The sequence below is a fragment of the Jannaschia pohangensis genome (assembly GCF_900113875.1).
GTDB lineage: Bacteria > Pseudomonadota > Alphaproteobacteria > Rhodobacterales > Rhodobacteraceae > Jannaschia > Jannaschia pohangensis.
The window spans coordinates 164,674-220,056 of record NZ_FORA01000003.1 but is presented as its reverse complement, the minus strand read 5'-3'; the positions used below and the strand labels follow the sequence as shown (position 1 = coordinate 220,056).

At 66.6% G+C, this 55,383-nt stretch carries 57 protein-coding genes (1 of these 57 only partly in view); 32 read left to right on the top strand and 25 right to left on the bottom strand.

Going from position 1 to position 55,383, the window contains the following annotated elements; genetic code table 11:
• Window positions 1-49 precede the first annotated feature (49 nt).
• Together BM002_RS12190 and BM002_RS12185 are read left to right on the top strand one after the other, a co-directional pair.
• On the top strand, window positions 50-811 hold the full coding sequence (locus tag BM002_RS12190; RefSeq protein ID WP_092781294.1) for a class I SAM-dependent methyltransferase: 762 nt from the start codon (window positions 50-52) through the stop codon (window positions 809-811).
• 105 nt (window positions 812-916) lie between these two features.
• Complete coding sequence (locus tag BM002_RS12185; protein WP_092781292.1) at window positions 917-1,372, top strand: GNAT family N-acetyltransferase; 456 nt, start codon at window positions 917-919, stop codon at window positions 1,370-1,372.
• Here BM002_RS12185 and BM002_RS12180 read toward each other — a convergent pair.
• Window positions 1,350-1,682, bottom strand: a complete 333-nt coding sequence (locus BM002_RS12180; RefSeq protein ID WP_092781289.1) for a CBU_0592 family membrane protein — start codon at window positions 1,680-1,682, stop codon at window positions 1,350-1,352. The genes BM002_RS12185 and BM002_RS12180 overlap by 23 nt on opposite strands.
• Before the next feature lie 352 nt (window positions 1,683-2,034).
• On the opposite strand from BM002_RS12180, the gene BM002_RS12175 reads away from it, so the two are divergent.
• From BM002_RS12175 to BM002_RS12145, 7 genes are all read left to right on the top strand, one after another.
• Window positions 2,035-2,595 (top strand): F0F1 ATP synthase subunit delta, encoded by a 561-nt coding sequence (locus BM002_RS12175; RefSeq protein ID WP_092782169.1) that lies wholly within the window; start codon window positions 2,035-2,037, stop codon window positions 2,593-2,595.
• Complete coding sequence (gene atpA / locus BM002_RS12170; protein ID WP_092781287.1) at window positions 2,595-4,133, top strand: F0F1 ATP synthase subunit alpha; 1,539 nt, start codon at window positions 2,595-2,597, stop codon at window positions 4,131-4,133. Before BM002_RS12175 ends, atpA begins: the two co-directional genes overlap by 1 nt.
• 21 nt (window positions 4,134-4,154) lie before the next feature.
• Entirely contained in the window at window positions 4,155-5,024 is an 870-nt protein-coding gene (locus tag BM002_RS12165) for a F0F1 ATP synthase subunit gamma (RefSeq protein WP_092781284.1), read from the top strand.
• 46 nt (window positions 5,025-5,070) lie between these two features.
• Window positions 5,071-6,495, top strand: coding sequence for a F0F1 ATP synthase subunit beta (atpD, locus tag BM002_RS12160; protein ID WP_092781281.1), 1,425 nt, complete (start codon window positions 5,071-5,073; stop codon window positions 6,493-6,495).
• Window positions 6,495-6,884 (top strand): F0F1 ATP synthase subunit epsilon, encoded by a 390-nt coding sequence (locus tag BM002_RS12155; protein ID WP_092781277.1) that lies wholly within the window; start codon window positions 6,495-6,497, stop codon window positions 6,882-6,884. The genes atpD and BM002_RS12155 overlap by 1 nt, the downstream gene beginning before the upstream one ends.
• 126 nt (window positions 6,885-7,010) lie before the next feature.
• Window positions 7,011-7,361, top strand: a complete 351-nt coding sequence (locus BM002_RS12150) for an H-type lectin domain-containing protein (protein ID WP_092781273.1) — start codon at window positions 7,011-7,013, stop codon at window positions 7,359-7,361.
• A gap of 146 nt (window positions 7,362-7,507) precedes the next feature.
• Window positions 7,508-8,485 (top strand): type I glyceraldehyde-3-phosphate dehydrogenase, encoded by a 978-nt coding sequence (locus tag BM002_RS12145; RefSeq protein ID WP_092781270.1) that lies wholly within the window; start codon window positions 7,508-7,510, stop codon window positions 8,483-8,485.
• Here the strand turns inward: BM002_RS12145 and BM002_RS12140 are convergent.
• The 10 genes from BM002_RS12140 to BM002_RS12095 form a co-directional block, all read right to left on the bottom strand.
• Entirely contained in the window at window positions 8,469-10,367 is a 1,899-nt protein-coding gene (locus tag BM002_RS12140; protein WP_092781267.1) for a beta-galactosidase, read from the bottom strand. The two genes, BM002_RS12145 and BM002_RS12140, sit on opposite strands and share 17 nt — an antisense overlap.
• Window positions 10,364-11,224, bottom strand: a complete 861-nt coding sequence (locus BM002_RS12135; protein WP_092781264.1) for an SMP-30/gluconolactonase/LRE family protein — start codon at window positions 11,222-11,224, stop codon at window positions 10,364-10,366. The genes BM002_RS12140 and BM002_RS12135 overlap by 4 nt, the downstream gene beginning before the upstream one ends.
• On the bottom strand, window positions 11,221-11,826 hold the full coding sequence (locus BM002_RS12130) for a 2-dehydro-3-deoxy-6-phosphogalactonate aldolase (RefSeq protein WP_092781261.1): 606 nt from the start codon (window positions 11,824-11,826) through the stop codon (window positions 11,221-11,223). The genes BM002_RS12135 and BM002_RS12130 overlap by 4 nt, the downstream gene beginning before the upstream one ends.
• Window positions 11,823-12,716, bottom strand: coding sequence for a 2-dehydro-3-deoxygalactonokinase (locus tag BM002_RS12125; RefSeq protein ID WP_092781258.1), 894 nt, complete (start codon window positions 12,714-12,716; stop codon window positions 11,823-11,825). The genes BM002_RS12130 and BM002_RS12125 overlap by 4 nt, the downstream gene beginning before the upstream one ends.
• A 1-nt stretch (window position 12,717) precedes the next feature.
• The gene (locus BM002_RS12120; RefSeq protein ID WP_092781255.1) at window positions 12,718-13,488 is read right to left on the bottom strand and encodes an SDR family NAD(P)-dependent oxidoreductase; all 771 of its coding nucleotides are present in this window, start codon (window positions 13,486-13,488) and stop codon (window positions 12,718-12,720) included.
• A 121-nt stretch (window positions 13,489-13,609) separates the two neighbouring features.
• On the bottom strand, window positions 13,610-15,709 hold the full coding sequence (locus BM002_RS12115; protein ID WP_092781252.1) for an alpha-galactosidase: 2,100 nt from the start codon (window positions 15,707-15,709) through the stop codon (window positions 13,610-13,612).
• A gap of 14 nt (window positions 15,710-15,723) precedes the next feature.
• Window positions 15,724-16,572 (bottom strand): carbohydrate ABC transporter permease, encoded by an 849-nt coding sequence (locus BM002_RS12110; protein WP_092781249.1) that lies wholly within the window; start codon window positions 16,570-16,572, stop codon window positions 15,724-15,726.
• Complete coding sequence (locus tag BM002_RS12105; protein ID WP_092781246.1) at window positions 16,573-16,917, bottom strand: MmcQ/YjbR family DNA-binding protein; 345 nt, start codon at window positions 16,915-16,917, stop codon at window positions 16,573-16,575.
• Entirely contained in the window at window positions 16,917-17,852 is a 936-nt protein-coding gene (locus tag BM002_RS12100; protein ID WP_092781243.1) for a carbohydrate ABC transporter permease, read from the bottom strand. Before BM002_RS12100 ends, BM002_RS12105 begins: the two co-directional genes overlap by 1 nt.
• Before the next feature lie 124 nt (window positions 17,853-17,976).
• Window positions 17,977-19,251: an ABC transporter substrate-binding protein gene (locus BM002_RS12095; RefSeq protein WP_175484886.1), complete on the bottom strand. Its 1,275-nt coding sequence runs from the start codon at window positions 19,249-19,251 to the stop codon at window positions 17,977-17,979.
• A gap of 116 nt (window positions 19,252-19,367) precedes the next feature.
• Here BM002_RS12095 and BM002_RS12090 point away from each other — a divergent pair, with 116 nt between their 5' ends.
• From BM002_RS12090 to BM002_RS12065, 6 genes are all read left to right on the top strand, one after another.
• Entirely contained in the window at window positions 19,368-20,162 is a 795-nt protein-coding gene (locus tag BM002_RS12090; protein ID WP_425431860.1) for an IclR family transcriptional regulator, read from the top strand.
• 2 nt (window positions 20,163-20,164) lie between these two features.
• Window positions 20,165-21,220 carry an ABC transporter ATP-binding protein gene (locus BM002_RS12085; protein ID WP_092781240.1) on the top strand — a complete coding sequence of 352 codons (1,056 nt, stop codon included), beginning with the start codon at window positions 20,165-20,167 and terminating at the stop codon, window positions 21,218-21,220.
• 804 nt (window positions 21,221-22,024) lie between these two features.
• On the top strand, window positions 22,025-22,786 hold the full coding sequence (locus BM002_RS12080) for a DeoR/GlpR family DNA-binding transcription regulator (RefSeq protein ID WP_092781236.1): 762 nt from the start codon (window positions 22,025-22,027) through the stop codon (window positions 22,784-22,786).
• 91 nt (window positions 22,787-22,877) lie between these two features.
• On the top strand, window positions 22,878-23,456 hold the full coding sequence (locus BM002_RS12075; RefSeq protein ID WP_245749234.1) for a TRAP transporter small permease: 579 nt from the start codon (window positions 22,878-22,880) through the stop codon (window positions 23,454-23,456).
• A gap of 2 nt (window positions 23,457-23,458) precedes the next feature.
• Window positions 23,459-24,751, top strand: coding sequence for a TRAP transporter large permease (locus BM002_RS12070; protein WP_092781230.1), 1,293 nt, complete (start codon window positions 23,459-23,461; stop codon window positions 24,749-24,751).
• 30 nt (window positions 24,752-24,781) lie between these two features.
• Entirely contained in the window at window positions 24,782-25,849 is a 1,068-nt protein-coding gene (locus BM002_RS12065) for a TRAP transporter substrate-binding protein (protein ID WP_092781227.1), read from the top strand.
• An 89-nt stretch (window positions 25,850-25,938) separates the two neighbouring features.
• Here BM002_RS12065 and BM002_RS12060 read toward each other — a convergent pair whose 3' ends face one another.
• Entirely contained in the window at window positions 25,939-26,409 is a 471-nt protein-coding gene (locus BM002_RS12060) for a tetratricopeptide repeat protein (RefSeq protein WP_092781224.1), read from the bottom strand.
• 27 nt (window positions 26,410-26,436) lie between these two features.
• Between BM002_RS12060 and BM002_RS12055 the strand changes: the two genes are divergently transcribed.
• From BM002_RS12055 to BM002_RS12020, 8 genes are all read left to right on the top strand, one after another.
• The gene (locus tag BM002_RS12055; protein ID WP_092781221.1) at window positions 26,437-27,699 is read left to right on the top strand and encodes a cytochrome-c peroxidase; all 1,263 of its coding nucleotides are present in this window, start codon (window positions 26,437-26,439) and stop codon (window positions 27,697-27,699) included.
• On the top strand, window positions 27,696-28,541 hold the full coding sequence (locus BM002_RS12050; RefSeq protein WP_092781217.1) for a PfkB family carbohydrate kinase: 846 nt from the start codon (window positions 27,696-27,698) through the stop codon (window positions 28,539-28,541). The genes BM002_RS12055 and BM002_RS12050 overlap by 4 nt, the downstream gene beginning before the upstream one ends.
• Window positions 28,532-29,566, top strand: a complete 1,035-nt coding sequence (locus BM002_RS12045; protein ID WP_092781213.1) for a tagatose 1,6-diphosphate aldolase — start codon at window positions 28,532-28,534, stop codon at window positions 29,564-29,566. The genes BM002_RS12050 and BM002_RS12045 overlap by 10 nt, the downstream gene beginning before the upstream one ends.
• On the top strand, window positions 29,567-30,898 hold the full coding sequence (locus tag BM002_RS12040; protein ID WP_092781210.1) for a hypothetical protein: 1,332 nt from the start codon (window positions 29,567-29,569) through the stop codon (window positions 30,896-30,898).
• Window positions 30,895-31,986 (top strand): Gfo/Idh/MocA family protein, encoded by a 1,092-nt coding sequence (locus tag BM002_RS12035; RefSeq protein ID WP_092781207.1) that lies wholly within the window; start codon window positions 30,895-30,897, stop codon window positions 31,984-31,986. Before BM002_RS12040 ends, BM002_RS12035 begins: the two co-directional genes overlap by 4 nt.
• Before the next feature lie 85 nt (window positions 31,987-32,071).
• A complete protein-coding gene (locus BM002_RS12030; protein ID WP_092781204.1) occupies window positions 32,072-32,974 on the top strand; it encodes a hydroxyacid dehydrogenase in 903 nt (300 codons plus the stop codon).
• Window positions 32,975-32,983: 9 nt separating this feature from the next.
• Window positions 32,984-33,937 (top strand): aldose epimerase family protein, encoded by a 954-nt coding sequence (locus tag BM002_RS12025; RefSeq protein ID WP_092781202.1) that lies wholly within the window; start codon window positions 32,984-32,986, stop codon window positions 33,935-33,937.
• Between the two features lie 4 nt (window positions 33,938-33,941).
• Window positions 33,942-35,387: an NAD-dependent succinate-semialdehyde dehydrogenase gene (locus tag BM002_RS12020; RefSeq protein WP_092781200.1), complete on the top strand. Its 1,446-nt coding sequence runs from the start codon at window positions 33,942-33,944 to the stop codon at window positions 35,385-35,387.
• 63 nt (window positions 35,388-35,450) lie between these two features.
• Here BM002_RS12020 and BM002_RS12015 read toward each other — a convergent pair whose 3' ends face one another.
• The 5 genes from BM002_RS12015 to BM002_RS11995 are packed head-to-tail and all read right to left on the bottom strand — an operon-like array spanning window position 35,451 to window position 38,558.
• Window positions 35,451-35,936, bottom strand: a complete 486-nt coding sequence (locus tag BM002_RS12015; RefSeq protein ID WP_092781198.1) for a methylated-DNA--[protein]-cysteine S-methyltransferase — start codon at window positions 35,934-35,936, stop codon at window positions 35,451-35,453.
• Window positions 35,933-36,874 carry a 2-hydroxyacid dehydrogenase gene (locus BM002_RS12010; protein WP_092781196.1) on the bottom strand — a complete coding sequence of 314 codons (942 nt, stop codon included), beginning with the start codon at window positions 36,872-36,874 and terminating at the stop codon, window positions 35,933-35,935. Before BM002_RS12010 ends, BM002_RS12015 begins: the two co-directional genes overlap by 4 nt.
• A complete protein-coding gene (locus tag BM002_RS12005; RefSeq protein WP_092781193.1) occupies window positions 36,871-37,206 on the bottom strand; it encodes a tRNA-binding protein in 336 nt (111 codons plus the stop codon). Before BM002_RS12005 ends, BM002_RS12010 begins: the two co-directional genes overlap by 4 nt.
• Window positions 37,203-37,997 carry a pyrroline-5-carboxylate reductase gene (gene proC / locus BM002_RS12000; protein WP_092781190.1) on the bottom strand — a complete coding sequence of 265 codons (795 nt, stop codon included), beginning with the start codon at window positions 37,995-37,997 and terminating at the stop codon, window positions 37,203-37,205. Before proC ends, BM002_RS12005 begins: the two co-directional genes overlap by 4 nt.
• A 54-nt stretch (window positions 37,998-38,051) precedes the next feature.
• Complete coding sequence (locus tag BM002_RS11995; RefSeq protein WP_092781187.1) at window positions 38,052-38,558, bottom strand: type III secretion system chaperone family protein; 507 nt, start codon at window positions 38,556-38,558, stop codon at window positions 38,052-38,054.
• Window positions 38,559-38,780: 222 nt separating this feature from the next.
• Between BM002_RS11995 and BM002_RS11990 the strand changes: the two genes are divergently transcribed.
• The 3 genes from BM002_RS11990 to BM002_RS11980 are packed head-to-tail and all read left to right on the top strand — an operon-like array spanning window position 38,781 to window position 40,893.
• Entirely contained in the window at window positions 38,781-39,419 is a 639-nt protein-coding gene (locus tag BM002_RS11990) for a DUF3047 domain-containing protein (protein ID WP_092781184.1), read from the top strand.
• Window positions 39,420-39,467: 48 nt separating this feature from the next.
• Window positions 39,468-40,226 carry an SDR family NAD(P)-dependent oxidoreductase gene (locus BM002_RS11985; protein WP_092781181.1) on the top strand — a complete coding sequence of 253 codons (759 nt, stop codon included), beginning with the start codon at window positions 39,468-39,470 and terminating at the stop codon, window positions 40,224-40,226.
• A 10-nt stretch (window positions 40,227-40,236) separates the two neighbouring features.
• Window positions 40,237-40,893, top strand: a complete 657-nt coding sequence (locus tag BM002_RS11980) for a GNAT family N-acetyltransferase (RefSeq protein ID WP_245749233.1) — start codon at window positions 40,237-40,239, stop codon at window positions 40,891-40,893.
• Here the strand turns inward: BM002_RS11980 and BM002_RS11975 are convergent.
• Window positions 40,890-41,603, bottom strand: a complete 714-nt coding sequence (locus tag BM002_RS11975) for a response regulator (protein ID WP_092781175.1) — start codon at window positions 41,601-41,603, stop codon at window positions 40,890-40,892. The genes BM002_RS11980 and BM002_RS11975 overlap by 4 nt on opposite strands.
• Window positions 41,604-41,734: 131 nt before the next feature.
• Here BM002_RS11975 and mce point away from each other — a divergent pair, with 131 nt between their 5' ends.
• Together mce and BM002_RS11965 are read left to right on the top strand one after the other, a co-directional pair.
• Complete coding sequence (gene mce, locus BM002_RS11970) at window positions 41,735-42,154, top strand: methylmalonyl-CoA epimerase (protein ID WP_092782159.1); 420 nt, start codon at window positions 41,735-41,737, stop codon at window positions 42,152-42,154.
• Window positions 42,154-42,429, top strand: coding sequence for a DUF1467 family protein (locus BM002_RS11965; RefSeq protein WP_092781172.1), 276 nt, complete (start codon window positions 42,154-42,156; stop codon window positions 42,427-42,429). Before mce ends, BM002_RS11965 begins: the two co-directional genes overlap by 1 nt.
• On the opposite strand, the gene BM002_RS11960 is transcribed toward BM002_RS11965, so the two are convergent.
• Window positions 42,426-43,109, bottom strand: a complete 684-nt coding sequence (locus BM002_RS11960; protein WP_092781169.1) for an EI24 domain-containing protein — start codon at window positions 43,107-43,109, stop codon at window positions 42,426-42,428. The two genes, BM002_RS11965 and BM002_RS11960, sit on opposite strands and share 4 nt — an antisense overlap.
• Complete coding sequence (locus BM002_RS11955; protein WP_092781166.1) at window positions 43,106-43,699, bottom strand: nitroreductase family protein; 594 nt, start codon at window positions 43,697-43,699, stop codon at window positions 43,106-43,108. Before BM002_RS11955 ends, BM002_RS11960 begins: the two co-directional genes overlap by 4 nt.
• A 217-nt stretch (window positions 43,700-43,916) precedes the next feature.
• Here BM002_RS11955 and BM002_RS11950 point away from each other — a divergent pair, with 217 nt between their 5' ends.
• Window positions 43,917-45,119, top strand: coding sequence for an SMP-30/gluconolactonase/LRE family protein (locus BM002_RS11950; protein WP_092781163.1), 1,203 nt, complete (start codon window positions 43,917-43,919; stop codon window positions 45,117-45,119).
• A 191-nt stretch (window positions 45,120-45,310) separates the two neighbouring features.
• Entirely contained in the window at window positions 45,311-46,696 is a 1,386-nt protein-coding gene (locus BM002_RS11945; protein ID WP_092782156.1) for a DUF3179 domain-containing (seleno)protein, read from the top strand.
• A gap of 46 nt (window positions 46,697-46,742) precedes the next feature.
• Here BM002_RS11945 and topA read toward each other — a convergent pair whose 3' ends face one another.
• The 5 genes from topA to BM002_RS11920 form a co-directional block, all read right to left on the bottom strand.
• The gene (gene topA, locus BM002_RS11940) at window positions 46,743-49,424 is read right to left on the bottom strand and encodes a type I DNA topoisomerase (RefSeq protein ID WP_092781161.1); all 2,682 of its coding nucleotides are present in this window, start codon (window positions 49,422-49,424) and stop codon (window positions 46,743-46,745) included.
• Between the two features lie 158 nt (window positions 49,425-49,582).
• The gene (gene dprA, locus BM002_RS11935; protein WP_092781158.1) at window positions 49,583-50,776 is read right to left on the bottom strand and encodes a DNA-processing protein DprA; all 1,194 of its coding nucleotides are present in this window, start codon (window positions 50,774-50,776) and stop codon (window positions 49,583-49,585) included.
• A 34-nt stretch (window positions 50,777-50,810) separates the two neighbouring features.
• Window positions 50,811-51,167, bottom strand: coding sequence for a hypothetical protein (locus BM002_RS11930; protein ID WP_139212360.1), 357 nt, complete (start codon window positions 51,165-51,167; stop codon window positions 50,811-50,813).
• 63 nt (window positions 51,168-51,230) lie between these two features.
• A complete protein-coding gene (tldD, locus tag BM002_RS11925; RefSeq protein WP_092781152.1) occupies window positions 51,231-52,652 on the bottom strand; it encodes a metalloprotease TldD in 1,422 nt (473 codons plus the stop codon).
• Window positions 52,653-52,733: 81 nt separating this feature from the next.
• Entirely contained in the window at window positions 52,734-53,501 is a 768-nt protein-coding gene (locus BM002_RS11920; protein ID WP_092781149.1) for a M74 family metallopeptidase, read from the bottom strand.
• A gap of 174 nt (window positions 53,502-53,675) precedes the next feature.
• On the opposite strand from BM002_RS11920, the gene coxB reads away from it, so the two are divergent.
• Window positions 53,676-54,545 (top strand): cytochrome c oxidase subunit II, encoded by an 870-nt coding sequence (gene coxB, locus BM002_RS11915; protein WP_175484885.1) that lies wholly within the window; start codon window positions 53,676-53,678, stop codon window positions 54,543-54,545.
• Between the two features lie 7 nt (window positions 54,546-54,552).
• Window positions 54,553-55,383, top strand: the 5' portion of a protein-coding gene (gene cyoE / locus BM002_RS11910; RefSeq protein ID WP_092781146.1) for a heme o synthase. It continues 111 nt past the right edge of the window; the window shows 831 of its 942 coding nt (coding positions 1-831); the start codon lies at window positions 54,553-54,555; the stop codon falls past the right edge of the window.

Here is a 55,383-nt window from a genome sequence, read left to right as displayed (position 1 = left end):
CCGGATTCGCCGCTAGCATGGCAGGACGAAACGGAAGGGCAACGGCGGAATGCATCTCGACGTCCTCGACCTGCGGCAATTCTACTATCGCACCCGTCTGGGTCGGGCGGCGCAGAAGGCCGTGCGCGACCGGCTTCTGGCGATGTGGCCCGAGGCCAAGGGGCAGACCGTCGCGGGGTTCGGCTTTGCGGTCCCCCTCTTGCGTCCGTTCCTGGCGGATGCGCGGCGTGTGATCGGGTTGATGCCCGCGCCTCAGGGGGTGATGCACTGGCCCGCCGGCATGGAAAACGTGTCGGTCCTTGTCGAAGAGACGCTCTGGCCGATCGAGACGGGGGCCGTGGACAAGCTCGTCCTGCTCCACGGGCTCGAGACGTCGGAAAACCCGACGGCGGTGCTGGACGAATGCAGCCGGGTGCTTGGCCCCGGCGGACGCGCCGTCTTCATCGTGCCGAACCGGTCGGGCCTCTGGGCGCGCCGCGACAAGACGCCCTTCGGTTTCGGGCGACCCTATTCCCTGGGCCAGCTCGAGGCGCAGGTGAAACGCGCGGGCCTTGTGCCCGAACGCCATGCCGCCGCGCTGTTCGCGCCGCCGTCGGACGCGAATTTCTGGCTCCGGGCCTCGGGATTCACCGAGGGCATGGGGCAGAAACTGTCGCGCTCGGGCGGCGGCGGCGTGATTCTGCTCGAGGTGTCCAAGCAGGTTCCGGCCCGGCCCCGCCCCGGTCTTGCCGAACGGGTGCGGCGGCCGCTGCGGGTTCTCGAAGGCGTGCCTGAACCGACCGCCGCCGGGCGACTTCGCGGGACGCGTTGACAGCAACGCGTCGGTCCCGCACATCTTTCCCTGTTTCGGTCTGCGGCTGCTCCCCGCCCTGACGCGCAATTCGCGCGCAAATTTTCAGCGACTGAAAGACATCACATGACACATATCAGACCAGCCGTCCCTGCTGACCGCTCCGCAATTCTGGCCGTGGGCGAAGGCTCGGGCCTTTTCTCGCCCGAAGACCTGACCCATTTCATCGCCACCTTCGACGGCCACGACAGCGCCGGAGACCGCCTCTGGCTGATCGCGGGTTCTGGTGATGGGGCGGCCTTTCTGGAACCGGAAGCCATGTCGGACAACGTCTGGAACCTGCGCTTCATCGGCGTGCTGGCCGGGGCGCGGCGGGGCGGTGTCGGGCGACTTCTGCTTGCCGCGGCGGAGACAGCGGTGCGCCGCGCCGGAGGGCGGCTCCTGTTGATCGACACGGCGTCCTTGCCCGACATGGCCCCGGCCCGGGCGTTCTACCTGGCGGCCGGATACCAGGAGGAAGCCTGCGTCCGCGATTTCTACGGCGACGGCGTCGCGCGGGTCACTTTTGCCCGGCGACTCTAGGGCCGGTGCCCGGCAGCGGCCGCAGTCTGGCGCCCGTGGCCGACGGCGGGCTGCGCCGCAGGCGGATGGCGATTCCGTAAATGCTGATGGTGATCCAGAAACTCTGGATGACCATCGCAGCCGCGTTGAATGCATGGCTGAGGCTCAGGAGCACGAAACTGGCCGCAACCAGGTTCACGACGAAATAGGGTGTCCGACCGGGATCGATGCGCCTACACGTCAGAAGGACGTAATTCATGACATAGAGACCCGCGCCGACCAGTCCGAGGATTTGCAGAGGCGGCGTGTCCGTCAGAAAGGCGTGAATCATGGCTCCGGGTCTCCGGTTGCGAGGATGGCTGTCGTCGGTGAACCTGACCTAGCGGAAGGCATTTGACCCCGCGAGTAAGGGAATCCTTACGTTGCGGCGGGTTCTGCGGGGGGCGAATGCGGTCGGCATAGTCCGAAAGGCCTGTTTGGCAAGGGGCTGCGCGGGTCCTGTCGACCGGACCGGAACAATCCGCCCGGTGGTGCGAATTGACGCCCTCAGGGGCGGTTGCAGGGTCCGAACCCCTCTGCTAGAGGGAGCGCGATTTGGTGATCCGGCCGTGTTGGACCGGGTCTTTAGCGGATTGCGTCGGGGGGTAAGCCGGGCGATCCGACAGACTGTCGAAAGGGTGGACGTGTCCGAACCAGCTTCGATCTCGATGGGGATTGCCGAACGCTATGCGCAGGCCGTCTTCGACCTGAGCCGCGACAGCGGTGATTTGAAAAAGCTCGAGTCCGACGTGGCGGCGCTGGATGAGGCCATGAAGGTCTCTTCGGACCTGCGCGCCATGCTGACGTCGCCGGTGATCACGCGCGACGAACAGGGCGCAGCCCTGGACGCGCTGGCCAAGAAGATGGGACTGGGCGCGACTGTCGCGAACACCCTGGCGCTGATGGCGACCAAGCGGCGCCTGTTCGTGGTTCCGCAGATGCTGGCCGCGCTCAAGGACCGGATGGCGGCGGACCGGGGCGAGGTGACCGCCGAAGTGCGTGCCGCCAAGGCCCTGACCAAGACGCAATCCGACAAGTTGGCCAAGGCGCTCAAGGCCTCGACCGGCAAGGATGTTAACCTCGACGTGACCGTCGATGACAGCCTGATTGGCGGTCTGGTGGTCAAGGTCGGGTCGCAGATGATCGACACAAGTATCCGCGCGAAACTCAACGCGCTCCAGAACACGATGAAAGAGGTCCGGTAATGGCGATCCAGGCAGCGGAAATCTCCGCGATCCTCAAAGATCAGATCAAGAATTTCGGCCAGGACGCCGAAGTGTCCGAGGTCGGGCGGGTTCTGTCCGTCGGCGACGGCATCGCGCGCGTCTATGGACTGGACAACGTCCAGGCCGGCGAGATGGTCGAATTCCCCGGTGGCATCCAGGGCATGGCCCTGAACCTCGAAACCGACAACGTCGGTGTCGTGATCTTCGGCTCCGACCGGGACATCAAGGAAGGCGACACCGTCAAGCGCACCAACTCCATCGTGGACGTGCCCGCCGGTGACGAACTTCTGGGCCGCGTCGTGGACGGTCTGGGCAACCCGCTTGACGGCAAGGGTCCGATCAACGCCTCGGGTCGCCGCGTGGCCGACGTGAAGGCCCCGGGCATCATCCCCCGCAAATCGGTTCACGAGCCGATGGCGACCGGCCTCAAGGCCGTCGACGCCATGATCCCGATCGGTCGCGGCCAGCGCGAGCTGATCATCGGCGACCGTCAGACCGGCAAGACTGCCGTGGCGCTCGACGCGATTCTGAACCAGGCGTCCTACAACAAGGCCGCGGGCGATGACGAATCGAAGAAGCTCTATTGCGTCTATGTCGCCGTCGGTCAGAAGCGGTCGACTGTCGCACAGCTGGTGAAGCGCCTGGAAGAGACGGGGGCGATCGAATACTCGATCGTCGTCGCCGCCACCGCATCCGACCCCGCGCCGATGCAGTTCCTGGCGCCCTATGCCGCCACCGCCATGGCCGAGCATTTCCGCGACAACGGCCGCCACGCCCTGATCATCTATGACGATCTGTCCAAGCAGGCCGTGTCCTATCGCCAGATGTCGCTCCTGCTGCGCCGCCCGCCCGGCCGCGAAGCCTATCCGGGCGACGTCTTCTATCTCCACTCGCGCCTGCTGGAGCGGTCGGCCAAACTGGGCGAAGCTTACGGCAGCGGGTCGCTGACAGCCCTGCCGATCATCGAAACCCAGGGTGGCGACGTGTCCGCGTTCATTCCGACGAACGTGATCTCGATCACCGACGGTCAGATCTTCCTGGAAACGGAACTCTTCTATCAGGGCATCCGGCCCGCCGTGAACACCGGTCTGTCGGTGTCGCGCGTCGGCTCTTCGGCCCAGACCAAGGCGATGTCCTCGGTCGCCGGCCCGGTGAAACTGTCGCTCGCCCAGTACCGCGAGATGGCCGCCTTCGCGCAGTTCGGCTCCGACCTCGACGCTTCGACGCAGCAGCTGCTGAACCGTGGCGCCCGTCTGACCGAGCTGATGAAGCAGCCGCAGTATTCGCCGCTGACCAACGCCGAAATCGTCTGCGTCATCTTCGCGGGCACCAACGGCTATCTCGACAAGGTGCCGGTCAAGGAAGTCGGCAAGTGGGAAGCGGGCCTGCTCTCCTATCTGCGCAACCAGAAGAAAGACATCCTGGACTGGATCTCCAACGAGGACCCGAAGATCAAGGGCGACGCCGCCGACAAGCTGAAGGCAGTCATCGACGACTATGCCAAGACCCACGCTTGATCGTCTGACGGGAGATACCGAATGCCCAACCTGAAGGACCTCAAGACTCGGATCGCGAGCGTTAAATCCACGCGCAAGATCACGAAGGCCATGCAGATGGTGGCCGCCGCAAAGCTGCGGCGGGCACAGGATGCAGCCGAGTCCTCGCGCCCCTACACCGAGCGGTTCAACGCCGTTCTGGGTGGGCTTGCGGCGTCGGCGGGCGGGTCTGATGCCGCGCCGCGTCTTCTGTCGGGGACGGGGTCGGATCAGACGCAGCTGCTGATCGTGATGACGTCCGAGCGTGGCCTGTGCGGCGGTTTCAACGCCAACATCGCCAAGCTGGCCAAGACCCATGCAGACAAGCTTGCGGGTCAGGGCAAGACCGTCAAGATCCTGACGGTCGGCAAGAAGGGCCGCGAGTCGATGAAGCGCGAATACGGCAAGTATTCCATCGGCCATGTCGACCTGTCCGAGATCAAGCGGATCGGCTATGCCGATGCCGCCCGGATCGCGGCTGACGTGCTCAAGCGGTTCGATGCGGGTGAATTCGACGTGGCGACGATCTTCTACTCGAAGTTCCAGTCCGTCATCAGCCAGACCCCGACCGCCCAACAGATCATCCCGGCCTCGTTCGAGGCGGACGCCGAGGCATCGACGCTCTACGATTACGAGCCGAGCGAAGAGGCCATCCTGGCCGACCTTCTGCCGCGCGGCGTCGCCACGCAGATCTTCGCGGCTCTGCTGGAAAACGGGGCGTCCGAGCAGGGCGCGCGGATGTCCGCCATGGACAACGCGACGCGCAACGCGGGCGAGATGATCGAAAAGCTGACCATCCAGTACAACCGTTCGCGTCAGGCCGTCATCACCAACGAACTGATCGAAATCATTTCGGGCGCCGAAGCGCTCTGACATTGGCCGGTGCCTCGGCACCAGAGAAACCGGAGAGACATACGACATGGCAAACGCAGTCGGAAAAATCACCCAGGTCATCGGCGCCGTCGTGGACGTGCAGTTCCCCGATGAACTGCCGCAGATCCTCAACGCCCTGACCACCGAGAACGACGGCAAGCGCCTGGTTCTCGAAGTGGCGCAGCACCTTGGCGAGAACACGGTTCGCGCCATCGCCATGGACGCGACCGAAGGTCTTGTCCGCGGTCAGGAAGTCACCGACACCGGCGACCAGATCCGCGTGCCGGTCGGCAAGGCCACCCTGGGCCGGATCATGAACGTGACCGGCGAAGCGGTCGACGAAAAAGGCCCGGTCGAGGCGACCGAAACCCGCGCCATCCACGGCGAGGCCCCGACCTTCGCGCAGCAGTCGACCGAGACCGAAATCCTCGAGACGGGCATCAAGGTCATCGATTTGATGGCCCCCTATACCAAGGGCGGCAAGATCGGCCTGTTCGGCGGCGCCGGCGTGGGCAAGACGGTTCTGATCATGGAACTGATCAACAACATCGCCAAGGTGCACTCGGGCCTGTCCGTGTTCGCCGGCGTGGGCGAGCGGACCCGCGAGGGCAACGACCTCTACCACGAGATGATCGAGTCGGGCGTTATCGTCCCCGATGACCTCGAGAAGTCGAAGATCGCCCTGGTCTACGGGCAGATGAACGAGCCGCCGGGTGCCCGTATGCGCGTCGCCCTGTCGGGTCTGACCCTGGCCGAGCAGTTCCGCGACGAATCCGGTTCCGACGTTTTGTTCTTCGTCGACAACATCTTCCGCTTCACGCAGGCGGGTTCCGAGGTGTCGGCTCTTCTGGGTCGTATTCCTTCGGCCGTGGGTTACCAGCCGACGCTGGCCACCGACATGGGCGCCATGCAGGAGCGGATCGCCTCGACCAAGGCCGGGTCCATCACCTCGGTGCAGGCCGTGTACGTGCCCGCAGACGACCTGACCGACCCCGCGCCGGCCACGTCCTTCGCCCACCTCGACGCGACGACCGTTCTGGACCGCGCCATCTCGGAAAAGGGCATCTATCCGGCTGTTGACCCGCTCGGCTCCACCTCCCGCCTGATGGATCCCGCCATCGTGGGCGAAGAGCATTACACCGTCGCCCGTGACGTGCAGGGTGTGCTTCAGCGCTACAAGTCGCTGCAGGACATCATTGCCATTCTGGGCATGGACGAACTGAGCGAAGACGACAAACTGGCTGTGGCCCGAGCCCGCAAGATCGAGCGTTTCCTGTCGCAGCCCTTCGACGTCGCCAAGGTCTTCACCGGCTCCGACGGCATCCAGGTGCCGCTGGCGGACACGATCGCGTCTTTCAAGGCCGTTGTCGCGGGCGAGTATGATCACCTTCCCGAAGGTGCGTTCTACATGGTCGGCGGTATCGACGACGTGAAGGCCAAGGCCGAGCGTATGGCAGCCGAGGCCGCCTGATGCAGTTCGAACTCGTCTCACCCGAGCGCAAGCTCGCCTCCGAGGAGGTCGACGCGGTCCGCATCCCCGGCGCGGACGGGGATTTGACGGCCATGGCCGATCACGCGCCGACGATCACCAGCCTGCGTCCCGGCATCCTCACCATCGAGATGTCGGGCGGCGAGCGCAACTTTGCCGTGACCGGCGGTTTCGCCGAAATCGGGGCCGGGGTCACCGTTCTGGCCGAGCGGGCCCTGCCTGTTGCTGACGTCACCCAGGAGGTGTTCAGCGGTTGGGTCGCAGAGGCACGCAAAGCCTCGGACGAGGCGGTTGACGATGTGGCCGATGCCGCGGCCAAGCTGCTCGCCGATATGGTGGCCATGGGCGACACCATCGGCCTTTCGGCCTGATCGCCCGGTCCAAGTGACAGAAGGCCCCGGATTTTTCCGGGGCTTTCTTTTTTCGGGCATCCTTTCGCCGGAAACTTCGCTTAAGCTGCCCCGACGATCGACAGACGGTCGGCAGGGTACGTTTTCATGCGAAAGTTTCGCAATCATCTGATCGGTGTCGAACAGGGCAGCCGGGTCATGTTCTCGGATTTCGAGGACGGGGGCGCCATGTGGACGAGCACGGGCCCCCGAGAAGTGCGCGTGGTCGTCGAGTTCGACGAACCCTTCAAGACGGTGCCTGCCGTCCTGACCACCCTCTCGATGTTCGACATCGACGAAAGCACGAACCAGCGCGCCGACCTGAGCCATGGCAATGTCACCGAAACCGGCTTCGACCTGATCTTCCGCACCTGGGGCGACACCCGCGTCGCCCGGGTCCGCGCCGACTGGACCGCCATCGGCGAGGTGAAGGCCGAGGACGAGTGGGACCTCGACTAGGGCCTGGCGCCGCAGGGGCATTGTATCGACACGCATCCCTCTTTGACTTTTGCGGACGCACCGCGCCAGTCTTCGCGCGAAGGAGACAGGATGCCGCCCAAGACACCCCGACCGACACGGCACCCCATTCCTGACGGGGTGCACCGATGAAGGTCTTCATCAACGGTTTCGGCCGCATCGGACGCTCCATCCTGCGCGCGCATCTGCGCGGCGCGGGTGCCGGGATCGAAGTCGTGGGGATCAACGACATCGCCCCCCTCGATGCCTGTGCCTATCTCTTCAAATACGACAGTGTCTTCGGCCCCTGGGCCGGGGAGGTGTCTGGCGAAGACGCGGCGCTTGTGATCGACGGGCGGGCCATCCCGTTTTACCGGACGCCCGACCTGCGCACGCTCTCCCTCGGCGGCGTCGATCTGGTCCTGGAATGCACCGGCCACGCCGACACCCGCCCCGAGGTGGAGCGCGGATTGCTGGCCGGGGCGGGCAAGGTCCTGATGTCGGGGCCGTCCGCGGTGGCGGATGCGACCATCGTTCTGGGGGCCAATGACGCGACCTTGCGGCCGGGGCACCGGGTCGTCTCCAATGCCTCCTGCACCACCAATGCGGTCGCCCCCCTGCTCGCGGTTCTGGACGCGGCCTTTGGCGTGGTTGCGGGATCGATGACGACGATCCATTGCTACACCGGAAGTCAGCCGACCGTGGACATGGCGCGGGGTGGGCCGCTGGCGCGCAGCCGGGCGGCGGCCCTGTCGATGGTGCCGACCACCACCAGCGCCGGACGGTTGGTGGACGAGGTGTTGCCCCATCTGGCGGGCCGCGTGCCATGTCAGTCGGTGCGCGTTCCGGTGGCCAGCGTCTCGGCGGTCGACCTGTCCTTCCTGCCCGCGCGTCCCGCCACGGCAGAGGCGGTGAACGCGGCCCTGCGCGACGCGGGCGGCGTGATCGGAGTGGAAGATGGCCCCTTGGTCAGTTCCGATCTGCGCGGGCGGCCCGAAAGCTATATCCATGCCAGCGGCGAGACGCGGGTGGCCGAGGGTGGGCTGATCCGGGTCTTCGGCTGGTATGACAACGAATGGGGCTTTGCCAACCGGATGCTGGACCTGGCCCTCAGGATGGGCGGCTGAGGCGGAGCAGGCCCGCCGGCGGAATGATCTGCCCCGCATAATCGAGCGGGTGGCTGGCGTAGTTGAATACAAACCGTTCCGTCGCCGTGTCGCGCAGGCGCAGCCCTTCGGGAAGAGGCGTCACCGCCAGCCCCGCTTCGCGCGCCAGATCACCCAGAATGCGCTGTGCGGAGGGCTTGTTCGGCCAACCGGCCAGATGGGCGCGCCGACCCTGCCGCAGCAGGACGGCCGTCCCGTCGGTCGTCCGCTCGGTCACCTCCGCATCGGTCTTCAGGTGTTCGAGCCAGAGGTCGATGCCGCCACCGTTCTGCAGGCCACGGGGGGCGTCGGGTGGAAAGGTTTCCTCCATCACTGATGTCGCGGCCAGCCCCGGAAGGTTCGGACCAAGGGGCATCGGCATGGCCAGCTCGTCGGTCTTGAGGTCGGTGCGGGGGCCGGTCACCACGATCCCCTCGGCCCGCTCCATCGCGGTGCGAAGCGCGGCGGGGATCGTCAGCAGACCCGGCACCAGAACCATCGCATAGCCGTCGAGGGTGGCGGTCTCGGGTGGCAGGATGTCGATGGATAGCCCGAGACTGCGCAGCGCGCGGTAGAGGTCGAAGCAGAGCGCGAAATGGTCGAAGCCCTGGCCCTGCGGCTGCACCTCCCAGGCCCATTGCGAGGCATAGTCGAAGACCAGCGCGACGGGCGCCTGCATGGGCGCGACATCGGGCGCGTCGCGCAGTTCGGCGGCGACTTCGGCGGCTTCGGCAAATCCCGGGGCCTCGGTCGAATCGGAGCGCAGAAGACCCGCATGTTGCTGCTCCTGCGCCTGCGGGAATTGCCGCCAGCGGAACCAGCAGACGGCCTCGGCCCCGTGGGCGAAAGCCTCCCACGACCAGAGCCGGACCATGCCGGGCAGGGGCGCGGGGTTCCAGGGCGCCCAGTTCACCGGGCCGGGTTGCTGCTCCATGATCCACCAGCGGCCATCCTGTCCGCAGGCGCGATAGAGATCATGGTGGAACGCCTGAAAATCCGGGTCGCCCTGCCGCAGGTAGGCCGCCTTGTCGCCGCCCGGGACCCGGTCCAGCAGGAAGCCCAGGGGATAGCTGTCCCAGGTCGCGATCTCCATCTGGCGGCCGGTGGCATAGTGGTCGAACTCGGTCACGCGGCCCATGTAATTGTGCGAAATCGGAGCCTTTGAATGGGCCCGGATCGCCGCGACTTGCGCCGCGTTCCAGGCCACCACCTGATCGGACGAGAAGCGCCGGAAGGCCATGAGATGGGCGGGGTTCGGCTCGGTCACGGTCAGGTTCGGCAGGTCGATCTGGTCGAAGCTGTCGTAGTCCATCGACCAGAAGACGTTGCCCCAGGCTTGGTTGAGACGGTCGACCGTCCCATAGCGCTCGACCAGCCACAGGCGGAAGGCATCGCGGGCGGCGGCGGAGTAGCTGATGACCGTATCATGGCAGCCGTATTCGTTGTCTGTCTGCCAGGCGGCCACCCGGTCGCCGTAGCGTTCGGCCATCAGGCCCGCCATACGGGCGGCATCGGCGCGATAGGCGGCATGGCTGAAGCAGTAGTGGCGGCGCGATCCGAATTTGCGCGGACGGCCCGTCGCATCGACGGCCAGCATGTCCGGGTGCCGGTCCAGCATCCAGCGCGGCGGCGTGGCCGAGGGGGTGCCCAAGACCACAGACAGGCCCGCGCCGGTCAGAACGTCGATGGCCCGGTCGAGCCAGCCCCAGTCGAAGCGGCCCGGGGCGGGCTCCAGCCGCGACCAGGCGAACTCCCCGATGCGGACCCAGGTCAGCCCCAGATCCGCCATGCGGCGGGCGTCGTCGGCCCAGATCTCCTCGGGCCAATGTTCGGGATAATAGCAGGTGCCGAGCGTGCGTTTCACAGGATGACCCGATGTTCCGCCAGGCCCTTGACCGGCATGTCCGCGACGAAGGTCTGGCCCGCGCCCACGTGATGGGCGGCTGACCCCGTCAGGCCGTCGCCAGCGGAGGTGATGAACATCTGGTTCATGTCGGGTCCACCGAAGGCCGGGCAGGTCGCCTGACCTGCGCCGCAAGCCAGCGCCGCGCGGAACCTTCCGTCCGGTCCGTGACAAGCCACGCGCCAGCCGCCCCATTGCGCGACCCAGACATTGCCATCGGCGTCGCAGACCGCGCCGTCGGGGGCGAGGCCTACATGCGAGAAATCGACGAAGATCTCGGCCCGTCCCGACGGCCAGCCGGCCCGGTCGATATGCTGCTTCCAGATCGCGCCCTTGGCGGTGTCGGCGAAATAGGCCGTGTCACCTTCGGGCGAGAAGCAGATCGAGTTCGGGATCGTGATGTCCTTGTAAAGCTTGCGCAACTCGCCCCGGAAATAGCGATAGATCGCGCCTGCTCCCGGTGTCGCGTCCAGGGCCATCGTCCCGATCCAGAAGCCGCCCAGAGGGTCGGCGCGGCCATCGTTGGAGCGGTTCGCGGGGATGTCCGCCTCGAGGGCGACGATCCGGCTGCGTGCGCCTGTCGCGATGTCGAAGCGCCAGAGCGCATCGGCGCCCGCGACCATCAGCGTATCGGCATCGACCCAGGCGGCGGCGCTGACCGGATAATCCCAATCCCAGTCGAGCGGGCCGCTGGCGTCGCGGCTCAGAAGCTTGCGGCCCAGGATGTCGAACCAGAAGAGCTGCCGCCGCCCCGGATGCCAGAGCGGCCCTTCGCCCAGGACACAGGCGCGGTCGTCGAAGACGCGCGCGTCGGTCATGCGACGGCCTTGTCATAGGCGGCGACGATGGCCTTGGCGCGGGTAGCGATGTCGTCGACCGAAAGGCCCGGGGTATAGCAGGCCGTGCCAAGGCCAAATCCGTCGGCCCCGGCGGCGATCCAGTCGCCGAAGTTGTCGGGGCCCGCCCCGCCCACGGCGTAGACCTGCGTTCCGGGGGGCAGGATGGCCCGCATCGCCCGCAGGCCCGCAGGCCCGGCCATCGCGCCGGGGAACAGCTTGAGTCCCGTGGCGCCAGCCTTGAGGGCGGCGAAACACTCGGTCGGGGTGAACACCCCCGGCCAGCTTTCCATCCCGAGTTTGCGTGTGTGGGCAATGACTTCGGCGTCGGTGTTGGGCGACACGACCAGCTTGCCGCCCGCGTCCTTGACCGCCTCGACATCCGCGACGCTCAGCACCGTGCCCGCGCCGATCAGCGCTCCGGTGCCGTGAGCGGCGGACATGGCGGCGATGGAATGGAACGGGTCGGGCGAGTTCAGCGGCACCTCGATCGTGGTGATCCCGGCGGCGATCAGGGCGGCGCAGGCGGGCACGGCCTCGTCGGGGGTGATGCCTCGCAGGATGGCAATCAGGGGTCGGGTCATGCGGCGTCCTTTGCGGCGATCAGACCGGCCTGCGTCATGGCGTCGGCGGGCAGGATGCGGGGGGCAAGCCCCTGGGATTTCAGGGCGACATCATAGGCGCGGGTGGTCTTGGGTGAGCCGGTGATGACCACGTCACGCCCCAGCCACCACGGTTTGGTGGCCGCGAGTTCCGCGCCGATCAAGAGGCCCGAGAGGGTGCTGCGCGCAACGGCGGCCTCTTGCCCATGCAGAAGGTCGGCGGCGCGCAATTCGAACATGCGCGCGGTGAGCACCTCGGGGCGTGAGAGGGCGTCCGACACGGCGGCGAGGAAGGTCTCTTCCTGCCAGGCGTCGCCGACCAGGGAATGGCGAAGAACGGTTTGGGAACAGATGGTTGCAAACAACTCGCCGGTCATCGCAGTGCGGAAACTGACGATTTCGCCGGCGGACAGATGGACCCATTTGGTGTGGGTTCCCGGCAGGCAGGCGACGCCGTCAAAATCGGGCAGGGCGCGCAGGATGCCCGCGATCTGTGTCTCTTCTCCGCGCATGACGTCCGGATGGGGCGTCAATTGCCGCACGCCGGGCACGATCCGCACGTCGAGGCGCGGGTCGGCGGTCACCACCCGCGTCAGCCCGCCGTCGAGCGGGGTGCAGGGCGTCGTGCGATAGGCCGCCTCGGCCCACCCCTGGCGCGCGCCGACCATGCCGCAGGCGAAAACCTGTGTCGGGCCGTGGCTCTTGTCGTCGATCCAATCTCCGGCGAGGCTCAGGAAACTGGCCTCGAACATGTCACGGGTCAAGCTGTTCATGCCGTCGCCGCTGGCGCGGGTGTCCAGCGGGCGATCCCCCTCCATCAGGGTGATGCGCAGGGCGGTCGTGCCCCAGTCTGCGGCGATCCAGCGGGTCATGTCAGCCTGTTACCACGACACCGCCGTCGACGACCATGGCCTGTCCGGTCATCATGCGCGAGGCGTTGGACGACAGGAAAAGCGTGGGGTTCACAATATCTTCGGGGGCAAGCGTCTCTTTGAGGCACTGCCGTTCGACATGGGCCGCGACGCTTTGGGGGTCGGCCCATTTGTCGAGCTGCTTCTGGGTCAGCACCCAACCGGGGGCGAGGGCGTTTACGCGGATGTGGTCGGGGCCGAATTCCCGGGCGAGGCTGCGGGTCATGGCGGTGATGGCGCCGTTGGCGGCAGTGTAGATGGCGTAGCCCGCGTTGCCCATCATGTAGCTGATCGAGGAGAAGTTCACGATGTGGCCGTAACCCACGGATTTCATGCCACGAATGGCGTGCTGGCAGGAAAAGAAGTAGGATTTGAGATTGATCGACTGGGACCAGTCATAGAAGTCCTCGTCGACGTCCAGCGTGGCGTGCCGCTGATCGTTGGCGGCGTTGTTCACCAGCCGGGTGATGGGGCCATGGGCGGCGGCGGCCCGGTCCATCGCGGCGCGCAGCGTGGCGATGTCGGTGATGTCGCCCTGGATGAAAAGCGGTTTGTTCCCCGTGGCTTGCTCCATCTCGGAGGCGAAGGCCGAGGCATCGGAGCGCCCGATGAAGGCGACCTTCGACCCCTGCCGCAGGAAGCCTTCGGTCAGGGCCGCGCCGATGCCCGACCCGCCCCCGGTGATGAAGACCGAGGCGCCGGAGAGGTCGGGATAGGTTGCTGTGTCGGTCATGCCGCAGTCCTTCTGCTAAGTTGTGCACCCCGCGTACACCCCCCGTACACCCCCTGTGCAGACGGGTTGATTGCGGGCGCGTTCGGGGTCAATGTCACGGCCCCCGGAGGAAAATGCCAGATCACAGGCGGTGGCCTTCGATGACCCACATCGTGTCCGGGAAGCTCCAGGGCAGGGTCAGGCCGTGGGTCATGAGCCAGGCGCCCGACACCTCGATTGGCCCGCGCTTGAGCGCGGGGCTGCCGCGGCTGAGGCGGGGGGCGTCGGCGCGGTTCAGAAGGCCGACACGGTACCGTGCCGCCGGGTCGAGGGCGGTGAGGCGCAAGGGGCGCGGCGCGATCTGGGTCGAGGTGGCGGATTTGCCCGCGAAGACCACGAAGCGGTGGCCGTCACTCGCCATCTGTTGTTCGGCCAGGACCGCCGGATCGCTGCTGTCGAGGCGCAGTATGTCGGCGTCGGTGCGCCAGTCGCGGTTGGCCTTCCACCAGGTCGTGACGTCGCGCAGCACGGTCGCTTCGTCTTCGGTCAATTCGCGGGGGTCCATCTCGAACCCCATGTGCCGTTGCGCTGCGACCCAGGCGCGAAAGCGGATGCCGAACACTCGGCCTGACGTGTGGCAATGGCGGGGGCCAACGTGGCTGCCGGTGATAGCCAGCGGCAGGAAGAGCGCGGCGTCGTGCTGGATGCGCAGACGTTCGTGCGCGTCGTTGCTATCCGAGAGCCAGACGCGTTGCGTGCGCTTCAGGATGCCGAAGTCGATGCGGCCGCCGCCCGAGGCGCAGCTTTCGATCTCCACCTGCGGGAAATCGGCGCGGAGCCGGTCGAGAAGGGCATAGGTGCCGCGCGTCTGCGCCGCGTCGGGCAGGGGCAGGACGCGGTTATGATCCCATTTGATGTAGTCGATGGCGTGGGTCGACAGGATCGCGGCGATCTTGCCGTGGAGGTGGTCGCGGACATCGCCGTTGGCCATGTCGAGGACGCGCTGCTGTCGCCCCTCCACCTGATCGACGGGGCCGAGGATCCAGTCTGGATGGGCGCGGGCGAGGTCGCTGTCGGTGTTGACCATCTCGGGTTCGAACCAGAGGCCGAAGGTCATGCCCGCCCCGTGGACGTGGTCGATGAGCGGGGTCAGGCCGTCGGGCCATTTGCGGCGGTCGATGTCCCAGTCGCCGAGCGAGGAGGTGTCGTCGTCGCGCTGTCCGAACCAGCCGTCGTCAAGGACGAAGCGTTCGGCGCCAAGCGATGCGGCGCGGCTGGCGATCTCGGTCAGGGTGGCGAGGTCGTGGTCGAAATAGACCGCCTCCCAGCAGTTGTAGTGGACGGGGCGCGGGGTATCGGGGCGGGGCCAGGTGACGATGCGGTCGCGGGCGTGACGCTGGAAGGCGGTGGCGCAGCCGTTCAGGCCTGTCTGGCTGTAGGTGACGTAAAGTGGCGCGCTCTCGAAGAACGTGGCCGGGCCCCGCTCGCTGCCGTTGGTGTGGCCCCATTGGATCTGTCGGCGGCCATCGGGGAGTTCCTCGGCGATCATCTTGTGCCCGCCAGACCAGCCGTAGTGGAATCCGTAGGCTTCTCCCTGGGTATTGGTCGCGCCGATGCAGGGGACGATCAGGCCTGGGAAATTCTCGTGGCCCGTGCGGCCCGACCGGCTTTCGCGGGCGTGGATGCCGTGGGACCAGGGGGTGCGGTTGAGCTGGAATTCCCCGCACCAGCGGCCCGAGACGTCGATCATCCCGTCGCTGTGCTGCGGTGCGGGGAGGACGGGGGCCACAAGCCAGGTCACGTGGGTCGGGCGGTCGCAGGCGAGCGTCGTCTGCGCGGTGATGATCCGCGTCGCGGGGTCGGTGGTGAAGCGGAAGGTCAGGGTCAGGCCGTTCGCGGCATCGCCGTAGGTCAGGGCGAGGGTGTCGCCGTCCTGCGTGTCGTCGACACGGGTGCAACGGGGCAGGACCGATGTGCCGCCCGCGTCGCGCAGGGTGAGGCCGGGTTGGCCCGGAAAGCTGCGGATGGCTTCGGGGCAGAGGCTGAGGTCCGGGTTCTCGTCCAGCATGCCGCCGGTCACGTCGAGGACATGGGCGCGGGCGAGCGTGCCCAGATCTTCGGACACGGGCAGGGGCGCGCCCCAATAGACGACCTGCGGCAGACGGTCGCCCGTCGCGGCAAGGACCATGGTCTGCGCGGGATCGTCGAGCCGCCAGCTGCGGATCGGAAGGGAAGGAGGCATCGGAAGATCCGGGGTTATTTCACGGCGCCGAGGGTGAGGCCCGCGATGAAGTGTTTCTGCATCAGGAAGAACATCGCCACCGGCGGCAGGGCGGCGACGATGCTGCCCGCGCTCATCAGGTGATAGGCGGCGCGGTATTGCGAGTTGAAGGCGGTGATGCCCGCCGTCACCGGCTGGCTGTCGGGGCCCTGGGTCAGGACGATGGCCCAGAAGTAGTCGTTCCAGATGAAGGTGAAGATCAGCACCGAAAGCGCTGCGATGGCGGGCTTCATCAACGGCAGGACGACATAGACGAAGATGCGCCATTCGCTGACGCCTTCGACCCGCGCCGCTTCGATCAGCGGGAAGGGGAGGGCGCGGATGAAGTTGCGCATGAAGAGGGTGCAGAAGCCGGTCTGGAAGGCGATGTGGAACAGGACGAGGCCCGTCTTGGTGTCATAGAGGTCGAGCGCGATGGTGAAGTCGCGGACCGGCACCATCAGGATCTGGAACGGCACGAAGTTTCCCGCGATGAACATGAAGAAGATCAGAAGGTTGCCCTTGAACCGATAGATGCCGAGCGCAAAGCCCGTCATGCAGGACAGGGCCACGGTGCCGATGACCGTGGGGATGGTGATGAAAGCCGAGTTCAGAAGGTAGCGCGGCATTTCGCTTTCGAAGAAGACCTTGCCGTAGTTCGAGATCAGGTCGAAGGACCCGGGGACGCCCCAGTAGTTGCCGGAGGTGAAATCGCTGTCGGGTTTGATCGAGAAGAGCATGACCGCGATCAGCGGCAGCAGCCACAGGATCAGCGCGACGGGGAGCAGGGCCTGATAGGTCAACTGCCACTGGCGGGAGGATTTGGCGATCGGGGTGGGGAACATTCAGAGCGCCTCGCGGGTGGCTTTGGGCAGGCTGGCCCGGACGGTGTCATAGCTGACGCGGATACGGTGCTCGGCCTCGTCTCGGTCGGTGTCGGCATAGGGCAGGCGGACCCAGGAGCGGTGGAAATACTTCGCCTTCCGCGCCGCGCCCGCGTCGATGAGCATGGTGGCGGTCTCCACGTCGGGGCATTTGACCGACACGCCATCCTCGGACCCGCGGGTGTCGCCGCCCGCCATGCAGGCGAACATCTTGCCGCCGACTTTCCAGCTGTCGAGTTCGCCCGCACCGGCGGGGGTAGCACCGGGCAGGGCGGCGCAGATCGTGTCGATGTCGGCGCGGGTCATCACCGCGCCGCCCTTTCGTCGCGCCACATGGACCAGAGGAAGTAGGCGATGAAGACCAGCATGATCAGGAACAGGACGACCGCGATGGCCGCGCCATAGCCCATGCGGAAGCCGAATTCCGCGAGCGCCTTTTCGAACATGTAGAACGACAGCACGCGGGTGGAGCCGAAGGGGCCGCCGTTGGTCATGATCGACACCAGGTCGAAGGACCGCAGCGCGCCGATGATCGTCACCACGAAGGCGATGAAGGTGGCGGGCTTGAGCTGCGGGAGGATGACGTACCAGAGCATCTTCGGCCCCTTGGCCCCGTCCAGACGCGCCGCCTCGATCTGTTCGGGATCGACGGCGTTCAGGCCCGTGAGATAGAGGATCATGCAGTACGCCGTCTGCGGCCACAGACCTGCGGCAATGATGCCATAGGTCGCGGTATCAGGGCTGCCCAGGATGTTGATCGACAGGCCGAACCATCCCAGCATCACGTTCAGAAGGCCTACGTCCGGCAGGTAGAACCACGAAAAGACAAGGCCCACGACGACCTGACTGATGACGAAGGGAAAGAAGAACAGCGATTTGTAAAGGCGGATGCCCGTCACCGTCTGGTTGAGGAAAAGCGCGATGCCAAGGCCCATGGGAATGGCCAGCAAATAGAGCAGCAGCCATTTGAGGTTGTTCCACAGGCTGATCTCGAAGTTCCGGTCGCCCGCCAGTTCGCGGTAGTTGTCGAGACCGATGAACCGGCCCTGTTCGGTCAGATCCCCCAACCCGTCCCAGTCGTAGAAGCTGACCTGGAAGGACTGAAAGATCGGAAAGATGACATAGAAGGCGAAGAACAGAAGACCGGGGGCCAGGAACAGCCAGGGGGTTATCGCGATTTCATTCCGCCGGTACCAGCTGCGCGTGTCCGCCCGGGGGCGGATATCGGGGACGGCTGTCATGGCGGGTCTCCTGCGTGGCGGTTGCGCGAAATCCTGTCCGGCACATGCGCAAACGCGGGGCGGGGCGTTTGCGGATGGGTCGGTGGGATCGGCCCGAAGGCCGACCCCGGTGTCGTGATGGCGGTTACTGCTGGTAGACGCGCTGACGAGTCTGTTCCAGGCGCTCCAGGATGTCGTCCAGGTTGTCCGGGAAGACCATGAATTCCTGCAGACCTTCCATGCCGGCCGCCGCCATTTCGGCCGGGAAGTCCCGGTCGAAGAACTGGGCGATGCCGCCCGTGGCATTGGTGGTCAGCATCTCGAAGCCCTGGTTGAGGAATTCGTCATCTTCCACCGCGCTGGCCGCGTTGACCGGCAGCTGGCCCAGACCCGGCTTGACGACTTCGTCGCCTTCCTTGACCTCGGGGCCGTTGATCGCGGTCTGCACCTCGGCGGAGGTCACGAACTTCAGGAATTCGCGCGCGGCATCCTTGTTCGCCGCACCCGACGGGATGTGGAACGTGTCGATGGGGGCATCCTCGCCCTGCGGCAGGTCGGCGATCAGCGGGAACTGGTAGAAGTCGATCTGCTCGTCCGTCAGGCCCGCGTCGCGCATCGGCGCCACGGCGAAGTTGCCGATCAGGTAGTGGGTCGCCTCGCCGTTGACCATGAAGGGCAGCGCCTCCTGCCAGGAATAGTTCTGGTGGTCGTCGATGAAGGCACCCATGTCGATCAGCTTGCGCCAATTGGCGAAGGTCTCGCGGACGCGGTCGTCGGTCCATTCGACTTCACCGCGGGCCAGCTGCATGTGAAAGTCGAAGCCGTTGGTGCGCATGTTGAGGTAGTCGAACCAGCCGCCGGCCGTCCACAGGAACTTGGTCCCGATGGCATAGCACTTGCGGCCCGAGTCGATGATCACCTGGCAGTTGGCGATTTCCTGTTCGAAGGTCGTGGGCTCTTCGATACCGAGCTCGGCGAAGATGTCCTCGCGGTAATAGAGACCCCAATTGTAATAGGTATAGGGCACGCCCCACTGCTTGCCGTCGATGGTCAGCGCGCCCTTGACGGCGTCCAGTCCCTCGATCTCGCCCCAGACGTCCGACACGTCCTCGAACAGGCCCGCGTTGACATAGGGGCCCATGCGGTTGGCGGCGTACCAGTTGACGACGTCGGGCGGGTTCGAGGTCAGGGCGTTGCGGATCTGGCCCTTCCAGCCGTCGCGGTCCACGATCTCCAGCTCGATGTTGAGGCCGGGATGCAATTCGCCGAACTGCTCCACCAGCCCCTCCATCACGGCCCGGGGGGCGGGGTTTGACATATCCGACACGATGCGCATGTCGCCGGTCAGCGCATGCGCGTCGGCAAAGGCAGCTCCGGTCATGAGTGTGGTGGCGGCAAGCGCCGTCAGAATGGATCGCATGTTTTCCTCCCGATGCGTCCTGATGGTTCCAATTAATGAAACCAAGTTTCTTATATTGAAAACTCTGGTATGATCCGGCTAGGCTGTCAACAGGATTTGAGGCGGGAGGCCCCAAGTTGAACATTCAAAGGGACAGTGCGGATGGCACGGTGGGCAAGGCGCTCGACGTGCTCGACCGTGTGGCCGCCTTCGGGCGTCCGGTGCGCTTTTCGGAACTGCTGGAGGACGCGCCGTTCCCCAAGGCGACGCTCTACCGCCTGCTCCAGACGCTGGCGAAACAGGGCATGCTGGCCTATGACGACGACCGCGGCACCTATGCGCCCGGCATGCGGCTGGTGCGGATGGCCCATGCCGCCTGGGCGCAGTCCAGCCTGGCCCCGATCGCGCGCCCGCATCTCGATGAACTCAGCCGCGCCGTGGGCGAAACCGTGCATCTGGCACAGCTTGACGGCGGGCAGGTGCTCTATGTCGACAAGCGCAACGCGGTGCGCCCCCTGCCGATGTTTTCCGAAGCGGGCAAGGTCGGCCCGGCCTATTGCACCGGTGTCGGCAAGGCGATGCTGGCCCATCTGGACGAGGCGGCCTGCGACAAGGCCCTGGCCCGCCAGAGCTGGCACCGCTTTACGCCCCACACCGTAACGACGCCCGAGGCCATGCGCGCCGAGCTGGAGACGATTCGCGCCCAGGGCCACGCCTACGACCGGGAGGAGCATGAGCCGGGCATCCACTGCATCGCCATGCCGGTCCTGTCGGCCACGGGGCGGATGCTGGGTGCGGTGTCGGTCACCTCGTCGGTGGAGCGCGGGCCGCTTGCCGAACTGGAACGCCATCTGCCCAAGCTGAAACAGGCAGTCGAACATATCGCGGGGGACCTCCATGACTGGCGGTTCCCCGACCAACGGGAGGGTTAGGAATGGCAGGCGTCGAGCTTACCGAAGTCGTCAAGCGCTATGGCGACGTGCAGGTGATCCACGGGATCGACCTGAAGATCGCAGAGGGGGAATTCTGTGTCTTCGTCGGGCCGTCGGGCTGCGGCAAGTCCACGCTTCTGCGGATGATCGCCGGGCTGGAAGAGACGACCGAGGGCACCGTGCGGATCGGCGCCCGCGACGTCACCCGCGAAGACCCGTCGCAGCGCGGCGTCGCCATGGTGTTCCAGACCTACGCGCTCTATCCGCATATGACCGTGGCCGAGAACATGGGCTTCGGCCTCAAGATGAACGGCCACCCGCGGTCCGAGATCAACAGCAAGGTGGCCGAGGCGTCGCGCATCCTGAAGCTGGACGACTACCTCAAGCGCAAGCCCGCCGCCTTGTCGGGTGGGCAGCGGCAGCGGGTCGCCATCGGGCGCGCCATCGTGCGCGGGCCGGATGTGTTCCTGTTCGATGAACCGCTCTCGAACCTCGATGCCGAGTTGCGGGTCGAGATGCGGGTGGAAATCGCGCGCCTGCACAAGGAAATCGGCGCGACCATGATCTATGTGACCCACGATCAGGTCGAGGCGATGACCATGGCCGACAAGATCGTGGTGCTGCGCGCGGGGCGGATCGAACAGGTCGGCGCACCGCTGGAGCTTTACCGCGACCCCGACAACCGCTTCGTCGCGGGCTTCATCGGCTCGCCCTCGATGAATTTCCTGAGCGGCACGGTCAAGGGCGGCGCGGTCGAGGTGCCGGGCCTCAAGACCACCCTGTCGCCCGCCGTGACATTGCCGTCCGAGGGCACCGACGTCATCGTCGGCCTGCGCCCCGAACACCTGTCGGTCGGCACCGGCGACGTGCTGACCGTGGACCTGACCGAGGCGCTGGGCGGTGTCAGCTATGCCTACCTGACGGCCGACACGGGCGAGAAGATCATCGTGGAGGAACGCGGCGACATCCGGTCCGACGAGGGCGACCGCATCGCCCTGACCATCGACCCCGCGCGCATCATGGTCTTCGACGCCAATACGGAGATGCGCATCCGCTAGGGCGCACCCGTCCCTGTCCGCCGGTGGGGCAGGGCGCCGAACGCAAGGTGGATGGCGAGGCGGTGAAGGTCGGCTTGGAGCCCACATTGTAGATAGCTCTGCCTGCCGTCACTTCGCGAGATCGGCGCACTATGTACTTGGCTCTGTACTTGGCTCTCCAAATGCCACAAACTCTTCCAAAAACACAAAGCCATATCCCATGGCCGGTTGATTTGCGTCCGAGTGAACTATGAACGTGAGGTCTTGGCATGTCTCGAACAGAAATCCCTCTGCTGAACGAGACTATGCGTGACGGATCACGCAATTTCTTGTTTTTCCCACAAAAACATCCACCAATTAGGCTCTGGTTTAGTGTAGTTTGGCTGCCCCATGCCTTCCCAACAAAATTCATACCATCGTATGATGAGACATGGTTTGATTTCACCCATAGGAAACGGCCATTTTCGGTGAGCAACCCTTATGGAGATTATTGGTTCTTTGCCAGGGATCCGAATACGCCAGATGCCCAACTCGAAGAAATTCGGACGCATTTTCTTGTCTACACTTGACCCGCCATACAGTCGCTTCGTCCCGCACAGCGGTCATCCCCTACGTGAGTCCCCCGGCGGGCACTACCGGGCCCTGGTGCTGTTGCGGCGCGGTGTGGCCGGGTCCGTATCCGACCAACGTCCGACGTAGATCACCCGTAGATCACCCGTAGATCACCCGTTCTGAATACCTGAAATTCGCAACCGTTTCCGGACTTGTCGATTTCGTTTCTTTCGTTTTACCCTTGGATGGGGCGAGGGTATCGGGGGGAATCGGATGCTCACACGGCGGCAGCAGAAGATCCTGAGTCTGATCGAGGTGCAGCAGCGGGTGCGTGTCGACGACCTAGCCGCCGATTTCGCCACCTCGCCCCAGACCATCCGCAAGGACCTTCAGGCGCTGGAGCAGTTGCACCATGTGGTGCGCTTTCACGGCGGCGCGACGCTGGTCGGCGGGGTCGAATACACCGCCCCCGCGCAGCGCGAGACGACGGCCGTCGCCGCCAAGCGCGCCATCGGGGCCGCCACCGCCGGGCGCGTGCCGCAGACCTGCGCGCTGTTTCTGAACGCGGGCACCACTACGGCACAGGTGGGCCAGATGCTGTCGGGCCACAAACAGGTGCGGGTGATCACCGACAACGTCGATCTTGCAGCACAAATCCGGGGCTTTCCGGGGCTGGAGGTGATTGTGCCGGGCGGCGCCGTGCGGCGGTCGGACGGCGCGATCCTGGGGGCCGAGGCGGTGGACTACATTCGTCAGTTCCGGGTCGATTTCGCCATCATCGGCGCGGCGGCGCTGGCCGATGACGGAACGCTGCTGGACTACGATCTGGCCGAGGTGCAGGTCTGTCGCGCCATGATGGCGCAGGCGCGGCATGTCCTGCTGGCGCTCGACAGTGGCAAGTTCGGGCAGAGCGCGCCTGTCCGTCTGGGGCATCTGGGGCAGGTCCATACGCTGGTGACCGAAAGGCTGTCGCAGGACTGGGTGGCACCGCTCTGCGCGCAGCACGAGGTGGAGTTGATTTTGGCGGATAGCTGAGGTCTGCTGTTGACAGTTGATTTCGTTTGAGGCGAAATCGAAAGATACGCGCGTCCTTTCGCACGTGTCGGTCACGCGCAGGGGAGGGCACGTGAATTTACTTCTGTCCGTAACCCGATCCCTCGGCGCGCTGAATGCGGGCATGCTGGCGGTTGGCCGGTGGGTCGGCGTGGCCTGCATGGCGCTGATGGTCGTGTTCATCCTGGTGCAGGTCTTTTGGCGCTATGTCCTGTCGAACCCGCTGCCCTGGCCCGAGGAGGCGGCGCGCTTCATGATGCTCTGGCTGATGGTGGTGGCACCGACGGCCTTGCGACGGGGCGGCTTCGTGGCGATCGACATGATCCAGCTGGCCCTGCCCCGGGCGATCGGCGGCACGCTGACGCTTGTGCTGCTTCTGCTGTCGCTGGTGGTGCTGGTCGTTGGGGTCCAGATCGGGTGGGCCGAGATCACGGGGTTCTCGGGGCGGTTCAAGGCCAATGCGCTCTACTATCCGACCGGGGACGGATGGGAGAAGATGCCCAGATCCTGGATGATGGCCTCGCTGGTCGTCGGCCTTGCGATGATGGTGTCGGTCGCGGTCGAGCTGATCCTGCGCCAGATCTTGATGCTTGCGGGACGGGGCGATGACCTGCCGCTGATTCCCGAAGCCTCGACGGTGGGGGCGGAATAGCGATGCTCGTCTGGTTCCTTCCCGTCTTCCTTGTTTTGCTGATGATCGGCCTGCCGGTGTTCTTTGCCCTGCTCGCGGCGCCCGGGCTGCTGCTCTGGCTGAACGGGCAGGAGAAGGACTTCGTCCTGCTCTATCGCAACACCTACAACGGGATGGACAGCTTTCCGCTGATGGCGATCCCGTTCTTCATGCTGGCGGGCGAGATGATGAACCGGGGCGGCATCACCATGCGCCTGGTCGAATTCAGCCAGGCCTGCGTCGGGCATTTCCGCGCGGGGCTGGCGCAGGTCAATATCCTGTCGTCGATGCTGTTCGCGGGCCTGTCGGGGTCGGCGGTGGCCGATACCTCGGCCTTGGGGTCGATGCTGATCCCCGCGATGCAGAAAGAGGGCTATACCCGCAAGTTCGCCGCCGCCGTGACCGCAGCGTCGTCGGTCATCGGGCCGATCATCCCGCCCTCGGGCATCATGATCATCTATGCCTATGTGATGGAGCAATCGGTCGCGGCGCTATTTCTGGCGGGAATCGTTCCGGGCGTTCTGGTGGGCATTGGTCTGATGCTGGTGACCAACGTCATGGCACGTCGCAGGCCGGACGCCTTTCCGGGGCTCAAGCGCCGGGCGACCTGGGGCGAAAAGGGTCAGGCGTCGCTCAAGGCGTTCTTCCCGCTGCTGACGCCTGTCATCATCCTGGGCGGTATCCTTGGCGGTATCTTTACCCCGACCGAGGCCAGCGCCATCGCCGTCGCCTATGCGGCCATCGTGTCGATCTTCATCCTGAGGGAAATGACGTTCCGTGACCTGCCCGAGGTGCTGGGCAAGGCGGCGCTGATTTCCTCTGTCGTGCTGCTGCTGGTGGGCGCGGCGCTTGCCTTCAAGACGGTCGTCGCGCTCAGCCATGCGCCCGAGGCCTTGGCCGCGTTCATCCTGGCGCTTTCGGACAATCCGCTGATCCTGCTGCTCTTGATCAACCTGCTGCTGTTCGTGGTCGGCATGTTCCTCGATGCCGGACCCGCGATCATCATCCTGGGCCCGATCCTGGGCCCGATCTTCACGTCGCTCGGCGTCGATCCGGTCCATTTCGCCATCATCATGTCGGTCAACCTGACCGTGGGGTTGGCCACGCCGCCCATGGGGCTTGTCCTGTTCGTGGCGTCATCGGTGTCGGGCGAACGGGTGGAAACCATCGCCCGCGCGATCCTGCCGTTCCTCGCAGTCGAGATATTCGTGATCTTCCTGATCACCTACGTTCCGGCCATATCACTGACATTGCCGCGTTTTTTCGGCTTTCTATAAGTATCGGTCCAAAAAGGGAGAGAGACCAAAATGAAACTGACCAACATCCTCAAGGCAGGCGCGCTGGCCGCTGTGACAGCACTTCCCACCTTCGCCATGGCGGACGCCCATGCCATCAACCTGCGGGCGACCGCCAACTCGAACGAGAACGACGAGGATTATGACGGCCTTGTGGTGTTCAAGAACTATGTCGAGAATGCCTCGAACGGGGCGATCACGGTCGAGCTGTTCATCGGCACGCAGCTTTGCGGCAACGGCGAGGAGTGCATCCAGGGCGTGGCCGACGGCTCCATCGACATCTATGTCACGACCTCCGGCGGTGCGGCGAGCGCCTTCCCCTACATCCAGATCTTCGATCTGCCCTATCTGATGAGCGATGACCGGATCGCCGAAGAGGTGCTGACCGGCACGAACCTCACCGACAACTTGCGCCGTCGCATGCTGGCGGATTCGGGCGACACCGTGCGGCTGATGACCATCGGAAACACCGGCGGCTGGCGCAGCTTTGCCAACACCGAACGCCGGGTGCAGCAGCCCTCCGACCTTGCCGGTCTGAAACTGCGCACGATCCAGGCCGATCTCGCGGTCGAGCTGACGCAGGCGCTTGGCGCGTCGGCCACGCCGATTGCCTGGCCCGAGCTGTTCACCTCGCTCCAGACCGGCGTTGTCGAAGGGACGGCCAACGGCATCACCGACATCATGGGCATGAAGTTCCCCGAGGCCGGGCTGCAATACCTGACCCTCGACGGGCACAGTTACATGGGCGCGATCTGGGTGATGAACAACGCCAAGTTCCAGGAGATGGACGACGACATGAAGCGCGTCGTGGTCGACGGCTTCGCCGCGCTCCAGCAGGCGACCTTCGCCAGCCCCAAGCGCAAGTCGATCGAAGCCTACGAGGCCTTCGTGGCCGGCGGCGGTGATGTCTATGTGCCGACGCCCGCCGAAAAGCAGGCGTTCCAGGAGGCCGCGCAGCCGGTTTATGAATGGTTCGAAAGCAATGTCGACGGCGGCGGCGAAATCCTGGCCGAGTTCCGGGCCGCCATCGCCGAAGCCGAAGAGCGTGTGAACGCCCGTCGGGCCGCCGAACTGAACTGATCCTTCGTGCGGGGGGCGGTCGTGCATCGCCCCCTGCCATCCATCCGGACCGTTGTCGCGACCGTCGGCCTTTTGATGCAAAAGACCCGTTAGCGGAACGGATACATCCAGACCTTGTAGTCCGCGATCAGCTCATGCGCTTTCGAGATTTCCTCAGGCGTCATCTTCTTGATGACCTCCTCCTGCGACATCGCCGCGTCGGGGTCGCCTCCGATCGTGCTGAGCGCATACCAGAGGTAGGCGCGGATCAGGTCGGGCGCGGGCATCCCGAGGCCAAGCTCATAGTACCAGCCGACCCCCGATTGCGCGCCCGGATGCCCCTTCATGGCGCTGCGCAGGTACCATTCGAAGGCGCGGACCTCGTCCTTTTCGACGCCCAGACCCAGGGCATACATCACCCCGATCAGCTCTTCGGCGTCGGCGTTGCCCGACCGGGCGGCGGGCCAAAGCTCCGCGCGTGCCTCCTCGAAACGGTTGGCCTCCATCAGGTCGCGGGCGGCCTCGATATCGGCCAGCGCCGGGGTCGCACTCAGCATGAGCGCAAGGGCAAGGTGTTTCATGGGGTCCTCCTCGGCCTGAGTTTGGCGATGCCGATGACGCCTGCCAAGGCGGAAGAGGTGGTTTTCCACGACTACAACGCGGCGCGGGCGCGGATCGGCCAGCTGCTGTTCTACGACCCGATCCTGTCGGGCAATCGCAACATCGCCTGCGCCACCTGTCACCATCCCGATCTGGGCACCGCCGACGGCCTCAGCCTTGGCATCGGCGAGGGGGGCGTGGGTCTGGGCCCGCGCCGTACGCCCGGCACCGGGATCGACCGGATCGCCAAGCGGGTGCCGCGCAACGCGCCGGGCCTGTGGAACATCGGCGCGGTGGAGTTCGAGACGTTCTTCCACGATGGCCGCGTGTCGGTGTCGGACCACTACGGCACCGGCTACGACAGCCCGGCCGAGGAATGGCTGCCCGCCGACCTGCCCAACCTTCTGGCGGTTCAGGCGATCTTCCCGCTGACTGCGCAATTCGAGATGGCGGGCAACGTGGGCGAGAACGAGGTGATCGGGGCGGTCAACGACCGGATCGACCTGGGCTGGCCGATCCTGGCCAAGCGTGTGCGCACCATCCCCGCCTATGGCGCGATGTTCGTCGCGGCCTTTCCCATCGACAGCGCCGAAGAGGTGACGATTTCCCATATCGCCATCGCGCTCGCGGATTTCATGAACTCCGAATGGCGCTCGCTGGATGCGCCCTACGATCGCTGGCTGGCGGGGGACGGGGCATTATCACCGGCGCAAGAGCGAGGGCGCGACCTGTTCTTTGGTGTGGCCAATTGCGCCAGTTGCCATTCCGGCCCGCTGTTCACCGACCACGACTTCCACGCCCTCGCCCTGCCGCCCTTCGGACCCGGGCGGACGCGACGCTTCGATCCCGTGGTCCGCGACGTGGGCCGCATGGCCGAGACCGACGATCTGGCCGACGCCTATCGCTTCCGCACACCGTCGCTGCGCAACGTGACCCTGACCGCGCCTTACGGCCACAACGGGGCCTATCCGACGCTCGAAGGAATTATCCGTCACCACGCCGACCCACGGGCGGCTTTCGACGCCTGGACGCCCGAAGCGGCGCGCTTGCCGCGGGCGGATTGGTTGGCGGCCATCGACTTCGTGGTGCGCGACGACGCGCGCGAAATGGCCCGCGTCGCGGCGGCGGTCGACATCGCGCCGGTGGCGCTGACTGAGGGTCAGGTGGCGGATCTGGTGGCGTTTCTGGGCGCGCTGGAAGGGACCGAAAGCCTGCGCGGACGACTGGGTGTGCCCGACGCCGTGCCGTCGGGACTGGCGGTGGACAGATGAGGGTTCTGGTCTGCGGCATCGCGGTCATGGACTATGTCCACCGGGTCGAGACCTTGCCGCAGGGCGGGGCCAAGCACCGGTCGTTCGCCTTCGAGCGGATCGGCGGCGGCTGTGCCGCCAATGCCGCCGTGGGGGCCGCACGTCTGGGGGGCGAGGTCACGCTGATGACCCGGCTCGGGCGCGATGCCACAGGGGACGAGCTGGCCGCGATGCTGACGGCCCAGGGGCTGCGCCCGGCCTTTGCGCGGGGCGGGGCGACGCCGCTGAGTTCCGTCATGGTGGACCGCGCCGGCGAGCGGATGATCGTCAATTTCCCGGGCAGCGACCTGCCCGAGACGCCGCCCCCCGTGCCCGAATTCGACGTGGCGCTGGCCGATTGCCGCTGGCCGCAGGCGACCGAAGCCGTCTTGCGCGCGGCCCGAAAGGCGGGTCGCCCCGCCGTTCTGGATGGCGAGAAATTCACGCCCGCGCCCCTGGCCGCGCTGGCGACGCATGTGGTCTTCTCGGCCCCCGGCCTGCGGGATTTCACCGGGATCGATGCGCTGCCCCGCGCCCTGGCCGATGCCGCCGCGCGCCTGCCCGGGCAGGTCGCCTATACCGACGGGCCAGACGGCGTGCATTGGGCGAACGGCCCGCATGTGCCCGCGCCCAAGGTCCATGCCGTCGACACGCTTGGCGCAGGCGACCTGTGGCACGGGGCCTTTGCGCTGGCTCTGGGCCGGGGGGCCGACCTGACCGCCGCCTCGGCCTTCGCCAATACCGCCGCCGCGCACAAATGCAGCCGCGCGGGCGGCTGGACCACCTATCCGACCCATTCCGAACTGGAGACCCCATGCCCCTGACCCTTACCCCGGGCAAGCAACTCGGCTTTCGCCGCATGGCCGACGACGCCGGTCGCTTCAAGATGACGGCCGTGGATCAACGCCCGCCGATCAAGGGACCGATCGCCGCCCACCATGGCACGCCCGAGGCCCCGTGGGAGGATGTGGCCCGCGCCAAGACCACGTTGATGACCGCGTTGCAGCCTTCGTCCACGGCCATGCTTCTGGACCCGCACTATGCCATCCCCCACGGCTGGCAGGCGTTCGACCCGCGCAAGGGCCTGATCGTGACGCTGGAAGACAGCCTGTTCCGCGAGACCGGGCAAGGCCGCTATTCGTCCGAGATCGACGACTGGTCGGTGGCCAAGATCAAGCGGATGGGCGGCGATGCGGTCAAGGTTCTGGCCTGGTATCGCCCCGACATCAGCGCCGAGGTGAAGGCCGCGCAGCACGATTTCGTCAAGCGCACGGGCGAGGCATGCGCCGCGCTCGACATCCCGTTCCTGTTCGAACTGCTGGTCCATCCGGTCGACAGCGATGCCGAACAGACCAGCGAATACACCGAGATGGCGACCAAGCATTCCGACCATGTGCTCGCCAGCGTGGAGGCTTTTGCCGGGGCGGACTACGGCGTCGATGTCTTCAAGCTGGAAAGCCCGGTGCCCGCCCAGGGGATTGCGGGCGGTGATGCGTCGGTGCAGGCCCTCTTCGACGAGATGGGGCGTCTGGCCGGGCGGCCCTGGGTCATGCTGTCGGCGGGCGCGGGCAAGGCCGATTTCAAGACGGTGCTGGAATACGCCTATGCCGCCGGGGCCTCGGGCTATCTGGCGGGGCGGGCGATCTGGCTGGATGCGTTCCGGTCCTATCCCGACTGGGACGCGATGGAGGCGGGGCTGCGGCGCGACAGCGTGCCCTACATGGCCGAGCTCAACGCGCTGACCGATGCGCGGGCAACGCCTTGGCAGGCGCATGAATGCTATGGCGGCGACGGCGGGGCATTCGTCGATCCCACGGCAGGCTTCCGCCACGGCTATGCGGGGTTCTGAATGAAAATCGGGTTGCTACCGCTGGCGCGTCCGACCTTCGATGTTGCCTATGCCGAGGAAAAACTGGCCATGATGCTGGCCGCGCTGGATGCGTCCGGTCACCAGATCGTCGGGCCGCGCCATTTGCTGATGGAGGCTGACGATGTGGCATTGACCGCGACGGCCGAGGCGGATGTCCTGCTGATCCTTCAGGTCACCTTCACCGATGCCGCCTTTGCCACGCGGGCTGCGACAGCGCATCGGGGCCGCGTCGCGATCTGGGCCGTGCCCGAGCCGCGCACCGGCGGGCGCCTTCGGCTCAATGCGTTCTGCGGCCTGAACCTTCTGTCCCATGCCCTGGGCCTGAACGACCGTCGGTTCGCGTTCGCTTACGGAGATGCCGTCGACCTCGACGCGCTCCTGTCCGGGGCCGAGGTCGCGCCGAGGTTCGGAAGCCCCTCCGCGGCGACGCCGCGTGCGATCCGCCGCGACCTGAAAATCGCGCGGATCGGAGAGCGGCCCGGCGGCTTCGACACCTGCGCCTATGACAAGGCGGCGTTGCGCGATCTGACCGGGGCCGAGGTGACCGAGCTCGAGTTGCCCGACCTGTTCGACCGGGCGCGGGCGCTTCCGGATGACGCCGTTGCGCCCTATGCCGCGAAGGCCGCCGGTCTGGGCGGGGTGGAGACGTTGGACAAGGGTGAACTCGACCGGTCGCTGCGGCTGGCGGGGGCGCTCGATGCGCTGAAATCCGAATTTCGCTTCGACGCCATGGCCATCCGCTGCTGGCCCGAGACCTTCACCGAATACGGCGGCGCGGTCTGCGGGCCGGTGTCGATGCTGGGCGAGGCGCGCACGCCCTGTGCCTGCGAGGCGGATGTCTACGGCGCGGTGACGCAGGCCATCCTTCAGGACGTGGCCGATGCGCCGGTCTTCCTGGCCGATCTGGTGGACATGGACGGCGAGACCGGGGTCGTCTGGCATTGCGGTCAGGCGCCCGTGTCGATGGCGGCCAAGGCGCCGGATGCGACGATCCACACCAATCGCAAACAGGCGCTCTTGCTGGAGTTTCCGCTGAAAGCCGGGCGGGTCACGCTCTTCCGGCTCAGTCAGGCCTACGGCCGACCCCAAGCCGTCATCGCGACGGGCGCGGTGCTGGACCGGCCCATGGCCTTCACCGGCACATCGGGCGTCGTGCAGTTCGACAACCCGGCGGGGGCGGTCTGCGACGACGTGATGGCCACGGGGCTGGAGCATCACATGGCGCTGGCCTACGGCGACCATGCCGAGGCGCTGCGCGGGGTAGCAGCGGGTCTTGGTATCGATGTGGTCGAACTGGGAGCCGCGCGATGATCCGCTACGGCCTGATCGGCGCGGGGATGATGGGGCAGGAGCATATCCGCAACATCGCCCTTCTGGACGGGGCGACGGTGTCCGCCGTGGCCGACCCGGACGAGGGGATGCGCAAGGCCTCGGCCGGACTGTCGGGGGCGCGGGCCTTTGCCGACCCCGAGGAGATGATCGCGGCGGACCTGTGCGATGTCTTCCTGATCGCGGCGCCCAATGACCTGCATGCGGGAATTGTCCAGCGATTGCTGGCAACGGACAAGCCGATCCTGGTGGAGAAACCGCTGGCGACGACGACGGCGGATTGCCGCGACCTGCTGAGCCAGGCGCAGGGGCGGGTCGCGCCGATCTGGGTGGCGATGGAATACCGCTACATGCCGCCGATCCAGCGGCTGCTGCAAGCCGTGGCGGGCGAGGAGATGGGCGCACCGCGCATGGTGTCGATCCGCGAACACCGCTTTCCGTTCCTGCCCAAGGTCAACGACTGGAACCGCTTCAACGCGCGCACCGGCGGGACGCTGGTCGAGAAGTGCTGTCACTTCTGGGACCTGATGCGCCTGCTGCTGCAATCCGACCCGATCCGGGTCTATGCCAGTGCCGGCGTGGACGTGAACCACCGGGACGAACGCTATGCCGGGGGTATTCCGGACATCATCGACAACGCCTATGTCGTGGTGGATTTTGCCAATGGAACCAGGGGGATGCTGGACCTGTGCATGTTCGCCGAAGGCTCCTATTGGCAGGAGAGCGTGGCGGTCACCGGGCCCAATGCGCGCTGTGAGGCGTTCATTCCGGGGCCTGCGCGGTTCGCGCCGGACGGGCAGCCGCGCGAAGCGGAATTCGTGACCTCGATCCGGGCCCTGAAGCAGGAGGTGCGGGAGGTGATCCACACCCCCGAGGCCTTGCTGATCGCGGGGGACCACCACGGCTCGACCTTCTTTCAGCACCAGCGTTTCTGCGATCTGGTGCGGACCGGAAAGGGGCGGCCCGAGGTGTCGCTGGAAGATGGATATTGGTCCGTTCTGGTGGGCGAGGCGGCCGAGGAGTCGGCGCGGTCGGGCCATGCCATCGACCTGCAGGCACGGGGGATTTGATGGGTGATCCACGGGTGATCTACGTCGGATATACGTCCGACGCGATTTGCGCACCCTTGCGGGTCAAAAGTGAAAGATATGTGCGATGATACTGATCACCGAATTCATGGACGACACCTGGGTCGACTGGCTGCGCGCCCGCAGCGAGGTGACCTATGAGCCGGACCTGCCGGATCGGCCCGAAGACCTGGCGCGGCTGATCGGATCGGCGCAGGCGATCATCGTGCGCAACCGGACGCAGGTGCGCGGCGACCTCTTGGACGCGGGGTTCACCTGTGTCGGGCGGCTTGGTGTCGGCCTCGACAATATCGACATGGAGGGCTGTGCCGCCCGCGACATCACCGTCTTCCCGGCCACCGGGGCCAACACGCTGTCGGTGGCGGAGTACGTGGTGACGACGGCGGCGGTCCTGCTGCGCGGAGCGTATATGATGCGGCCCGCGATGGAGGCGGGGACCTGGCCGCGCGGGCCGGCGGGCAAGGGACGGGAGATTGCGGGCAAGACCCTTGGCCTGATCGGCTATGGCGAGATCGCGCGCAAGACGGCGGAACTGGCCCGGGCGTTCGGCATGACCTGCATCGCCCACGACCCCTATACGCGCGGGTTTCCCGGCGCGACCGAATGCCCGCTGGCCGAGGTGATCGCGACAGCGGACGTGCTGTCGCTGCATGTGCCGCTGACCGAGGAGACGCGGCACATGCTGGACGCGCGGGCGCTGGCCACGATGAAAAAGGGGGCGGTTGTAATCAATGCGGCGCGGGGCGGCGTGGTGAACGAGGCGGCGCTCTGCGCGGCACTGCGGTCGGGCAACCTGGCCGGGGCGGCGCTCGATACCTTCGAGATGGAGCCTCTGGGCGCGGACAATTCTTTTGCTGGCGTTCCCAACCTGATCCTGACACCGCATATCGGCGGCGTCACGGTCGAGGCGAATGCCCGTGTTTCGGAAATGACGGCGCGCACCGTGGCGGCGCACCTCGGCTTGGACTAGGGACGCGGAATGGATCTGAACCGACATGTGATTTCGGGCCACGGCCTGACGGCGACCTTTACCGAGTGGGGGGCCGCGCTGGTCGACCTGCGACTGGACGGGGTCGGGCATCCGTTGGTCCTGGGGCTAGCCGTTCTGGGCGACTATGCCGCCGGGCATTCCAGCTATATGGGCGCGACGGCGGGGCGGGTGGCCAACCGGATCGGCAACGCGCGCTTCACGCTGGACGGGGTGGAGCATCGCACCGACCCGAATTTCCTGGGCCGACACACACTGCACGGCGGATCGGCGGGCATCGGCAAGCGGGTCTGGGACGTGCTGGAGCGCGGGTCGGATCACATCCGCTTCGGCATCGATCTGGACGATGGCGAAATGGGGTTTCCCGGCGCGATGCGGATCGAGGCGCTGTTCACCTGTGCGCCCGGGGCCTGCCTTCGGGTCGAGTATACCGCGACCTGCGAGGCGCCGACGCTCTGCAACATCGCGCATCACAGCTATTGGAACCTGTCGGGGTCGGCGGACGTGTCGGACCATTATCTGACCGTCGCGGCGGACTGCTATGTGCCCGTGGACGACGACCTGATCCCGACGGGCGTGGCCGATGTGGCGGGGACGGAGTTCGATTTCCGCGCGGGGCGGAGCCTGCCGGGGGCGGGATTGCTGGATCACAACCTCTGCCTGTCGGACGCGCGCGGGCCGCTGCGCGATGTGGCGGTGCTGCATGCGCCGGGCCTGTCGATGGCCATCGCCACGACCGAGCCGGGGTTGCAGGTCTATGACGGCGCCAAGCTGAACACGCCGGTGCCGGGGCTGGACGGGCGGCGCTATGGCCCTCATGCCGGCGTCGCGCTGGAGCCGCAGGTCTGGCCCGATGCGCCCAACCATGACGACTTTCCCGACTGTGGCCTGCGCCCCGGCGAGACCTATCATCAAATCACGACTTTCACCTTTTCAAAGGACTAGACCCATGGCGTTCACCGACTGGATGAAGCAGGCAAATCTTATCGACGGCAAATGGGTCGGCGCGGACGGCGGGGCCACCATCGACGTGACGAACCCGGTGGACGGGTCGGTCATCGGGACCATCCCCAAGGGCGGCAAGGCCGAAGCCGAGCGGGCCATCGACGCCGCCTCGGCCGCCTTTCCGGGGTTCCGGGACATGTCCCTGATGGAGCGGTGCAACCTGTTGTGGAAGCTGCACGACGCGCTGATGGACAACCAGAAGGATCTGGCCGAACTGCTGACCGTCGAGATGGGCAAGCCCATGGCGGAATCGATGGGCGAGATCGCCATCGGGGCGCAATACGTCCGCTGGTTCGCGGAAGAAGCGCGCCGCGCCAAGGGCGAGATCGTGCCCGCCGGGGTCAACGGGCGGCGCATCCTGGTGACCAAGCATGCCATTGGGGTGGTCGGGATGATCACGCCCTGGAACTTCCCGTCGTCGATGCTGGCACGCAAGATCGCGCCCGCGCTGGCCGTCGGCTGCACCGTGGTGGCCAAGCCCGCGACGGCGACGCCCTATTCGGGACTGGCCTGGGGCGCGCTGTGCGAGGAGGTGGGCTATCCCAAGGGGGTGGTCAACGTCGTCACCGGGTCGGCGCGCGAGATTTCCAAGGCGATGATGGAGAGTTTCGAGGTCCGCAAGATCACCTTCACCGGCTCGACCGAGGTGGGCAAGGAGTTGATGCGGGGGGCTGCCGACACGGTCAAGAAGGTGTCGATGGAGCTGGGCGGCAACGCGCCCTTCCTCGTGTTCGACGACGCCGATCTGGAGAAGGCGGTCGAGGGCGCGATGGTGTCGAAGTTCCGCAATGCGGGCCAGACCTGTGTCTGTGCCAACCGCATCTATGTGCAGTCGGGCATCCATGACGCCTTCGTCGCCAAGCTGGTCGAGAAGACGAAGGCGATGAAGGTCGGGGACGGGCGCGAGAAAGGTGTCGAACAGGGGCCGATGATCGACATGGACGCGGTCGAGAAGGTCGAGGAATTCGTCGCCGACGCCAAGGCCAAGGGCGCCCGGGTCGAGACCGGCGGCGGACGGCACGGCAACGGCGGCACCTTCTTCGAGCCGACGGTGATGACCGGGGCGACCCAGGCGATGAAGTTCGCCACCGAAGAGATTTTCGGCCCCCTGGCCCCGGTGTTCCGCTTCGAGACCGAGGAGGAGGCGATCTCGATGGCCAACGACACGGTCTATGGCCTGGCCTGCTATGCCTACACGTCGGACTTGGGCCGGGCGTTCCGCCTGAACGAGGGGCTGCAATACGGGATGATCGGGATCAATTCGGGACTGATCACGACCGTTGAGGCGCCCTTTGGCGGGGTCAAGGAGTCGGGCCTTGGCAAGGAGGGCGGATCGCAGGGGTTGGAGGATTACCTCGAGACGAAATACGTCTGTATCGACGGGATCTGAGGGCGGGAGCGAGGGGGCCGGCCCCCTCGCGCTCCCCCGGAGTATTTGCAAAGCAGAGAAGGGTCAGATCAGGCGCGGCGTGTCGGTCTGATGGGGCGCGCGTTCGTGGGCGAGGAGCCTGCGTTTGTCCGACAGGTCGCCCGAGAAGCCACCGAGGGAGCCGTCGGCGGCCACGACACGGTGGCAGGGGATCAGGATCGGGATGGGGTTCGCGCCATTGGCCTGACCCACAGCCTGGGTGCCCCGGGGCTGGCAGATGGCGGCGGCGATATGGGCATAGCTGACGGTCTGGCCCGGAGGGATCGCCTGAAGCGCGTGCCAGACGCGGCGCTGGAACGGTGTGCCCTTGGGGCGAAGCGGCAGGTCGAAGGCGCTGTGGCCGTCGTTCCAATAGGCGTCGATCTGGCGGCGGGCTTCGGCAAAGGCGTTCGGGTCTTCGGTCCAGGTGGGGTCGGGCGCGGTGCCCGGCCAATCCAATCGGGCAATGGCAGTGCCGTCGCCCACCAGAAGGATGCGCCCGAGCGGGGTGTCGTGGCCGACCCAGATCATACCGGGTTCGGTGGAGTGCGCCCCTCGGCGATGGCGATGGCGTTGTCGAGCGCCATGCGACCCATGTCTTCCCGTACCTCGAGCGCGGCGGTGCCCAGATGGGGCAGCAGCACCACGTTTTCGAGGGCGCGCAGGGCGTCGGGCACGATCGGTTCGCGTTCATAGACGTCGAGGCCCGCGCCGCCGATCCGGCCCGATTGCAGCGCGTCGATCAGCGCCGCCTCGTCCACCACGTCGCCGCGCGCGATGTTCACCAGGATGGCATGGGGTTGCATCGCGGCCAGGGCTGTGGCGTCGATGACATGACGCGTCTGGGGCGTGGCGGCGACCGCGGTGACGACGATATCGGCGGCGGCGCAGACCTGGGCGACGGTTGCCAGTTGCCGCGCGTCCGCCACCGCCTTGGGCGAGCGGTTCCAGAACACGACCTGCATCCCGAAGCCTGCGGCACAGCGCCGGGCGATGGCCTGGCCGATGCGGCCCATGCCGATGATGCCCACGGTCTTGCCCGAGACATGCATGCCGAGCATCTGGACCGGGTGCCAGCCTTCCCAGAGGCCGGCGCGCACCATCCGCTCGCCCTCGCCCGCGCGGCGGGCGGCCATCAGAATCAGTGTCATGGCGGTGTCGGCGGTGGCATCGGTCACGGCCCCGGGGGTGTTGGTCACCACAAGCCCCGCGGCCCGCGCCGCGGCGACGTCGATGTGATTGTAGCCGACCCCGAAGTTGGCCAGCCCCCGGGCGCGGATCGGGCCGGTGAAGGCCCCGCTGGTGAAGGCGTCCCCCAGGGTCGGCAGGATGACATCGTGATCGGCCAGCGCGGCTCGGCATTCGGCGAGGTCCATGGGCGCGGTCGTGTCGCGGCAGGTCACGTCGAAGCGGTCGCGTGCGGCGACCATGATGCTGTCGGGAAGGGCGCGGCTGATCAGGAGTTTCAATGCATGCGCCCCCCCTCGGGCACGGGTTGGTCGGGTGACAGAAGGACGACTTCGCCATCGGCGTCGGGCAGGCCGAGGACCAGGACTTCGGACATGAACTTGCCGATCTGGCGGGGTGCGAAGTTGACGACGGCCACCACCTGTCGGCCGATCAGCGTTTCGGGTGAATAATGCGCGGTGACCTGGGCCGAGGTCTTGCGCTCGCCGATGTCGCCGCCGAAGTCGATCCACATCTTGATGGCGGGCTTGCGCGCCTCGGGGAAGGGTTCGGCGCGGGTCACGCGGCCCACGCGGATGTCGACCTTGAGGAAATCGTCGAAGTCGAGGCTCATCCCCGAAGCTCCCGGCTGCGGTCGGCGGCGGCGGCGACGGTGCGGGTCATGAGGTCGGGAAGCTCTTTCATCAGAACCTCCAGCCCGGCCTGGGTCGTCCCGTTGGGCGAGGTGACGTTGACGCGCAATTGCCCCGGGTCTTCGCCGGTCATGGCCAGCGCGCCCGCCCCGGCCACGGTGGCGCGGGCCAGTTGCAGGGCGAGGTCGGGGGACAGGCCCTGGGCCACGCCCGCCGCCGCCATCGTCTCGATCACGTGGAAGACATAGGCCGGACCGGAGCCCGAAAGGCCGGTGACGGCATCCATCTGGTCCTCGGTGTCGAGCCGCACCACCTCGCCCACGGCGGCGAGCATCCCCTGGGCCAGGTCCAGATCGGCGGGGGTCGCGGCGGCGTTGCCGATGATGGCGGTGATGCCGCGCCCCACGGCGGCGGGGGTGTTGGGCATGGCGCGGACCACGCGGGCCGATGCGCCGAAGGCCGCCGCATAGGCCGAAAGCGGCGTGCCCGCCGCCACCGTGACGAAAAGCGTGTCCGTCAGCGACTGCAATGCGGGCAGTGCGGCGCCCATCATCTGCGGTTTCACGGCGATCAGGGCGACGGCGGGGCTTGGGGGCAGGGGTGTGTTCAGCGCGACCCCGGTGCCCGTCAGCCAATCGGAGGGGTTCGGGTCGATCACCGTGACAGCCGACGCGGACAAGCCCCGGTCGAGCCATCCGGCCAGCATCGCGCCGCCCATCTTGCCGCAACCCAGAAGCACGAGGCCGCGCGTGTCGAGTTCGGTGAAATCCATGGTGCCCTCCCGGTTTGCCCGCGAGCCTAGTGGCGACGGCGGCGGGCGCAAGGGTCAGGCGTGGCCGTAGGCCTCGGCCATGGCGATCTGCATGGCGACCTCGGGCGCGCGCCCGCCCCAGCACACCAACTGGAAGGCCGGATAGTAGCGTTCGCCCGCCAGGATCGCCTCGGCGACCATCTGGTTGATCTGCTCGGTCTGGGCGCAGACGCCGCCCGCCAGCACGAGGCCGTAGCGGTAGACCATCATCTTCTGCCCGGCCCAATAGGTGAAGGACCCGGCCCAGCATTCGTCATTGGCGAGGTTCAGCACCTCGTAAAGGCGCGGGAGGCTGGTCTCCGGCGGCTCCATCTCGAAGCAGCAGATCAGGCGGAGCGTCTCGTCGGTGGGTGACCAGGCGAGGGTGACGGAATAGCTGCGCCACTGCCCCTCGACCACCATGGCGATCTGGTCTTCGCCGACGCGGTCGAAATCCCAATCCTGGGATTCGGCAACCGTCTCGACCAGATCGATCGGATGCAGGTCGCCGGTGTCGGAGAATTGCTGGCGATGGTGGAGCATGTCTCACCCTTCCGCTGGGGCCATAGGTCTAGGAGGGAACACGACCCTTATGACGGCGCCGCGTTTTCCATACCAGATATGGTGGAGGGTGGCGGAGTCCCTGTCCAGCCCCGATTTGGGCTTCTCCACAGGTTTGATGGGGTGTTGTGGCCGCGTGGGCATCCGCCGGCCTGTCACGGGGACGTGACGGGACAAATGCGGCGGATGGGTTAGGCTTGGCTCATGAAAAAACTCGCTCTGGCCTGTGCTGCCGCCGTCTTCGCCGCGCCCCTTGCCGCCGCGACCCTGTCGTTCGACGGCAGTTGGCGCGAGCAGGGGTTCCTGCGCTTTTCATCCAACGATTACACCCAGGGGGGCGGCAGTTTGCAGGTCGGCTCGGACGGGACGGTCTCGCTGCTGTGGCGGGCGGTGCCCGAGGGGTTGCGCGGGTCGACCCAGGCCTCCTGGACGTGGTCGGTGGCCGAAAGCGTGCCCGCGACGGACCTGCGCCGGAAAGGCGGGGATGATCGCAACCTTGCAATCTATTTTGCCTGGACCGATCCCCAGACGGCCGCGACGGCGAACCCGAACCGCGCGACGCGGTTGCTGCGCGATCCGAACACCAAGGTTCTGGTCTATGTCTGGGGCGATGACGATGCGCGCGGGACGTTGCAGGACAGCCCCTATCTGCCGGGGTTGAAGACCATCGTGCTGCGCCAGGCCGGAACCGGCCAGCATGGTGAACGGGTCGATCTGGCCGCGGATTACGCGCGTGCTTTCGGGGGCGCGCCCGGGGTTCTGGTAGGCGTCGGCATCTCGGCTGACAGCGACGACACCGACACCCGTATCCGCGCGGCGATCACGGCCCCCGACTTGCGCTGACCTCCGGCGTCGCTAGGGTCGCGGCGCAGGTATCAGCGGGAGGACGGCATGGACATCGGAGCATGCAGGGCGGCCATCACCGGCGGCGCGGGCGGCCTTGGGGCCGCGACGGCGCGGCATATCGCGGCGGCTGGCGGATCGGTGGCGATTCTGGATCTGGACGCGGCCGGCGCGGACCTGGCGCGCGACCTCGGCGGCACCTTCCACAGGGTCGACGTGACCGATGCGGCGGCCTGCGCGGCGGCGCTGGCAGAGGTGGCGGGCGATGGACGCCTGGACCTGATGGTCAATTGCGCGGGCATCGCCCCCGCCGCCAAGACGGTGGGGCGCGACGGGGTGCATGACCCGACCCTGTTCGCCAAGACCATCGCGATCAATTTGACGGGGACCTTCAACTGCGCGTCCGCCGCCGCCGCGATCATGGCGCGGCAGGCGCCGGTCGGGCCGGACGGTGAGCGGGGGGTGATCGTCAACACAGCCTCGGTCGCGGCCTTCGAGGGGCAGGTAGGGCAGATCGCCTATGCCGCGTCGAAGGGCGGCGTGGTGGCGATGACCCTGCCCATGGCCCGCGATCTGGCGTCGCTTGGCATTCGGGTGGTGGCGATTGCGCCCGGCCTGTTCCTGACGCCGATGCTGGAAGGTCTGCCTCAGGAGGTGCAGGACAGTCTGGGCGCGCAGGTGCCCTATCCCTCGCGCCTTGGGAACCCGGCGGAATTCGCGTCTCTGGTGGGACATGTCGCGACCAATCCAATGCTGAACGGCGAGGTTATCCGGCTGGATGGCGCGATCCGCATGGCGCCGCGCTAGTGCAGGGCGGATGAATGATGACCTTGCCGATTGGACCCCGCTGGACTGGACACCGCCCTCTGGAATGGTCGGCGCGCGGACCCGGCTGGAGCGGTTGACGCCGGACCATGCGGCGGCGCTGCATGCCGCGAACCCGCGCGATGCGGAGCATTGGGCCTATATGGCCTATGGGCCGTTTGACGACCTGCAAACCTATCGCGACTGGATCGAGACAGTGGCAGCGGGGGACGACCCGGCCTTCTATGCCATCGATGGGCCCGAGGGATGGGCCGGCGTGGCATCGTTCATGCGCGTCGATCGCGCCAATGGCGTGATCGAGATCGGGAACATCGCCCTGTCCCCGTCGTTGCAACGCACGCCCGAGGCGACCGAGGCGCTTCACCTGATGATCGACCACTGCTTTGCCGCCGGGTTCCGGCGGGTGGAGTGGAAGTGCAACGCCGGGAATGCGCCGTCGCGTCGTGCGGCGCTGCGCCTGGGGTTCACCTATGAGGGCACGTTCCGCCAGCACATGATCGTGCGGGTACAGAACCGGGATACCGCCTGGTTCGCGATCATCGACGCCGATTGGCCCCGGCTGCGGGCGGCGCACCGAAGCTGGCTTGCGCCCGCGAACTTCGGTGCGGCGGGGCGGCAGAAACGACCCCTTGGCGAGATGACGGGCTAGATCACCTGTCGGGCGGCCAGCCGTTCGGCGATCATCCGGCGCAGATGGGGGCGCACCTCCTCCAGCGTGCGATTGGCGAGGCTTTCGGTTTCGGCCAGCAGCACCTGGTCGCGGCCCGTGCGCGCCAGACCGGTCAGGAAGCGGGTGACGAAGTCCAGCTCCACGCCGTCTTCCTCCAGAAGGCGGCCGGCATAGGCGAGGTCTTCGGTCAGGGCGAGGCGGTCGGGACGGATTTCTTCGTTGCCGACGATGCGCAGGCCCTTGGGCCAAAGATCGGCGGGCAGATGGCGCAGGATGATCTGCTGAAAGGCGGCAAGGCTTTCGATGGGTTTGGGCAGGAAGTCATCGGCCCCCGCGGCGATGGCAGCCGCCTCGACGTCGGCGGCGTCCTGCCCCGAGGTGGCGAGAAGGACGGTCGGGCGTTGCGTCGCCCGTGCCAGCCGCCGGATAAGCGACAGGCCATCGCCGTCGGGCAGGCCCAGGTCGACGATGGCGACCCCGGCGCGATAGGTGCCCAGGTGGCGTTCTGCGCTGGCGATGCAATCGGCGCGGCGGATACGGGCGCCCGAGCGCAAGGCAAGCATGCGCACCGCCTCGGAGGCGTAGCGGCTGTCTTCGACAAGAAGCACGGTCTGGCCCAGAAGCGGGCGCTGAGCGGTCGGCGCAAGTCGGTGGCCGAAGTCGGGATCGGGCAGGTTCTGCACGGGCATGGCGAATCTCTCCTCGGGGTGTGCGCCACTTTGCCGCCATCATCCCTAACGAAAGATGAACGGCCGCCCGCGATCTTGCAGGAGCGGGTTTGCGCGCCCATAACGCCCCCGACCGCAACAGGGGGATCGACATGATCGGCAGATTGAATCACGTGGCCATCGCCGTGCCGGACCTGGAGGCCGCCGCCGCGCAATATCGCGACACCCTGGGCGCCCATGTGAACCCGCCGCAGGACGAACCCGACCACGGCGTGACCGTCGTCTTCATCGAATTGCCAAATACCAAGATCGAGTTGCTGCATCCCTTGGGCGACGACAGTCCGATTGCCGGGTTCCTGGCCAAGAACCCCTCGGGCGGCATCCACCACGTCTGCTATGAGGTAACTGACATACTGGCGGCGCGGGATCAGCTGCTGGCGTCGGGTGCGCGCGTCCTGGGCAACGGGGAGCCGAAGATCGGGGCGCATGGCAACCCGGTCCTGTTCCTGCATCCGAAGGATTTCACCGGCACCCTGGTCGAGTTGGAAGAAGTCGCCGGGGGGGCCGCCTGATGGGTATCTTTTCGGCCTTCGTCCTCTTTGCCATGGTCTGGGCCATGGTGTTCCTCATCGGTCTTCAGATCGGCCAGAATACCCAGGGCGACAATGGTGAGCGTGTGCCCGGCACCCATGTCTCCAGCCCGATGGAGTTCCGGCTGGGTCGGCGCGTTCTCTGGGCCACGGGGATCGCGCTGTGCCTTTGGGGGCCGCTGGTCTGGGCCATCGTCGCAGGCGTGGTCACCATCGACGACCTGCGCGCCCTGACGGGACGCCCGGCGGCGAACTAGCGCGCCAGACGATGGAACAGGTGGGTGAAGGCGGCCACGCCGACCACCGGCACCAGCAGGTTGAGCAGTGGCACCGACAACGGGATCGCCATCAGGACACCCGTCAGCCAGATTTCGCCACGATGGCGACTGCGGAACTTCGTGGCCTCGGCCCGGGGCATGTGACGGGCGGCCACCATCTGCGCGTATTCGCGGCCCAGAAGGAACCCGTTCACCCCCCAGAAGATGAAGAGCGCGAAGGGTGCCAAAAACAGATAGGCAATGAGCGCCAGAAGGTTCACGCCCAGGACGAGGCCCAGAAACCCCGCCGTCTCGCGCAGGGCCTCGCCCCAGGGTTGGGTGCGGGCCGGGGGCAGGCCGGGATAGTGGCGGTCTTCGACGGCCTGCGCGATGCGGTCCAGAAAGAGACCGGTGAAGGCCGAGGCGACGGGCACCATCAGGAAGACCGACGCGATCAGGGTGAAGGGCACGGCGGCCCATCCAGCCGCGTTGTCGAGCCAGGTCACCTCGCCCAGAAACGGCAGCGTGACAGACGGGCCGACCAATGCCTGCGCCCCCCAGATCAGGACCGCCGAAAACCCGATCAGAAGGGCCAGCGACAGGCCGACGCCCCGCAGCAGGACGCTGCGAAACCGGGGATCACCGATCTGGCCGAGGGCCTTCAGGATATCGTCGATCATGCGTCGACCCAAGTGGTGATGGCGTCCAGGTCGGGGCGCGGGCGGTCGGGCGGCACGGCGGTTTCGGTGCCAAGGACGATGAACCCCGCGACCCATTCCGTGTCGGCCAGCGACAGCCCCGCCGACAGCCAGTCGCGGTCCGTGGCCATCCAGCCCGACAGCCAGTTCGCGCCCCATCCCGCCGCCTGCGCCGCGTTCACGAGGCCGAGGCAGAGCGCCCCGGCGCTGAGCGTCTGTTCGACTTCGGGGATCTTGTCGGAGGCTTTGGGGCTGGCCACGACGGCGACGATCAGGGGGCTTTCGGCGAACATCGCGTGGGCCTTCGTCAGCTTGTCGGCATCCCGCCCCTGCCGGGTGCCCAGGTCAACCGTCATCTCTGCCAGACGCGTCAGCGCGGCCCCCTGCATCACCAGAAGCCGCCAGGGTTCCAGCTTGCCATGATCCGGCACGCGCAGCGCCGCCGTCAGGATCGGGGTCAGGGCCGCCGCATCCGGCGCGGGGGTGCGCAGGGTTTTGGAGGGGCGGGACCGGCGGGTGGCAAGGAACGCCTGAACCTGCGGTTGCGGGGTCAGCGGTGGGATTGTGGTCATCGGGGCAAGTTCCGTCCTGTATCGTTGTGACATGTCACCCCGGGGGCACGGGGATTCAACCCTCGGCCCGCGGAAATGCCGGGTGCCATGCGGGTGGGACCGATGACAATGCGAGCGATTTTCCGCCGCTCCTTTCCCTTGCGTCATTCAAATAGCCGCGCGGCAAGCATCCGACCCCAAGCTGACATCGGCATTTGCCACATTTGGGAGGAAGACCATGACCATCATCCATTCGAATCTGTCGCGCAGGCAGGCCCTCGGCGCCCTGGGAGGGGGTGCGGTGGCCCTGACCGGCGTTGCGGCCAGCGCGCAATCCACCGCCGTCGAACCCTTGTCGACCATCACCACGCCGCGCCGCGATTTCGGGCCCGGAGCCGCGCCGAACGTCTATTTCTGGGACCCGGACCTGGTGGCCGCCGATGACCGCTTCTGGGGCGTGATGCAGCCCAATGCCACGATCGAGCGGCTCTGGACCGGGGCCAGATGGGCGGAAGGACCTGCCTGGAATTCGGTCGGCAAGTACCTGATCTGGTCCGACATCCCCGAGAACCGCCAGATGCGCTGGCTGGACGACGACAACCACGTCAGCGAATTCCGCTATCCGTCCAACTATTCAAACGGCAACAGCTTCGACCGGCAGGGGCGGCAATTGTCGGCGGAACATCTGACCCGCCGGGTCGTGCGATATGAGCATGACGGATCGATCACCATCCTGGCCGACATGTTCGAGGGCAAGCGCTTCAACTCGCCCAATGACGTGGTCGAACATGCGGACGGCAGCATCTGGTTCACCGATCCGCCCTATGGCGGACAGCTCTATGAAGGTGCGCCCGATGCGCCGGGCGGGCCGTCCAATGCCGCCGGATTGCTGAACCCGCGTCTGGGTCAACCGCCGGAGATCGGGGACTACGTCCGCGAGATGGAGACCGCGACCTATCGCATCGGCACCGATGGCGCGATCACCCGTGTCGCGACCGAGGCCGATGCCGCCGATCCGAACGGCCTGTGCTTTGCGCCCGATTTCGGGACGCTCTACATCGCGTCGACGGGCAAGGGACCGGGCGACACCGGGCCGGGCGGCAACGGCGAGATCATCGCGATGGATGTGGCCCCGGACGGGACGACATCGAACCGGCGGGTGTTCTCGGATTGCATGGTCGACGGCGTGAAATGCGGACCCGATGGCTTGCGCACCGACGTGGCGGGCAACCTCTGGGCCTCGTCCAACGCGGGGCGCAACGTCGGCTATTCGGGTGTGACGGTCTGGGCGCCGGACGGCACCCTGCTGGGCCGCATCCGCCTGCCCGAGATCTGCGGCAACGTCTGTTTCGGCGGGCCGAAGCGGAACCGCCTGTTCATGGCGGCGTCCCAGTCGATCTATTCGGTCTATACCGGGACGCAGGGCGCCGGCCCCGCGTGATGGGATGGCCCCGCCTGCGGTGTGGGTGGGGCCAGATTTCACGACGTCTTGAAGCGAAGTGATTGGTCGCGCTTTCGAATTGGATCGAAAGTGCGACCGTGCACCGAGAGACCGCATCATGGACCCGCGGCAAATCGTCGGCGGGTGTTGCGATTGACCGAAGGATGCGCGCAATCGCGAAAGGCGTCCCGATGACAGATCTGATCCTCAAATCCTTCCGAAACAGGGTCGTCGCTCTGCTGTTTGCCGCGTGCCTTGTTGCCGGGGCATCCGGGCCGGTACGGGCCGCCACGCCTTTGCCCGACTATGTGATTGCGGAATTCGGCACCCCGCCCTCCGTTCCCGAAGGTCCGATTTCCGAGAGCCTGCAAGCTGCTGTCCAGACCGTTTTCATCGACAGCCTGGCCCGGTCCGAATGGGGACGAGATCAGAAGCTTGCGCTCGATGAGATCGTCGCCTCCGGCGACCCGAGGCTGGTCTGGATCATCAGCGACATGATGCGGTTCACCTGGCGGATGGAGTTCGACACGGCGCTGGCAGAGGCGGCGACCATGCTGCTGGGGATCGAGTTGGATACGCACATGCGATGGGGTGCGATCACCGACCACCTGATCGCCTGGGATATCCCGTCCTACCCCGGATACCTTGACGCCAAGCGCGCGATCTTCACGCAGTTCGTTCCGGGATGGGACCGGATCCTTGTCGAGGGCAATGTCGACTGGCGGCTGGTGTCCTGGGGCGGGGTGCGGATCGACGATCGGCCGTTCGGGACCACCGACGATGCCTGCGACTGCATTCCCGCCGCCGACAATCCGCCAGTCAGCAGCGCCGAGGATGCGACCTGGCTTGCGGATGACGCCATCGTCTTCGGGATCGAGGTCAACGGCGAATACCGCGCCTATCCACGTCGCATCATGGAAGTCCGCGAGATGGTGAACGATACCCTCGGCGGACGTGATCTGGGAATCCCCTATTGCACCCTGTGCGGCGCGGCGCAGGCGTATTTCACCGACCGGATGCCGACAGGGGTCGCGCGCCCGGTCCTGCGCACCACGGGCCTGCTGATCCGCTCGAACAAGGTGATGTATGATCTGAATACCTATTCCGTCTTCGACACCTTCCTGGGGACGGCCCTGACCGGGCCGCTGGCGGCGCAGGGGGTCCAGCTTGAGCAGGCGACAGTGGTCACGACGGATTGGGGCACCTGGAAAGAGCAACATCCCGAAACCACCGTTCTGGTCGAACGGCTGGCCCTTGGCCGCGATTTCGACTTCCGCAATGGGCGCGACGCCGACGGGCCGATCTTTCCGGTCGGTGACGTCGATCCGCGGCTGGACGTTCACGAAGATATCATCGGCGTCATCGCTGCGTCCGGAACACCGGTCGCCTTTCAGCGGAGCACCGCCTTCGCGGCGCTGAAGGCGGGGGTCGATGTCGGTTTCGAGAACGTCCGCCTGCAACTGGATGCGGGCGGGATAAGGGCTGTCGATCAGGACGGTGCGGACCTGGGAAGCCATCAGGCGTTCTGGTTCGCCTGGTCGCAGTTCCACCCCGAGACCGCTCTCTGGTCGCAATAGCCGTTCCGGCGCCCGCCGCCTTTGGTGGGGGCCGGTTTGACCGGGGTTAGTCTTGTGCTTTCGGGGCGGCCTTCTTCGCCGGGCCCTTCTTCTTGGCCGCGGGCTTTTTCGCCGCGGGCTTTTTTGCCGCCGGTTTCTTGGCTGCGGCCTTCTTCTTCGGGGCCTTGGCGGCCTTGGCGGCGATCAGTTCGATGGCCTGCGCCACGGTCAGGTCTTCGGGCGAGACGTCCTTGGGCAGGGTGGCATTGACCTTTTCCCATTTGATGTAGGGGCCGAACCGCCCCTCCATCACCGCCATCGCGCCGCCTTTCTCGGGGTGTTCGCCCAGATCGCGCAGCGCCTTGGCCGCCCCACGTCCGGCTCCGCGCGGATTGGCGCGCTTGTCGGCCAGCACCTGAACCGCATGGTTCATGCCGATGGTGAAGATTTCTTCCTCGTCGCTGAGGTTGGCATAGACCGGCTTGGCGTCCTCGGGCCGCTTGTGCATCACGTAAGGCCCGTAGCGGCCCAGGTTCGTGGTGATCGGCTCCCCGTCCTCGGGGTGCAATCCGACCTCGCGCGGGAGCGACAGAAGCTGCATCGCGCGGTCGAAATCCACCACGTCCGGGGCCCAGGTCTTGGGCAGGCTCGACCGCTTCGGCTTGGGGTTTTCCTCGGTCTTTTCACCCAGTTGGACGTAGGGCCCGAAGCGCCCGGATTTCAGCCAGACCTCCAGCCCCGATTCCGGCTCCACGCCCAGCATCCGCTCGTCGCCCTGTTGCTCGCCTTCCATCCCCGGCGGGCCGAAGGGGCGGGTATAGCGGCATTCGGGATAGTTGGAGCAGCCGATGAAGGCCCCGCCCGACCGGGCCGTCCGCATCGACAGACGCCCCGCCTCGCATTTGGGGCACAGACGCGGGTCTCGCCCGTCGCCCGCATCAGGGAAGAGATGCGGCTCCAGCACTTCGTTGATCTTGTCGAGGACTTCGGTGATCCGCAGTTCGCTCGTCTCGCCGATGGCCGCCGAGAAGTCGCGCCAGAAGCGGGCCAGGACGTCCTTGTAATCCTTGTCGCCGGCACTGATCTCGTCCAGTTCCTCTTCGAGGCCGGCAGTGAAATCATAGCTGACGTATTTGCGGAAATAGTTGGACAGGAAGACCGTCACCAGCCGCCCCTGATCCTCGGGGAAGAGGCGGTTGCCTTCCTTGCGGACATAGCCGCGGTCCACGATCGTCGACAGGATCGAGGCATAGGTCGATGGCCGCCCGATGCCCAGTTCCTCCATCCGCTTGACCAGCGTCGCCTCGGTGTAGCGGGGCGGCGGTTGGGTGAAGCTCTGCTGGCCCAGAACGGCGTTGGACGGCGATTTGACCATCTGGTTGTCGGACGTCTCGTCCCCGTAAGCGGCGACCTTCTTGGCGACGTCGCCCTGATGGATCACCGGCAGGCGGTTGTCGTCGTCGGAGGCCGCGGCATCGTCGTCGCGCCCTTCGGTATAGACCTTCATGAACCCGTCGAAGACCACGACCTGACCGGTGGCGCGCAGCTCGACCTGCTCGCCCTTGTCGCGGACCGTGACGGTCGTGCGCTCCAGCCTTGCGGCGGCCATCTGGCTGGCCAGCGTGCGCTTCCAGATGAGGTCATAGAGCTTTTTCTGGTCGCCCTCGGACACCCGGATCTCGTCCGCTGACTTGGTCATGTCGGTGGGGCGGATGCATTCATGCGCTTCCTGGGCGTTCTTGGCCTTGTTCTTGTACACCCGCGCCTCGGCCGGGGTGTAGTCCTTGCCGTAACGGCTCTCGATGGCGGCGCGGGCGTCGGCCACGGCCTCGGGCGCCATGTCGATGCCGTCGGTCCGCATGTAGGTGATGTGGCCCGCCTCATACAATCGCTGCGCGGTCGACATGCAGGCCTTGGCGCCCATGCCGAACTTGCGGCTGGCTTCCTGCTGCAGGGTCGAGGTCATGAAGGGTGGCGAGGGGTTGCGCGTCGCTGGCTTGGCCTCGACCCCGGTCACGGTCAGATCGCGGCTTTCGACGGCCTGCACGGCCAGCTCGGCCTGGGTCGCATCGGCCAGGTCGAAGCGGTCCAGCTTCTTGCCCGCCAGCGCCACAAGCCGCGCCTCGAACTTTTGGCCGCGCGGGGTTTCCAGCATGGCGCGGACGGACCAGTATTCGCGGGCGTCAAAGGCCTCGATCTCCATCTCCCGGTCGACAACCAAACGCAGGCAGACCGATTGCACCCGCCCTGCGGATTTCGAACCGGGCAACTTGCGCCAGAGCACCGGCGACAGATTGAACCCCACCAGATAGTCGAGCGCCCGGCGCGCCAGGTAGGCATGGACCAGCGGCGTGTCGATTTCACGCGGGTTGGCGATGGCCTCCTGCACGGCCTTCTTGGTGATGGCGTTGAAGGCCACGCGGCTGACCGGCATGTCCTTCTTGATGCCGCGCCGCGCCAGAAGGGTTTCCAGAAGGTGCCAGCTGATTGCTTCCCCCTCGCGGTCGGGGTCGGTGGCGAGGATCAGGTTCGGGTCATTGGCCAGCGCATCGGCGATGTCCTTGATCCGCTTCTTGGAGTCGGCGGGCACCTCCCAGGTCATGTCCCAGGAGCCTTCGGTGTCGACGGAGCCGTCCTTGCCGACGAGGTCGCGAACGTGTCCGTAACTGGCCAGAACGGTGTAGTCCTTGCCCAGATATCCGTTGATGGTCTTGGCCTTGGCCGGGGATTCGACGACGACGACGGGCATGGCGGAAGACCTCGGAAATAGTCGGATTCAACAGGTTCGACAGGTCCCCCGGCGAGGGGGGTCCATGGGCCGCGGACCATGTGGGGACCTCTGGAAGATTGTCAATGGGCGCTCTGGATGCGGTCGGATTGGCCGCACGAGCCCCCGCTTGCGGTTGGTCAGGCGCGGATCAGGCCGCCGCCGGGTTGCCGCGCGATGCTGCCCTCCAGCTCCAGTTCGGAGAGGTGCAGCGCCAGTTGGTTGGCGCTGACCGGGCCGCTTGCGGCGATGTCGCGGGCCAGATCGTCCTGGGTGACCGGCGTCGGCGAGAGCAGCGACAGGATGCGGTCGCGCAATTGTGAGGTGTCGGGGGTCGTGGTGGCGTCGACCTGCGGCGCGGCGACGGGCTCCGGCCTCGGCTCGGGGGCCTCCGGGCTGCGCGCCATCAGGTCGAGCACGTCGAGGATGTCCTGAACACCCCGCACCAGCGTGGCCCCGTCGCGCAGCAGCAGATTGCAGCCGCCCGCACGTCCGTCGAAGGGGTGGCCCGGCACGGCGAGAACCTCCCGCCCTTCGTCCAGGGCGTCGCGGGCGGTGATCATCGAGCCGGACTTGGCCGCCGCCTCGACCACCACGACGGCCTGCGACAGGCCTGCGACGATGCGGTTGCGGCGGGGGAAGTCGCGCGCCTGCGGGGCAAGACCGAAGGGGCGTTCGGAGATCGACAGGCCATCGACGGCGATCTTGGCGGCCAGATCGATGTTTTCCGCCGGGTAGATGCGGTCCAGTCCGCCCGCATGCACCGCGATGGTGCCCCCGGGCAGGGCCGCGTCATGGGCCACCGCATCGACACCACGCGCCAGACCCGAGGCGACGACGATACCCGCCTGCGCCAGATCGCGCCCCAAAGCGCGCGCCATGCGCAGGGCGAGCGACGACGCGTTGCGCGTGCCCACGATGGCGACCGTGGTCCGGGTCAACAGTTCGATCCGACCCTGTGCCCAGAGGATCGGAGAGGGGTCGCGGGTTTTGGCGAGTTCGGCGGGGTAGCCCGGTGTTCCGAAGGCCAGCATCCGCGCGCCAAGGCGGCGGGCGGCCTGCACCTCGCGGCGGATCGACGCCTCGTCCGCCGGGCGGTATCCGGTGTCGCCCGCGGCAGCGGCCACGCCGGGCAACGCCTCGAGTGCTGCGACGGCGTTGCCATGCTCGGCCAGAAGGCGGCGCCAGGTGGCGGAGCCGACCCGTCGCGACCGGATCAGACGCAGCCGCGCAAAGAGTTCATCCTGCGACGGGGCCGGGTCGAAGGCCGGAAGGGGCGCTTCGTCGAAGGTGGTGTGAAACTCGGGGCCGGAGTCGGGGCTGACGTAATCCATACGCCAGACTTCCGCAGAATTGGTTGAGATTCGGTTAACCGCGTCCCGCCAGCGCGTCGGGTTCCAGGCTGTTGGCGGTGTCCCACAGGACCGCCTTGTGCAGCCCCACGGGGGTGAACAGCAGGACGCTGCCCGCCGCGAGGGTCGCCACGACAAGGATTGCGGCCCACCCCGCGGCCCCGAACCGCAGCAACAGGGCGAAGACGGCAAGGGCCAGCGGGGCGACGACGGGCGTGATGAGCGGGCCATAGAGCAGCTGTGCGCCGGTCTTGGCCAGCCATTTCAGCGGCCCGGTCGCAGAGGCGAACACGAAGGTCAGAACGCCCCCTACGAAGGCGGGTCCTAAGCAGAAGGCCGCGCCGAACTTGAGCCAGTCGGTCAGCGCGAACATCCGCTGGCCTTGACCATCGTCCACACCGTGCCGGGCGGGTTTCGCGCGAATCTCGCGCCGATCTCAGGTCGCCGAGCCGCCGACAGTCAGCCCGCCGATCAGCAGCGTCGGCTGACCCACGCCGACGGGCACCCATTGCCCCTGTTTGCCGCAGGTGCCCATCCCGGGGTCGAGCGCCATGTCGTTGCCGATCGCGCGGATGCCCCGCAGCGCCGTGGCCCCGTCCCCGATCAGCGTCGCGCCCTTGACCGGCGCGCCGATCTTGCCGTTCTGGACGCGGTAGGCCTCGGTGCAGGAAAAGACGAACTTGCCGCTGGTCGTGTCGACCTGGCCGCCGCCGAAGCCCACGGCATAGATGCCGTCCTTCACGTCCGCCACGATGTCGCCCGGGGTCGCATCGCCGCCGAGCATGTAGGTGTTGGTCATCCGCGGCATGGGCGCATGGGCATAGCTTTCGCGCCGTCCGTTGCCCGTTGGGGCGACACCCATCAGGCGGGCGTTCTGCCGGTCCTGCATGTAGCCGACCAGAATGCCGTCCTCGATCAGGGTGTTCTTGCCCGAGGGCGTGCCCTCGTCATCGACGCTGATCGAGCCGCGCCGGTCGGGGATGGTGCCGTCGTCCAGAACTGTCACCCCGGGCGAGGCAATCCGCTGGCCCATCAGGCCCGAGAAGGCCGATTGCCCCTTGCGGTTGGCATCCCCTTCCAGCCCGTGACCCACGGCCTCGTGCAGCAGGATGCCGGGCCAGCCGGCGCCCAGGGCCACGTCCATCACACCGGCGGGGGCGGGCACCGCCGACAGGTTCACCACAGCGATGCGCAACGCCTCGCGCGCGACACCCTCCCAGTGGTCGCGGGTCATCAGCCCGTCGAGCGGTATGCGCCCGCCGCCGCCTGCGCCGCCGGATTCGCGGCGGCCGTTCTCCTCGACGATGACCGACACGTTGAAGCGGACGAGGGGGCGGACATCGGCGACCGACGCGCCCTCGGGCCGCAGGATCTCCACCTCCTGGATCGACGCGGTGAGCGAGGCCGAGACCTGCACCACCCGGGGGTCGAGGTCGCGCACGAAGGCGTCCACGTCGCGCAGGGTGTCGAGCTTGACCGAAAACGCCTGACCCGCGATCGGATCGTGGTCGCCATAGAGCTTGCGGTTGGTGCCCGCCGGGGCCGGGGCGAGGGTTCCGCCGCCCGCGCCCACGGCCAGGCGCGCGGTTTCGGCGGCGCGGCGCAGGCTCTGTTCGCTGATCTCGGTGGAATGGGCGTAGCCCGCCGTCTCGCCCCGCACGGCCCGCAGACCGAAGCCTTCGGAGGCATCGTAGCTGGCCGTCTTGAGGCGGCCGTCGTCGAAGACCAGCGCCTCGGACCGGCGGCGTTCCAGAAACAGCTCCCCGTCATCGGCCCCGGCAAGGGTGTCGCGCAGCAGGGTCAGGGCGGCGTCACGGTCGAGCATCGTCTCGAAGGGGCGGAAGGGGGTGTCGGTCATGGCCGTCTCCTGGAATTCGGGTCAAGGCAGACATAGGGGCAAAGACCGCCGGACCCCAGAGGGGCGATCAGATTTCGGTCGTTACTTCAGTTGCAGGTGGATGTGATCGTCGTGTCGCGCGGCGCGGCAGCCTTGAAACCCGAAGGTCGGCCTGTCGATGTCGAGGGTGGCGCGCAGATGCGGCTCAACGAAGATCCGCCCGACCCGTTCGTCGGCGGCCAGAAGGGCAAGGAGATCCCGCGTGCGAACGCGGTCGAGCGACAGGTCGCGCCACAGCGGTTGCAGCCAGGCCAGATCCCACCGCAGCGTCAGGCGGCGGGGCGGGCAGTCGGTCGGCCCGTCCTCGAAGGCGAAATATCCAAGCGGGCTTCGCAGGGCCGGGCCGGGCGCGCCATCGGGGTCGAGATAGAACAGCGCCACATCGGCCTTGCGCCCGTCGGCATGGGACAGATGGGGCAAAAGGGGAAAGCCGTCGAAGAAGGGGAAGTTCGCATCCAGCAACTGCACGGTCGCGTCCGGATGACGGCGCGTCATATCGCGCGACAGGTCATTGAGCACCGCCGCCAGTTCCGGTGTGCCGTAGTGGCGGTTGAGCAGGCAATAGACCGGTGAGGCGATCCGCAACGGCCCCTCCGCTCCGCAGGCCATGGGCACCCGCCCAAAGGTCGGGGCGACCCAGGCCGCTGTCACGGACAGGGCCGCATAGATCGCGGCGAAACCTGCGAAAAACACCACGCGTCTGCGCCGGAACGGAAGCGCCAGCACCCAGGCGAGGCCGCCCAGTTGGCTGAGCAGGGTCAGAAACAGAATCGCCGCGCCGTGCAGCAGGATTTGCAATGCGGTTCGCATGACCTCTGCTTGGCAGTCTCTCTCGCGGGGGTCAATTTGCGGAAGATTCGCCCGAATGACGGGTGCGACACAGCACCCCGCCCCCTTGCCGAGTCGGGTCGGATTGTGGTCTTAGGCGGCAGGACGCAAAGGGGTCGGTCCATTGTCCCCGCATGCTTAGACAGGACGAACTTCATGAAGATGCCTTCGCTCACGGCCCTAGGCCTTTCCGCCGCCGCCAGTTTCGCCTCGCTGCCCGCGATGGCGCAGACGTTTTTCACGGATCTGGAAATCAAGGGTCAGCCGATCGCCGGCGGCATCGGGTTCCAGCCGGCGGCCACGTCGCTTGCCGAGGAGGCATTCTGGCTGGACGGTTTCGTTCTGGTCATCATCACCATCATCGCGCTTTTCGTGACGGCGTTGCTGGCCTGGGTCGTGGTTCGCTACAACAGGAAGTCGAATCCGACCCCCGCCACCTTCACCCACAATTCGCCGCTGGAAGTCGCCTGGACGGTCGTCCCGATCCTGATCCTGATCGGCATCGGCGCCTTCTCCCTTCCGGTCCTGTTCGACCAGCAGCGTATCCCCGAGGGGGACGTCGTCGTGAAGGTGACAGGCTACCAGTGGTTCTGGGGCTATGAGTATCCCGAAGAGGGGATCGAGGAATTCTCCTCCTACATGATCGGCGCAGACGCCGGGAACATGATGACCGAAGAGGTGTCGGCACAGCTGGCCGCCGCCGGATATACCGACGATCAGTTCCGTCTGGCGACCGATACTTCGGTGGTCGTCCCCGTGGGCAAGACCGTGGTAATGCAGATCACCGGCGGCGACGTGATCCACTCCTGGACGATCCCGGCCTTCGGCGTGAAGCAGGACGGCATCCCGGGTCGCCTGGCGCAGCTGTGGTTCCGCGCGGATGAGCCGGGCATCTATTTTGGCCAGTGTTCGGAGCTCTGCGGCATCGCCCATGCCTATATGCCGATCACGGTGAAGGTCGTGTCCGAAGAGGATTACGCCCGCTGGGTCGCCGCCATGCAGGCGGGCGAGATCGATACCTGGTAAGCCGCGGGTGACTGACGCCAGCCTCCATATCCCGGCCCCCGCCGCAATCGCCGACGAGGCGAGCCTGCGCGACTACTGGCAGCTTCTGAAACCGCGGCTGATGTCGCTGTCGGTGTTCACCGCGCTGGTCGGATTGCTGGTCGCACCGGCGGGGGTTCATCCGTTTCTCGGGGCGACGTCGATCCTGTGGATCGCTCTGGGCGCCGGGGCGTCGGGCGCGCTCAACATGTGGTTCGATGCGGATATCGACCGGGTGATGAAGCGCACGCGCAAGCGGCCCATCCCGTCGGGCCGTGTCGCGCCGTCGGATGCGCTGGCGCTTGGCCTGTTCCTTGCGGTGCTGTCCACGGTGATGCTGGGGCTGACGGCCAATTGGGTCGCGGCCTTCTGGCTGGCCTTCACGATCTTCTTCTATACCGTCATCTATTCCATGTGGCTCAAGCGGACGACATCGTGGAACACGGTGATCGGCGGGCTAGCCGGGGCATTCCCCCCGATGATCGGCTATGCGGCCGTCACCGGCGGCACCCCGGTCGAGGCCTGGCTGATGGTCGGGCTCATCTTCATGTGGACGCCGCCGCATTTCTGGGCGCTGGCCCTGTTCGTCAAGATGGACTACCACACAGCCCGCATTCCGATGCTGACCGTGACCCACGGCCGGGACGAGACGCGGCGGCAGGCGTGGTTCTGGTCGATTGGTCTGGCACTCGTGTCGCTCGGCACGGCGGTGTCGGGCATCGGCGGGCCGCTGACGCTGCTTGTGGCGGTGATCCTGAACGCGGTCTTCCTCAAGGGCGCGTGGGACATGTGGCACCGGACCGATGCCGACAGCGAGGCC

Bases quoted from the DNA above. Each gene is read 5' to 3' on its own strand.
- BM002_RS12190 (WP_092781294.1), top strand. From the start codon at position 50: ATGCATCTCGACGTCCTCGACCTGCGGCAATTCTACTATCGCACCCGT.
- BM002_RS12185 (WP_092781292.1), top strand. From the start codon at position 917: ATGACACATATCAGACCAGCCGTCCCTGCTGACCGCTCCGCAATTCTG.
- BM002_RS12180 (WP_092781289.1), bottom strand. From the start codon at position 1,682: ATGATTCACGCCTTTCTGACGGACACGCCGCCTCTGCAAATCCTCGGA.
- atpA (WP_092781287.1), top strand. From the start codon at position 2,595: ATGGCGATCCAGGCAGCGGAAATCTCCGCGATCCTCAAAGATCAGATC.
- BM002_RS12165 (WP_092781284.1), top strand. From the start codon at position 4,155: ATGCCCAACCTGAAGGACCTCAAGACTCGGATCGCGAGCGTTAAATCC.
- atpD (WP_092781281.1), top strand. From the start codon at position 5,071: ATGGCAAACGCAGTCGGAAAAATCACCCAGGTCATCGGCGCCGTCGTG.
- BM002_RS12155 (WP_092781277.1), top strand. From the start codon at position 6,495: ATGCAGTTCGAACTCGTCTCACCCGAGCGCAAGCTCGCCTCCGAGGAG.
- BM002_RS12150 (WP_092781273.1), top strand. From the start codon at position 7,011: ATGCGAAAGTTTCGCAATCATCTGATCGGTGTCGAACAGGGCAGCCGG.
- BM002_RS12145 (WP_092781270.1), top strand. From the start codon at position 7,508: ATGAAGGTCTTCATCAACGGTTTCGGCCGCATCGGACGCTCCATCCTG.
- BM002_RS12135 (WP_092781264.1), bottom strand. From the start codon at position 11,224: ATGACCGACGCGCGCGTCTTCGACGACCGCGCCTGTGTCCTGGGCGAA.
- BM002_RS12130 (WP_092781261.1), bottom strand. From the start codon at position 11,826: ATGACCCGACCCCTGATTGCCATCCTGCGAGGCATCACCCCCGACGAG.
- BM002_RS12125 (WP_092781258.1), bottom strand. From the start codon at position 12,716: ATGACCCGCTGGATCGCCGCAGACTGGGGCACGACCGCCCTGCGCATC.
- BM002_RS12120 (WP_092781255.1), bottom strand. From the start codon at position 13,488: ATGACCGACACAGCAACCTATCCCGACCTCTCCGGCGCCTCGGTCTTC.
- BM002_RS12115 (WP_092781252.1), bottom strand. From the start codon at position 15,709: ATGCCTCCTTCCCTTCCGATCCGCAGCTGGCGGCTCGACGATCCCGCG.
- BM002_RS12110 (WP_092781249.1), bottom strand. From the start codon at position 16,572: ATGTTCCCCACCCCGATCGCCAAATCCTCCCGCCAGTGGCAGTTGACC.
- BM002_RS12105 (WP_092781246.1), bottom strand. From the start codon at position 16,917: ATGACCCGCGCCGACATCGACACGATCTGCGCCGCCCTGCCCGGTGCT.
- BM002_RS12100 (WP_092781243.1), bottom strand. From the start codon at position 17,852: ATGACAGCCGTCCCCGATATCCGCCCCCGGGCGGACACGCGCAGCTGG.
- BM002_RS12095 (WP_175484886.1), bottom strand. From the start codon at position 19,251: ATGCGATCCATTCTGACGGCGCTTGCCGCCACCACACTCATGACCGGA.
- BM002_RS12085 (WP_092781240.1), top strand. From the start codon at position 20,165: ATGGCAGGCGTCGAGCTTACCGAAGTCGTCAAGCGCTATGGCGACGTG.
- BM002_RS12080 (WP_092781236.1), top strand. From the start codon at position 22,025: ATGCTCACACGGCGGCAGCAGAAGATCCTGAGTCTGATCGAGGTGCAG.
- BM002_RS12070 (WP_092781230.1), top strand. From the start codon at position 23,459: ATGCTCGTCTGGTTCCTTCCCGTCTTCCTTGTTTTGCTGATGATCGGC.
- BM002_RS12065 (WP_092781227.1), top strand. From the start codon at position 24,782: ATGAAACTGACCAACATCCTCAAGGCAGGCGCGCTGGCCGCTGTGACA.
- BM002_RS12060 (WP_092781224.1), bottom strand. From the start codon at position 26,409: ATGAAACACCTTGCCCTTGCGCTCATGCTGAGTGCGACCCCGGCGCTG.
- BM002_RS12055 (WP_092781221.1), top strand. From the start codon at position 26,437: ATGCCGATGACGCCTGCCAAGGCGGAAGAGGTGGTTTTCCACGACTAC.
- BM002_RS12050 (WP_092781217.1), top strand. From the start codon at position 27,696: ATGAGGGTTCTGGTCTGCGGCATCGCGGTCATGGACTATGTCCACCGG.
- BM002_RS12045 (WP_092781213.1), top strand. From the start codon at position 28,532: ATGCCCCTGACCCTTACCCCGGGCAAGCAACTCGGCTTTCGCCGCATG.
- BM002_RS12040 (WP_092781210.1), top strand. From the start codon at position 29,567: ATGAAAATCGGGTTGCTACCGCTGGCGCGTCCGACCTTCGATGTTGCC.
- BM002_RS12035 (WP_092781207.1), top strand. From the start codon at position 30,895: ATGATCCGCTACGGCCTGATCGGCGCGGGGATGATGGGGCAGGAGCAT.
- BM002_RS12030 (WP_092781204.1), top strand. From the start codon at position 32,072: ATGATACTGATCACCGAATTCATGGACGACACCTGGGTCGACTGGCTG.
- BM002_RS12025 (WP_092781202.1), top strand. From the start codon at position 32,984: ATGGATCTGAACCGACATGTGATTTCGGGCCACGGCCTGACGGCGACC.
- BM002_RS12020 (WP_092781200.1), top strand. From the start codon at position 33,942: ATGGCGTTCACCGACTGGATGAAGCAGGCAAATCTTATCGACGGCAAA.
- BM002_RS12015 (WP_092781198.1), bottom strand. From the start codon at position 35,936: ATGATCTGGGTCGGCCACGACACCCCGCTCGGGCGCATCCTTCTGGTG.
- BM002_RS12005 (WP_092781193.1), bottom strand. From the start codon at position 37,206: ATGAGCCTCGACTTCGACGATTTCCTCAAGGTCGACATCCGCGTGGGC.
- proC (WP_092781190.1), bottom strand. From the start codon at position 37,997: ATGGATTTCACCGAACTCGACACGCGCGGCCTCGTGCTTCTGGGTTGC.
- BM002_RS11995 (WP_092781187.1), bottom strand. From the start codon at position 38,558: ATGCTCCACCATCGCCAGCAATTCTCCGACACCGGCGACCTGCATCCG.
- BM002_RS11990 (WP_092781184.1), top strand. From the start codon at position 38,781: ATGAAAAAACTCGCTCTGGCCTGTGCTGCCGCCGTCTTCGCCGCGCCC.
- BM002_RS11985 (WP_092781181.1), top strand. From the start codon at position 39,468: ATGGACATCGGAGCATGCAGGGCGGCCATCACCGGCGGCGCGGGCGGC.
- BM002_RS11980 (WP_245749233.1), top strand. From the start codon at position 40,237: ATGAATGATGACCTTGCCGATTGGACCCCGCTGGACTGGACACCGCCC.
- BM002_RS11975 (WP_092781175.1), bottom strand. From the start codon at position 41,603: ATGCCCGTGCAGAACCTGCCCGATCCCGACTTCGGCCACCGACTTGCG.
- mce (WP_092782159.1), top strand. From the start codon at position 41,735: ATGATCGGCAGATTGAATCACGTGGCCATCGCCGTGCCGGACCTGGAG.
- BM002_RS11965 (WP_092781172.1), top strand. From the start codon at position 42,154: ATGGGTATCTTTTCGGCCTTCGTCCTCTTTGCCATGGTCTGGGCCATG.
- BM002_RS11960 (WP_092781169.1), bottom strand. From the start codon at position 43,109: ATGATCGACGATATCCTGAAGGCCCTCGGCCAGATCGGTGATCCCCGG.
- BM002_RS11955 (WP_092781166.1), bottom strand. From the start codon at position 43,699: ATGACCACAATCCCACCGCTGACCCCGCAACCGCAGGTTCAGGCGTTC.
- BM002_RS11950 (WP_092781163.1), top strand. From the start codon at position 43,917: ATGACCATCATCCATTCGAATCTGTCGCGCAGGCAGGCCCTCGGCGCC.
- BM002_RS11945 (WP_092782156.1), top strand. From the start codon at position 45,311: ATGACAGATCTGATCCTCAAATCCTTCCGAAACAGGGTCGTCGCTCTG.
- topA (WP_092781161.1), bottom strand. From the start codon at position 49,424: ATGCCCGTCGTCGTCGTCGAATCCCCGGCCAAGGCCAAGACCATCAAC.
- dprA (WP_092781158.1), bottom strand. From the start codon at position 50,776: ATGGATTACGTCAGCCCCGACTCCGGCCCCGAGTTTCACACCACCTTC.
- BM002_RS11930 (WP_139212360.1), bottom strand. From the start codon at position 51,167: ATGTTCGCGCTGACCGACTGGCTCAAGTTCGGCGCGGCCTTCTGCTTA.
- tldD (WP_092781152.1), bottom strand. From the start codon at position 52,652: ATGACCGACACCCCCTTCCGCCCCTTCGAGACGATGCTCGACCGTGAC.
- BM002_RS11920 (WP_092781149.1), bottom strand. From the start codon at position 53,501: ATGCGAACCGCATTGCAAATCCTGCTGCACGGCGCGGCGATTCTGTTT.
- coxB (WP_175484885.1), top strand. From the start codon at position 53,676: ATGAAGATGCCTTCGCTCACGGCCCTAGGCCTTTCCGCCGCCGCCAGT.